Below are 57,671 nucleotides of genomic sequence, written 5' to 3'. Positions count from 1 at the left end.
TCACCGAGCTGGATCCCTGTGTCTTCACCGAACTCCTGTTCGAGCGCTTCATGTCGAAGGAGCGCAACGAGCCGCCGGATATCGACGTCGACTTCGAGCACGAGCGCCGCGAGGAGGTCATCCAGTACCTGTTCCGCCGCTACGGGCGGGGCCGGGCGGCGCTCACGGCGGTGGTCAACACCTACCACGGCGCTGGCGCGGTACGCGATGTGGCCAAGGCGCTCGGCTTGCCGCCGGACCAGGTCAATGCCCTGGCCGATTGCTGCGGCGGCTGGAGCGACAAGGGGCCTTCGGCGGAGCGTCTGCGGGAAGTGGGTTTCGACCCGGAAAGCCCGGTGCTGCGCCGGGTCGTGACGCTGACCAACGAGCTGATCGGCTTTCCCCGCCACCTGTCCCAGCACCCCGGCGGCTTCGTGATTTCCGAAGCGCCGCTGGACAGCCTGGTGCCGGTGGAAAACGCCACCATGGCCGAGCGCACCGTCATCCAGTGGGACAAGGACGACCTCGACCTGGTGGGGCTGCTGAAAGTGGACGTGCTGGCGCTGGGCATGCTCAGCGCGCTACGCCGCTGCTTCGCCCTGATCGAGCGCTATCGCGGCATCCGGTGGACCATCGCCACCCTGCCCAAGGAGGACGAGGCCACCTACGACATGATCGGTCGCGCCGACACCATCGGCGTATTCCAGATCGAGTCGCGGGCGCAGATGTCCATGCTGCCGCGACTGAAACCCAGGGAGTTCTACGACCTGGTGATCCAGGTCGCCATCGTCCGTCCGGGGCCGATCCAGGGGAACATGGTCCATCCCTACCTGCGTCGGCGTAAGGGAAAGGAAGAGGTGACCTATCCCAAGGACGAGCTGATCCCGGTGTTCGAGCGCACCCTGGGTGTGCCGCTGTTCCAGGAACAGGTGATGCAGCTGGCCATAGTCGCCGCCGACTACACGCCCGGCGAGGCGGACGAACTGCGCCGCAACATGGCTGCCTGGAAGCGTCATGGCGGCCTGGAGCACCACCGTCAGCGGCTGACGTCGCGGATGCTCGCCAAGGGCTACGAGCCGGACTTCATCGAGCGGATCTTCGAGCAGATCAAGGGCTTCGGCAGCTACGGTTTCCCCGAATCCCATGCCGCCAGTTTCGCCCTGCTCACCTATGCCAGCTGCTGGCTGAAATGCCACGAGCCGGCCGCCTATGCCTGCGCCCTGATCAACAGCTGGCCGATGGGCTTCTACAGCCCCGACCAGGTGCTGCAGGATGCCCGCCGCCACAGGATCGTGGTGCGTCCGGTGGATGTGCGTCATTCCGACTGGGATTGCTCCCTGGAGCCGGCGGGCGAGGAGGGCGAACCGGCCATTCGCCTGGGGCTGCGGATGGTGCGGGGGTTTCGCGAGGACGATGCCAGGCGCATGGAGACCCTGCGGCAGGCCGCCCCCTTCAGCAGTGTCGGTGACCTGGTCCAGCGTGCCCATCTGGACGCCCGCGCCCGCGAACTATTGGCCGACTCCGGCGCCCTGCGCGGCCTGGCCGGGCACCGTCACCGGGCACGCTGGGCGGTCGCCGGGGTGGAGGTGCAGGCACCGCTCTTCGCCGGCCTGCCGGAGCAGGAAGAAATGCAGGTGGCCCTGCCGCTGCCCAGCGTGGGCGAAGACATGCTCACCGACTACGCCACCCTGGGCACCACCCTCGGGCCGCACCCCGTTTCCCTGCTGCGCGCGGCCTTGCGCAAGCGGCGCTGCCGCAGCTCGCGGGAGCTGCTGGCGGTGGATCACGGACGGAACCTCAGCGTCGCCGGCCTGGTGGTCGGGCGCCAGCGCCCGCAGACCGCCAGCGGGGTGATCTTCGTCACCCTGGAAGACGAACACGGCATGGTCAATGTGGTGGTCTGGCACGACCTGGCCGAACGCCAGCGCCGGGTACTGGTGGGCTCCCGGCTATTGCAGGTGGACGGTCGCCTGGAGTCGGTGGATGGCGTTCGCCACCTCATCGCCCGCCGCCTGCACGACCTGACGCCGCTGCTGTCGGGGCTGGACGTGAGAAGTCGGGATTTCCACTAGATCGAAGAAGATCGCCACCCATTGGCAGCGAAAGATGGGTATCGCAGGCTCAACCCACCCTACGGATTGCGCGCGTACTGGACGGCGTTTGCGGACTCTTCGATCGAACATCAACCCCCGTGGGAGCGAATTCATTCGCGATTGAAATCGCTCCCACAGGGACAGGTGAGAACCGGAAGCTCCAGCCTGCTTACGACGAGACCTGTTTCACCGAAAATGCCTGCGCATTGGCGAATCTTGTAGGGACGAATTCATTCGCCAAGGGGCGCGTCGCGCCCCCCAGCTCTACAAGGAGTTCAGTGCGGGACAACCGGTGCGTTCTTCGCCTTGTGCCGTCGGAACGAGCGGGAAGAGTGGGGGGGCGAAGACCGGCCGTGATGGTGGTGGTGATGGTGGGAGATCCTGAGCATGGCCCACAGCAACGCGACCGCTGCCAGCAGCCAGCCCATGATCATCAGGGCTATGAAAATTTCGGGACCCATTGCGAACCGCCTCTGGCGCCGAAGTGGAGGGCGCACGACATGAGTCTAGCCGGGCCAGTGTGACGGCCAATTGAAGCCGGCTGCCTTTGGTCGGCTGGCACACTGGAATCAGACGAGGTGCGCCTGCTAACCACACTCCTGTGCCATGTTGCGCTTGGCCTTCTCGGTCGGCGCGTTACGGTATTGCTCGGTCCAGAACTGGCACTTGGTATCGCTCAGCCGGCGCTGTTCCTCCAGCCGCTCCTGGCGCTCGTTGTCCGCGCGCTGGGCGGCGTTGTAGTTTTCCTCGTACTTCTGCAGGCGCTCTTCGCCTGTGCTCGGCGGCGCGGGCGCCGGTTCCGCTTGCGGTGGAGCAGGGGGCGGGATGAAGACCTCCGCCACCGGTGCCTTGTTGCCGCCTGCGTAGAGCTGGTAACCGAAGTAGCCGGTCAGGCCGATGGCGATGAAACCGAGCCAGACCCCCAGGGCGACGCTGAGGGTCAGGACCAGAGGATTGAAACTGATGCGCAGGATGCGACGTGGGCGAGCCATGGAGCCTCCAGAACGGTGTGGCGGCAGGTATTCAGTGTACCTCCAGCACCTCGAAGGTCTGCTGGCCGTTGCCGATGGTCAAGGTCACCTCGGCGCCTGCGGCCTTGCCCAGCAGCGCCTGGCCCAGGGGTGAGCGCGGGCTGATCACGGTGATTTCCTCGCCTTCCTCGACCACTTTCAGGCCGGCGGCCTCGGGGCCGAGGAACAACCGCTGTTCACTGCCATCCTCGGCTGCCAGGAGCACCAGCGCGCTGAGCTGAATACCGCGCGCCGGGTCGAAGGGGCGCAGGTTGAGGCTCTCGAACAGCCCCAGTGCCTGCCTGATCTCCGCGGCACGGCGCGCCTGGCCGGTGGCCAGGTAGGAGGCTTCCAGGCCGAGGGTGTCGTACTTGTTCTCGGCGATGTTCTCCTCGTGGGTAGCCGCCTCATAGGCGGTCTGCGCAGCGCGTTGCAGCAATTGCAGGTCGGCGGCGAGCTTGTCGAGGATCAGGCGATGGATGCGGGCTTTGTCCATGGGCAGAAGGGGTCGAAGGGCCGGATCCGGCATTCTAAAAGCCTTCCCGTGCGGGAGGAAAACGGGTTCGTACAAGAGGAGGACGAACTTGTGCACAGTGTTGGCGCAGAAGGACGTTAGTACCAGCTTCCGGAGAGTGCCCGGAGCGCGTTTTTCATGCCATTCGTCGCCGTCTGGAACGCACGTGCAACACAGGTTCCAGGCGCTTTTCAGAGCAAAATGCCCCGCAACGGGGCGCGTAGGGGCTTGACAGTTTCAAGTTGTGCACAGTTGCGATGCAGCCTCGCAAAGCGCTGGTGAAATACCCCGTAAGCGCTTGATTCTCAGCGATGATTTCGTAACTACATGAAAAATAAGGATTTTTATAATTGGTGAAAAAATCATCAGTTTGAGCGGAGGCCACGAGCCATGAGCACTCGGTGACGTTTCGAGCATCTTCTCAACAGAGTTATCCACAGGTTCTGTGGATTTGTCCTGAGCACTTGCTCTAGAACGCCACCTGCGGCAATTGCAAGACTTTACCTGCCACGAAAAAGGAGTAGAGTTGCGCGCCTTTCCGGCCACCTGCCCTTTTTCATGAAGTTCCGCGTCCCCGCTGAGTCCGTTTCCAGCCAGCAAACCCTGCCCACCCGCGTTGCCCTCTGGCTGCTGGACAGCCCGCGCCTGGGACAGGCGCAGAGCGTGAAGCGGATCGCTGGCAAGTTGCTCAAGCAGCCGGCACGGGAAGGCGTGGTCGTGGCGCAAAGCCGCCTGGGGCAGATGCTCTGCCGCGACTGCGGCAACCAGCGCGACCGCCGCATCGGCCTGGACATGCTGCGCCAGGCCGCCCGCGCCGGCGACCGCCGTGCACAGCTTGAATTGGGGCGCCTGTGCAGTCAGCCCCGCGTCAACGAACCCGAGCAGGCCCGCCACTGGCTGGAACAGGCCGCTTCCCAGGGTTCCCACGAAGCCAAACGCCTGCTCAGCCGCCTTCCTCAGCATTCCTGATCGCGCCGCGCGCCGCTGGGTATACTCCCGGCATTCCAGCGCGGAGCCGCTCATGCCCCTAGATATCCCCAACCTGTTGATCGGCCTGCTCGCCGCCGCCGTCCCCCTCCTGGGCCTGGCCTGGCAGCAGCAGCGCAAGCTCACCGCCTTGCAAACCGAACAGACCCTGCTCGAAGAGCGCCTGGCCAATGCCCAACTGGCCCAGGACGGGCTCGCCGTCCAACTGGACGACAGCCGCGAGGAAAATCGCGAGCTCAACCATCTCAATGCCGCCCAGCAGGCCGAACTGGCAGCCCTGCGCCGCGAGGCCGAGCTGCTCGGCGTAGAGCGCCAAAGCGCCCGGGAAGCCTTGCTGGCCTGGAACCAGGAGCGCGAGCGCAAGGACGCCGAGCTGCGCCGCCTGGATGCCGACCGTGCCAGCCTGGAAGCCGAGCTGCGGGAGCAGCGCGAGTCCCACGAGCAGCGCATGACCGACCTGCAGGCGGCTCGTGACGATCTGCGGGCGCAGTTCGCCGAACTGGCCGGGAAAATCTTCGACGAGCGCGAGCAGCGCTTCGCCGAAACCAGCCAGCAGCGCCTTGGCCAGTTGCTCGATCCGCTCAAGGAACGCATCCAGGCCTTCGAGAAGCGGGTGGAAGAGAGCTATCAGCAGGAAGCCCGCGAGCGCTTCTCCCTGGGCAAGGAGCTGGAGCGCCTGCAACAGCTCAACCAGCGCCTGGGCGACGAAGCCACCAACCTGACCCGCGCCCTGAAAGGCCAGAAGACCCAGGGCAACTGGGGCGAGCTGGTGCTGGAGCGGGTGCTGGAGCATGCCGGCCTGGAGAAGGGCCGCGAATACCAGACCCAGGTCAGCCTGAAGAGTGCCGAGGGCGAGCGTTTCCAGCCTGACGTACTGATCCAGCTGCCGGGCGACAAGCAGGTGGTGGTGGACGCCAAGGTCAGCCTCACCGCCTACCAGGCGCTGATCGCCGCCGACGACGAAGCTGCCCGTAACCAGGCCCTGAAGCAGCACGTGCTGTCCTTGCGCAGCCACCTCAAGGGTCTGTCGGTAAAGGACTACCAGCGTCTGGATGGACTGCACAGCCTGGACTTCGTGCTGCTGTTCGTGCCCATCGAGGCCGCCTTCGCCGCCGCCCTGCAGGCCGATCCGGGGCTGTTCCAGGAAGCCTTCGAGCAGCACATCGTGATCGTCAGTCCGACCACTTTGCTGGCCACCCTGCGGGTGATCGACAGCCTCTGGCGCCAGGAGCGGCAGAGCCAGAACGCCCGCGAGATCGCCGAGCGAGCCGGGGCGCTGTACGACAAGTTCGTCGCCTTCGTCCAGGACCTGGACGAGATGGGCAGCCGCCTGCAACAGCTGGACAAGGCCTACGCCAACGCCCGCAACAAGCTGGTGGAAGGCCGTGGCAACCTCATCGGCCGGGTGGAAAACCTCAAGCTGCTTGGCGCCCGCGCCAGCAAGAGCCTGCCGAACGACCTGCTGGAAAGGGCAGCGGGGTTGCCGCTGCTGGATGAGCAGTTCGAGGGGTGAGTCATGGGACAGGCCTGCGGCCTGCCTGGCGAATGAATTCGCCCGTTCGGGATTGTGCCGGGGGTGGGCCGGGGGGTGAGGGCCAGCCACCGGCTGGCTCGGTGCTCTGCCATTTCGCGAATGAATTCGCTCCTACCGGGAAGTGCCCAGGCTAACGCCGGTACGGACGGCTCACTCTCCCTCTGGGGCGCAGAGCGGCGGCCGGGGTAGAAGAGGGCGGACTTCTCGGCCACACCTCCCTCCCCATCGCGCACAAATTCATCCCACCAACTTCAACCCGCCGCCTCCGCCGCAGCCCGCTGCGCGGCAGGGGAGCTTGCCAGGTAATCCAGCGCCACCCGCAGGTCGCCTTCGGTGCGGGGATGGAAGCCCGGCCGGAAGTAGCGCAGCACCGCCACGCCGATGCTGCCCATGGGCGGCAGCATGTCGCGCTTGCCCAGGGCGTGCCAGAGGCGGAGGAAGCCCCGGTGGTAGCGGGTGGACGGGTCCTGGCGCATCAGCGTGCGCATGGACTGGCTGAACAGGAAGATCAGCGCACCGCTGGCCACCAGCATGTAGAACCAGCGCATCAGCAGGTTGCCTTTCAGGTGCACGTGCAGGTCGTGGGCCACGCAGCGGTGTTCCACCTCCTCGGCACCGTGCCAGCGCAGCAGGTCGAGCATCACCGGGTCGGCGTCGTCCAGGCTGCGGGTCGTGATGATCCAGTTGCCCAGCACGCAGGTGAAATGTTCCACCGCGGCGATCAGGCCAACCCGCTGGCGCAGCCACCAGGGCTGCAGCCAGCGGGTGAAGGCGTTTTCTCCCAGGGGGTAGTCGCACAGCACCTTCTCGAACAGCCAGTAGATGCCCCTGGTGAAGGGCGTCGGGTCGATGCCGTGGCGTTCCAGGTAGGGGGTGAGCGCGCTGTCGTGGGCTCGGGCGTGCTGGGCTTCCTGGCGCACGAAACCGCGCACATCCTCGCGCAACTGCTCGTCGGTGATCAGCGGCAGGGCCTTGTTGTAGACCCGGCAGAACCAGAATTCCCCGGCCGGCAGGATCAGGTGCAGGGTGTTCATGATGTGCGAAGCCTCCGGCTCGCCGGGCACCCAGTGCAGCGGCGTGTCGGCGAAGTCGAAGCGCACCTTGCGCTGTTCGAGGCGGTGATGCTCTTGGCTCATGGACAGGTCCTCAGGCAGACAGGTTGAGGCGCGCCAACAGGCGCGACAGCCAGGGGGCGAAGCGCCATTGGGCAACGCTGAGATGGGCCTCGCTCCCCACGGCCTGCACCGGCTTGTTGCGCTCCACCGCATCGGCGATGCGGGTGGCGACGGTTTCGGCGGTGAGGTTGCGGCGCTGGTAGAGGCGCTGCACCTTGGCCTTGCGCCTGGCTTCGGCTTCCCCGTCCAGGCCGTTGAAGCGGGTGGCCTGGATGATTCCGGTATTGACCAGCCCCGGGCAGATCGCGGTAACACCGATGCCCTTGCCGGCCAGTTCGGCTCGCAGGCATTCGCTGAGCATCAGCACCGCGGCCTTGCTGGTGGCATAGGCGGCGTAGTTGCGCGAGGGCACGAAGGCGGCCGCCGAGGCGACGTTGACGATATGCCCGCCCTTGCCGGCCTCCAGCATCTGCCGGGCAAACAGCCGGCAGCCGTCGATCACGCTCCACAGGTTGACCCGCAGCAGGCGTTCCCAATCCTCTGGGCGGGTGTCGAGCATGGCGCCGGCCATGCCGATGCCGGCGTTGTTGACCACCAGGTCCGGGCTGCCGAACGCGTCCCGCACCCAGGCGGCGAAGGTCTCCATCTGTGCGCTGTCGCTGACGTCCAGCCGCCTGGCCCAGGCTTCGGCGCCCAGGGCCCTGGCCAGCTCCGCGCTGCGCTCGGCGGCGGCCAGGTCGATATCGGCGGCCAGCACGCTAGCGCCGCGCTCGGCGAATTCCAGCAGCGTGGCGCGGCCGATACCGCCGCCGGCACCGGTCACCAGTACGAGCTTGCCGGCGAAGCTGCCACTGCCGGGGCGTACCTTGGCCAGTTGCAGGGCGCGGCTGGCGTCGCCTCCTTCCAGGTGATCGACGAACTCGCGGATCCAGCCGGCCAGGCGGCTCGGATCGGCCATCAGTTGCCAGTGGCCGGCGGCCACCTCTCGGCGCCACAGGCGCGGTACCCAGCGATCGAGATCCTGGAACAGCTGCGGACGGACGAAGCGGTCGCGGGTGGGCACGATCAGTTGCACCGGCACCTCGGTCGGGCGCTGGCGCGGGCGGAACAGGCTGGTGATGAAGTTGGCGCGGTAGAGCTTGACCCCGTGGTGGCCATCGGACGCCTGGGTCGGATTGGGCCGTGATTCGCGGACGCCTTCCAGCCGCCGCAGCAGGGTCGGCCAGGCGCGGGCCAGCCCGGCGCGCCAGAGCAGCTCAGGCACCAGTGGGGTATGGAAGAAGCCGATGTACCAGGAACTGACCAGTTGCCCGATGACCTGGCCGAACGCACGCGGGCGCTTCTCCTTCAGGCGGGCGCGCATCCAGTGGCCGACATGATCGAGGCAGGGGCCGGAAATCGTGGTGTAGGAGGCCAGCAGCGGCTGGATGCGGGGTTCGGTCACCGCTTCCCAGGACTGGATCGAGCCCCAGTCGTGGGCCACCAGGTGCACCGGGCGATCGGGGCTGACAGCCTTGATCACCGCTTCCAGGTCATTGGCCAGCTTCTCCAGCCGGTAGTTGCCGGTCTTGCGCGGAATGTCCGAGGCGCCGGCGCCACGTACGTCGTAGGCGATGATCTGGCAGTCGGCGGCCAGCTCGCGGATCAGCGGCAACCAGACCTCGTGGTTATCGGGATAGCCGTGGACCAGCAGCAGGGTCGGGCCGGCGGCGTTGCCCCAGCGGTAGGCGGCCAGTTCGACGCCATCGCCCTTCACGGCGAAGCGCTGGGGTTCCAGCATCAGCGGCGCGTTCATGCGGCCACCTGCTTGCCCTGCTGGCGGGCCTGCCAGCGGCGCACGTGGGGCAGGTCGTCATCCAGCCAGAAGGCGCTGTCCCCGGTCACCACCAGAAGTTCTTCGAACTTGGCGCCGACGCCACGGAAGCCCAGGTGCGGTTCCACCGCCCAGAGGCCGGGTGTTGGCGGATGTTCCGAACGGCTGTTGCTCGACCACAGGGGCGACCAGCCTTCGCGGCGGCCGGTGATCAGCGCGTTGCGGGTCAGGGTGTAGATGTTGCGCACGCCGAAGCGGGCGATGGACAGGCCCTGCTTGCGCTCGCCGAGCTTCTCCACCCGGTGGGCCAGCACCTCGAACGGATAGGCCTTGTGCCGGGGCAGGGTGCCCTGGCGGGCGCAGAGGCTGTCCACCGCCTGACTGACCCGGGCCAGCGGCTGGCGCTGCTGCACGAGGTCGAGGATCAGCTGGCGATGCTCCATCAGGTCGTCCATCAGGCGCTCGACGACGAGGTTGCTGCCCAGGGCACCGGAGTAGCCGATATCCGCCGTGTAGGCGCCCAGGGTAGGCGCGCAGTCGAGGATGAACGGCATGCCTTCCTCCAGTCGCTGCTTGCCGGGGTAGAAGGCCAGGTTGAAGCCGCCCAGGTGGCGCAATCCGTCGAAGCCCTTGAAGGCGGTGCGTGGACCGAACCAGGCGAAGGGCTGGTGGAACCAGTCGCGCACACCGTGATCCTGCAACCAGGTCTTCATCAGGGCGGCGGCTTCCTTTTCGCTGATGCCGGGTTTCAGTTCGGCGGCGATGGCTTGTGCGCAGCGGTAGGCCAGTTGCTGCACATTGCGGAACTCGGAAAGGTCTTGGGCGCTGAGGGCAGGGGCGGGCATGGGAGTCTCCGTGTCGTGACTGTTACATCAGTCAATGTCACGGTCATTCTTGAACAGGAATTCCGGCCCTGGCCATAGCTTGCCGGTGCTTGGAGCTACCGCTGTTACCGCGTTACCGAATGGTTGCAGGGCTTGAAATAGAGCGCCTGCGACGGCGTTTTTCCATCGCCGCGAATGCTGTCCCATGACAAGTCCAGCCAATGGTTGGGCCAATCCGGAGGCTGTTGTTGGCGGAAGAGGGGCGGCGATATGATCCGGCCCATGAAAAATGTCCCCTCCTTTCTCAGCAGGCTCCTCAACCAGGCCGCCGAACCGCCGGCGGTGCCGGACGCCGAATACACGGTGGACGAACTGGCCCTTGAGGCCGGCACCACGGTACGCAACCTGCGCGCCTATCAGGATCGCGGCCTGCTGCCGCCACCGGAGCGGCGCGGAAGGGTCGGCATCTACAATGGCGAGCACCTCGCGCGGCTACGGCTGATCGGCCAGTTGCTGGAGCGCGGCTACAGCATCGCCAGCATCCGCGAACTGCTGGACGCCTGGGAACAGGGCCGGGACCTGGCTCACGTGCTGGGGTTGGAGCAGGCCATCGTCGGCGCCTGGAACCTGGTGGAACCCACTCGCCTGGGCTTCGACGAAGTACAGGCACTGTTTGGCGCCGATCTCACCGACGACAATATGGACCTCGCCCGCGAACTGGGCCTGATCGAGTTCGCCGGCGACCACCTGCGGGTGCTCAATCCGCGCGTGTTCAGCGCCGGGGTTCAGCTCTACCGCTCCGGGATTCCGCTGGACGTGCTGCTGGCCCAGTTCGTCGCCATCCGCCGCCAGGTGGAGCCGGTGTCCGCCGGCATCGTGCGGATGATCGTCGAGCACCTGGTCAACCCGCTGCTGTCCGGCAGCCTGCCCCATGTCAGTGAGCTGGATGACCTCAATCGCCAGCTGCTGGCGCTGCGTCCGCTGGTGGAACAGGTGGTGGACAGCGAACTGGCGCGTGGCCTGCAGCTCTCGGCCAACCAGGAACTGGGCGAGCGGGTGGGCGAGCTGTTGAAAGGCTTCCTCAAGCGCTGACGCCAACGGGAACCCATTCATTCTTTTCGGGACCGGGCTGCGCACGCCGAGGCGGTGCGAGCAGCGCACCCTACGCGATTGCCGCGAGCGTCATGCCTACAGCCCCAGGCTTCCTCTCACCGCCGGCAGCGCCTGCGCCCCGTCATAGGTCGTCACTCCCGCCAGCCACTGCTCCAGCACCTCTGGATTGGCTTTCAGCCAGGCTTTTGCAGCCGCTTCGGGTTGTTCCTTGTCATCGAGAATGGCGCCCATGATCTGGTTCTCCATGGCCAGGCTGAACTCCAGGTTCTTCAGCAGGGTGCTGGCCAGGCCCGTGGTGGCGGAGATATCGGCCCAGCCGACCTCCGCCATGCGCACGGTCTGGCAACTGGCGGGCTCGGCCGCTGGCGTGGTCAGCGAGTAGCTGGTGAACAGGGATGCAGCGAGCAGGCACAGGACGTTCTTCGACATGGTTGACGCTCCTATCGGGCGGCGATGGCAGAAGTCAGCGGGATGCTGCGGGGCTCTTCGGGCCCCTTCGCCTGCCCGAGCATAGGGAGGGCTGAACCGGCCACTTGATAGGAAACGACATCTTCTGCCGCAGCCAGGAACGGCGGGGGAGGGTGTTGATCTTTTGCGCTGGCAACTCGTCGCTTGACGTCAATTCCGCCCATTTTCGCTCCCCTAGATTGGCTCCCGAAGCAGGCCGCCGAGCCGCACGAACACCACCTGGGAGGAGTACCGATCATGCAATCCGTCGAAGCCATCAAGCTGCAAACCTCCATCGAAGGCTGGGCCGAACAGGACCCCGAAACCGCCTTTACCCTGCCGTCGCGCTACTTCTTCGAGGAGAGCCTGTTCAAGGCCGAACGCGACCGCATTTTCATGCACGCCTGGCATGTGGCCGGGCACAAGAGTGAGTTCCGCGAGCCGGGCCAGTACGTGGTGGTGGACCTGTTCGACCAGAGCGTGGTGGTGGCGCGCGGCATGAAGGGCGAGATCCGAGCCTTCCACAACGTCTGCCAGCACCGTGGCAACCGCCTGCTGGAAGGCCGTCGCGGCACCACCGGCGGCGTGGTGCGCTGCGCCTACCATTCCTGGTGCTACGAGATGGACGGCAGCCTGCGCAGTGCCCCCCGTTGCGAGCGCATGAAGGACTTCGAGCTGCAGCAGTTCAATATCCCGCAGGTGCGGGTGGAGGAACTGGGTGGCTTCATCTACTTCAACCTCGATCCCAAGGCGCCGTCCCTGGCCGAGCTGTTCCCCGGCGCCGACGAGGAGATGCACCGGGTCTTCCCCGACCTGGACCGCATGCGCCTGATCGAGGAGCAGGACGTGATCGTGCCGGCCAACTGGAAGGTGATCATGGACAACTCCATCGAGGGCTATCACTTCAAGCTGTCCGGTCCCTGCCACATCGACCTGGCCAAGCTGATCGACTTCAAGGGCTACCGCCTGACCAGGCGCGACAACTGGTGGACCTACATCGCCCCGGCCAACCTCCAGGCCGGCGAAGCCTACGGGGTGAAGCTGCGGGAAGACCTGAACCCGCACGAGTGCTTTTTCAACATCGGCATGTGGCCGAACAACACCTTCTACACCTTCCCGTTCTCCGAGTTCCTCGGCACCTTCATCATGATTCCGCTGGATGCCGAGCGCTCCCTGCTGCGCTTCGGCTACTACAGCTCGAACGAGGAGACGGCGGAAGTCAGCAAGGCCTGCATGCGCTGGATGAACGAAGAGCTGGGGCCGGAAGACATCGAGCTCAACATCACCGTGCAGAAGGGCCTGCATTCCCTCGGCTACGACCAGGGCCGCTACATGATCGACGCCCAGCGCAGCAACGAGAGCGAGCACCTGGTGCATCACTTCCATCGCCTGGTGTTCCAGGGCATCCACGGCGAGGAGCGGGCCTGAGCCCGCTTCCGGAGGACGCGCCATGTCCGAGTTCGATTACCTGATCGTCGGCGCAGGCTCGGCCGGCTGCGTGCTGGCCAACCGCCTGGGCGCCGAGCCCGGCGTGAAGGTGCTGGTGCTGGAAGCCGGTCCGCTGGACCAGAGCTGGACCATCGACATGCCTTCGGCCGTGGGCATCGTCGTCGGCGGCAGCCGCTACAACTGGAGCTACAGCAGCGAACCCGAGCCCTGGCTGGACAATCGCCGCATCGGCACGCCGCGCGGGCGAACCCTGGGTGGTTCCTCGTCCATCAACGGCATGGTCTACATCCGGGGCCATGCCCGCGACTACGACAACTGGGCCGAGCAGGGCTGCCACGGCTGGAGCTACCAGGAAGTGCTGCCCTACTTCATCCGCGCGGAGAACCACGAGCACGGCGCAAATGCCTACCACGGCGACGCCGGGCACCTGCACGTGACCGCAGGCAATATCGATACGCCGCTCTGTTCCGCCTTCGTCCAGGCCGGCGTGGAAGCGGGCTACGGGCAGAGCCGTGACCTCAACGGCTTCCGCCAGGAAGGCTTCGGCCCGGTGGACCGCACCACCCGCAAAGGCAGGCGCTGGAGCACCGCCCGTGGCTACCTGGCCGAGGCGCTGCAACGTGGCAATGTCACGGTGGCGACCGGCGCACTCAGCCTGCGCATTCTCTTCGAGGGACGCCGCGCCTGCGGCATCGAGTACGAGCAGAACGGCGAGGTGCACCAGGCCCGCGCCCGCCGCGAGGTGATACTCGCCGCCGGGGCGATCAACTCGCCGCAATTGCTGTTGCTGTCGGGCGTCGGCCCGGCCGAGGAAATTCGCACCCATGGCCTGCCGCTCGTGCATGACCTGCCCGGCGTCGGTCGGCGCCTCAACGATCACCCCGACACCGTGGTGCAGTACTTGTGCAAGCAGCCGGTGTCCATCTACCCCTGGACCCGTGCGCCGGGCAAATGGTGGATCGGTGCGCGCTGGTTCGTCAGCCACGATGGCCTGGCCGCCAGCAACCATTTCGAAGCCGGCGCCTTCATTCGCTCGCGGGCGGGCGTCGAGCACCCGGACCTGCAACTCACCTTCATGCCGCTAGCGGTGCAACCGGGCAGTGTCGATCTGGTGCCGGCGCACGCCTTCCAGATCCATATCGACCTGATGCGCCCCACCAGCCTCGGCAGCGTCACCCTGCGCGGCGCCGACCCGCGACTGTCGCCACGCATCCAGTTCAACTACCTGAAGAGCGAACAGGACCGTGCCGATATGCGTGCCGGCGCGCGGCTGGTACGGGAAATCATCGAGCAGCCGGCCATGCGTGCACTGAAAGGCAAGGAGCTGGTACCGGGGCCGGAGAACCTCAGCGACCAGGCCCTGGACGCCTGGGCCCGGCGCGTGACCGAAACCGGCTACCACGCCAGCGGCACCTGCAAGATGGGGCCGGCGTCGGACCCGGAAGCGGTGGTCGATCCACAGCTGCGGGTGCACGGGCTGGAAGGCCTGCGAGTGGTGGACGCCTCGATCATGCCGATCATCGTCAGCGGCAACACCAATGCGCCGACCGTGATGATCGCGGAGAAGGCCAGCGATATGATCCGGGGCCAGGCACCCCTGCCTGCGGCCGGGGTGCCGGTGTGGACCCATTCGGATTGGCGTGGACAGCAACGATAACCAGAGCACTCAAGAGAGGTGCCGAGTGGAAGACCTGAACTCCCGGGAACGCCCGCTGCGCGTCGGCCTGCTGCTGTTGCCGTCGTTCCCCAGCCTGGGGCTGGCGGCGGTGGCCGAGCCGTTGGCCATCGCCAACTGGCTGAGCCAGAAACCGCTGTTCCAGTGGACCCTGTTGTCGCTGGACGGCCAGCCGGTGCAGGCCAGCAATGGCCTGTCCAGCCAGGTGGAGGCGGGCATCAGCCCGGAGCAGGAGTTCGACCTCTGCTTCGTCATCGCCAGCTTCGATGTGCACCGGCACTGCCGCAACAACCTGCTGAAGAGTTGGCTGCGCAAGCAGGCACTGTTCGGCGCCGTGCTGGTGGGCGTGGAAACCGGCACCGAGCTTCTGGCCGCCGCCGGCGTGCTGGACGGCTATGACGCCGCGGTGCACTGGGACAACCTGCCGGGCTTCCAGGAGAGTTATCCCAAGGTGCGCTCCCGCGCCCAGCTCTACTGCCTGGACCGCCAGCGCCTGACCTGCGCCGGCGCTGCCGCCATCCTCGACATGATGCTGACCTGGCTGGGCAGCCGGGTCGATGCTGATCTCGCCCGGGAGATCGGCATGCACCTGCTGGTGGGGCAGGTGCGTGCGCCCACGGAGAGCCAGCTGGACGATGGCCAGCAGGGCGAACCGCTGCACGAGGGCAAGTTGCGCCGCGCGGTCAGGCTGATGGAGCAGACGCTGGAAGAGCCCCTGGACTGCGAGGCCATCGCCAGCCGCGTCGGCCTGTCGCGCCGGCAGCTGGAACGCCAGTTCAAGCAGCACACGGGGCTGTCGCCGCTGAAGTACTACATCGCCCTGCGCCTGGCCCGCGCCCACAACCTGCTGCAACAGACCAACCTCAGCGTCGCCCAGGTGGCGGCCAGTTCCGGCTTCGGCTCCCTGGAACATTTCTCCCGCGCCTACCGCGCCCGTTTCGGCTGCCCGCCCAGCGAAGACCGCAGCCAGACCTGGACCGCCCCGGTGATGCGCCAGCCACTGACCCGGCAGGGGGCGTAGGGAAGGGCGGATCTGCGATCCGCCCGGCGATTGAAATTGCCCCCACAGGAGGAGCACCAGCCCTGCAGGCGCGAGTCACCCCTCGCCCGCTTGCGGGAGAGGGGCCGGGGGTGAGGGAAGTGGGCCTCGCTCGAATCCCGATGGCAGATCTACGATCCGCTTTCGCGACTGAAGTCGCTCCCACAGTGAAAGCCCCGAAACTAGGGATAGCGATTTCCCTGCTCGATGTTTCCGTAGGTTGGGCAGAGCGACGCCCAACAATCCTGGGTTCATCCCCTGTCGGGCTTCGTGAAACTCAGCCACAACCCACGGCAGCACCGAGTTCCACCGGGCTACAACCGATACTCCACCTCCTCCCGATCCAGCATCCGCCTGAGCGCCGCGAAGTGCTTCTCGGCGAAGTCCGGATACTCCAGCCATTGCCGCGCCGTCTTGCGCGCTACTTCGTCGCTGGCGATGCGCAGCGGCCGGCCGGTGGCCAGCGCGGTCATGTAGGTCTCGCAGGCGCGCTCGAAGTAGTAGAGGTCGTCGAAGGCCTGGGCCACGCTGGTGGCGGCGACCATCACGCCGTGGTTGCCCATCAGCAGCACCGGCTTGCCATCCAGCAGGCGGCTGACCCGTTCCGCCTCGTCACCCAGCCCCATGCCGTCGAAGCCTTCATCGATCGCCACGCGCTCGAAGAAGCGCATGCAGTTCTGCTCGATGGGCGGCAGCCGCGAGTCGGCCAGGCAGGCCAGCGCGGTGGCGTATTTCGAGTGGGTGTGCAGCACGCAGCGGGCCCGGGGCTGGTTGCGGTGCAGGGCCCCATGCAGGGCCCAGGCGGTGATGTCCGGGGCGTCGGGGCGGTCGAGGGTGCTCGGGTCGTCGGCGTCCACCAGGATCAGGTCGCTGGCGCGGATTTCCGAGAAGTGCTTGCCGTAGGGGTTGATCAGGAACTGCCGCCCATCGGCGGATACCGCCAGGCTGAAGTGGTTGGCGATGGCCTCGTGCAGGCCCAGGCGCGCGGCCCAGCGGAAGGCGCAGGCGAGGTCGACCCGCGCCTGCCAGTGATCGAGCTTGTCCATGGGGACTCCATGCGGGGTGGGTTGCTGGTTCCGAGTCTAGGGAGCCGGAGCCGGGCGACTTGATGTGGAGCGACCTCCCCTGGCGCGTTCGTTCAACCGATGCAATGCGCCAGCGTTTCGCCGCATTCCGTCAACCGCACGCCAGCGGCCTGGCCGACAGTGACGCCACCTTCAATCCGAACCCAGGAGATGCCCATGGCGACCCACCAACTCTTCATCGATGGCCAGTGGCGTGACCCGGTCGAGCCCCGGCTGCGGCCGGTGATCAACCCAGCCAATGAGGATGTGCTGGCACAGGTGGCGGTAGCCGGTGCGGCGGATGCCGAGGCCGCCATCAGCGCCGCGCGCAGGGCCTTCGACCAAGGCGACTGGCCGTGGCTGGGAGTCTGCGAGCGGGCCACGATCCTGCGGCGCATCGCCGAGGCCGTCGAGGCCGATGGCGAGCATCTGGCACGCCTGGAAACCCTCAACGCTGGCAAGACGCTCGGCGAAAGCCAGGGCGACGTGGCAAACGTGGTGGCGACCTTCCGCTTCTACGCCGCCTTGCTGGAAGGCGAGGGCGGGACGACCAACACCTACGCGCCGGCCCATGTCATCAGCCTCAACCAGCGCGAGCCGGTGGGTGTTTGCGCGCTGATCGCGCCCTGGAACTATCCGTTGCTGCAACTGGCCTGGAAGGTCGCCCCGGCATTGGCTGCGGGCAACACCCTGGTGGTCAAGCCGAGCAGCCTGACGCCGCTGACGGCCTTGCGCCTGTGCCAGCTGGTCGAGCAAGTCGGTTTGCCGGCAGGGGTATTCAACCTGCTCACAGGGCCCGGTGAGATTGGCGAGCGGCTGGCCGCCAGCCCGGAGGTCGACCTGGTGTCCCTGACCGGAGGCGCAACGGCCGGCGGCAAGGTGATGCGTGCGGCCAGCGGCAACTTCAAGCGGGTGGCACTGGAGTTGGGCGGCAAGAACCCCAACATCGTCTTCGCCGACGCCGATTTCGATGTGGCGCTGGACCAGGCGCTCAACGCCGTTTACTTCAACGCCGGCCAGGTCTGTTCGGCGGGCTCGCGGCTGCTGGTGGAAGCCGGCATCCATGACGATTTCGTCCAGGCCCTGGCCGAACGGGTGAGGCGCATTCGCCTGGGTGACGGGCTGGCCGAGGCTACGCAGATGGGGCCGGTGATCTCCGCCGGCCAGCGCAATCAGGTCCTGGGCATGGTCGAGGGTGCGCTGGCCGAAGGCGCCCGGCTCCTGGCCGGTGGGCGGGTACCGCAGGGCGAGGGGTTCGAGCGGGGCTTCTGGCTGGAGCCGACCCTGCTGGGCAATGTGCATGCATCCATGGGGATCGCCCGCGAGGAAATCTTCGGCCCGGTGATCACCGTCGAGCGATTCGAGGGGGAGGCCGAGGCGCTGCAACTGGCCAACGGCACGCCCTTCGGCCTGGCTGCCGGTGTCTGGACCCGCGATCTCGCCAGGGCCCATCGCGCGGCCCGCCGGCTGCGGGCCGGCACGGTGTGGATCAACGACTACAACGCCGCCTTCCCCCAGGCGCCCTGGGGCGGCTACAAGTCCAGCGGCATTGGTCGTGAGTTGTCGCGGGCCGGGCTGGAGGAGTTCAGCGAGCTCAAGCATCTCTACCTGAACACCAGCCCCGCGGCGTTGAACTGGTTTGGCGTGTGAGCCTCAGCCGGTTAGCGCCGCACGCCGTCCACGCTCCAGGCGCACGCTGGCCAGGAGCAGCAGGCCGATCACGAAGTAACTGCCGGTGATCAGCATGGCCAGGCGGTGGTCGCCGCCGGAGAGCCAGCTGGCCAGGCCGTAGGTCATGGGGCCGAGGATGGCGGAGAGCTTCACCGCCTGGCCCCAGAGCCCGAAGAACTCCGCCAGCCGCGTGGGCGGGGCGAGCAGGCCGACGATGGCGCGCCCTGCCGACTGGCTGGCACCCATGCACAGGCCGGCGATATTGGCGGCGGCCCAGAACAGGGCCGGGCCGCTGGCCAGCCAGATCATCCCCACCATGGCCAGCCAGCCCAGCAGCGTCAGCGCCAGGGTCGGGCGGTGGCCGATGCGGTCCTGCAGCCAGCCGAACAGCACCGCACCGATGGAGGCGGTGATGTTGACGATGAAGATCAGCAGCAACGTGTCCTGGGTGGTGAAGCCCATCACCTGGTCGGCGTAGATGGCCGCCAGGCTGATCACCGCGGCGATACCGGCCTGGTAGCAGACGGTGCAGGCGAGGAAACGCATCAGGTCGCGGTAGCGTCCGGCCTCGCGCAGGGTCCTGGCAAAACGTGCCCAGGCGCCGCCCGCCACGGCCGGTTGCGGCTGGCTGCGTTCCTTCAGGTAGAGGAAGGTCGGGGTGCTGGCGAGGGCGAAAAGCAGGGCGGTGATGACCACGCAGACCGGCACGAATTGCGCGGCTGTCTGTCCCTGCCCCTGGGCCCAGCTGACATAACCCAGGCAGGCGCCGAGGCTGACCAGCCCGCCGATGTAGCCCAGTCCCCAGCCCCAGCCGGAGACACGGCCCAAGGCGTCATCACGGGCGAGTTCCGGAAGGAAGGCGGCGATCAGGTTTTCCCCGGTGCCGAAGCAGAAGTTCGATAGCACCACGAAGAGCACCGCCACAGCGATGGCGCCCGGTCCGGCCAGGGCCAGCGCAGCGGTGAAGATCACGCAGCCGAGGGCGCTGAACAGCAGCAGGCGTTTCTTGCGTGCGGTGGCATCGGCATAGGCGCCGATCAGTGGCGCGGTGAGGATCACCAGGGCGTAGGAGAGGGCGAGGGTACTGGTCCAGGCCAGGGTGCCCCAGGATTTCCCTTCGGCCACCACTGCGACGAAGTAGGCGTTGAAGACGGCGGTGATGATTACCGTGGTGTAGCCGGAATTGGCGAAGTCGAACATCGCCCAGGCCCAGATTTCCCGGCGCGTCACGCCGGAGGCGAGGCTGGATCGCATGGCGCTTTTCCCCCTGTCGAGCGTCCCGGAGAGACTAGCCCCGCTGGCGGGAACTCGCGACCGTGGGCAGTTCGGAGCGCATCCGCCAGCGAGCCTGCGGGAGCGAATTCATTGGCGATCGCCCGGAAGGCGTGAAACCCTCCATCGCGAATGAATTCGCTTCCACATTGCAATCCCTCATTGCAGCGGCATTACCCGGCGAGCTTGGCTACCTCGCCCTGCACCACCCGATAGCAGGGCTCATAGGCCGCGCCGCCGGGCAGTTTCATCCGGTGCTGGCGAACGAAGGCCTTGAGCAGCTCGTCCAGTGGCTTCATTACCGCGGCGTCGCCGTGGATCTCGTAGGGACCGTGCTGCTCGATCAGGCGAATGCCCTTGTCCTTCACGTTACCGGCCACGATGCCGGAGAACGCCCGGCGCAGGTTCGCGGCCAGCTGGTGTGGCGGCAGGTCGCGGCGCAGTTCGAGGCTGGCCATGTTTTCGTGTGAGGGTTCGAACGGGTGCTGGAAGCTCTCGTCGATCTTCAGCAGCCAGTTGAAGTGGAAGGCATCGGCACGTTCGCGGCGGAACTGCTTCACCGCCTTCAGGCCCTGGGCCATCTCGATGGCCACAGCGGCCGGGTCGTCGATGATGATCTTGTAGCGGCTCTGCGCGGCCTCGCCGAGGGTGTCGCCGACGAAGGCGTGCAATTGCTCCAGATAGGCCGCCGCGCTCTTCGGCCCGGTGAGCACCAGGGGGAAGGGCAGGCTGTGATTGTCCGGGTGCATCAGGATGCCCAGCAGGTAGAGGAACTCCTCTGCCGTACCGGCGCCGCCCGGGAAGATGATGATGCCGTGGCCCACGCGCACGAAGGCTTCCAGGCGTTTCTCGATGTCCGGGAGGATCACCAGTTCGTTGACGATGGGGTTGGGGGCCTCGGCGGCGATGATGCCCGGCTCGGTCAGGCCCAGGTAGCGACCGCCGTGGATGCGCTGCTTGGCGTGGCCGATGGTGGCGCCTTTCATCGGGCCCTTCATCACGCCCGGCCCGCAACCGGTGCAGACGTCCAGGCTGCGCAGGCCCAGTTCGTGGCCGACCTTCTTGGTGTACTTGTATTCGTCCGTGCTGATGGAGTGGCCGCCCCAGCACACGACGATCTTCGGCTCGACGCCGGCGCGCAGGGTGCGGGCGTTGCGCAGCAGTTGGAAAACGTAGTCGGTGATGCCTTCGGAGCTGTCCAGGTCGAAGCGGCGGCTCTTCAGTTCGTTCTCGGTGTGGACGATGTCGCGCAAGGCGCTGAACAGCATCTCGCGGGTGCCGGCGATCATCTCGCCGTCGACGAAGGCGTCGGCCGGAGCGTTGATCAGCTCCAGGCGTACGCCACGGTCCTGCTGGTGGATGCGGACTTCGAAGTCCTTGTAGGCGTCGAGGATGGTCTTGGCGTTGTCGCTATGGGCGCCGGTGTTGAGGATGGCCAGGGCGCACTGGCGGAACAGCTGGTACATGCGGCCGGAACCGGCTTCGCTGAGCTGCTGCACTTCGAATTGGGAGAGGGTGTCGAGGGCGCCCTTGGGGCTGACCTGGGCATTGATGACTTGTCTTCTGGGCATTCGGAATTTCCTTGCAACGATGCCGGAGGGCCGGTCGACCCGACGCGGCGGAATGCTGGGCGCCGATTTCCATGGCGCAGGTTGAGGCGGTGTTTGTTATCTGGGCACTACGAAGTTACGGATATATTGCGGGAAAATCTTGGCGGTCATGGATCAGCGTAATAGCGAGATTACTCCCTGTCTGACAAGGACTTTTTCGGAGTTGTTCAAGGCGGTGAGCGGTGGGCGGTTCGAACGCCGCCCACCGGCGGCTTCACTTGCGCGCTTCGAGGATCAGGTTGAACGGCGTTTCCGTGGCGCGGCGGAAGCTGCTGAAGCCGGCCTCCTCGAACACCTTGCGCAGGCGCGCTTCGCCAGCCTGGGCGCCGAGGCCGAGACCGACTTCCTGGGACAGTGAGTTGGGTGTGCAGATGAAAGTGGAGGCCGAGTAGAACAGGCGTCCCACCGGCGTCATGTTGTCGTCGAGATGATCGTGGGCGAAGGGCTCCACCAGGAGCACGGTGCCGTCGGGCTTCAACGTCTGGTAAGCGTGCCTGGCGGCGCCCACCGGGTCGCCCATGTCGTGCAGGCAGTCGAAGTAGCAGATCAGGTCGAAGCCGTCGCCGGGGTAGTCCTTGGCACTGGCCTGGACGAAGGTCGCGCGGTCCGCCACGCCGCCCTCCTGTGCCCGCCGGTTGGCGGTCTCGATGGAGGGGCCGTGGTAGTCGAAGCCGATGAAGCGCGAGGCGGGAAAGGCCTGGGCCAGGATCACGGTAGATGCGCCGTGGCCGCAGCCGACGTCGGCGACCTTGGCGCCAGCCTGGAGCTTGTCCACCACGCCGTCCAGGGCCGGCAGCCACTCGGCCACCAGGTGGGCGCGGTAGCCGGGACGGAAGAAGCGCTCGGTGCCGCTGAACATGCACGGGTGGTGGTCGCCCCAGGCCAGGGCGCCATCGCCGCGCATGGCTTTCACCAGCTTGTCCTTGTCGTGGAACAGCGCGGCGATGACCGAGGCACCGCCGGCCACGTACACCGGGGAGTCTTCCACGGCCAGGGCGAGCGCCTGTTCTTCCGGCAGTCGGAAGCGCCCGTCGTCGTGCTCCATGTAGCCGGAGGCGGCGTGGGCGCTCAACCATTCGCGCAGCAGGCGCGCATTGCAACCGGTGCGGCTGGCGAGCTCGTCCGGGCTCACCGGCTGGCTGTCGGCCATGGCGCGATACAGGCCGAGTTCGTCGCCGACGATGATATTGGCGAGCATCGCTGCGCCGCCCATGTCGGAGACCAGCTTGCCCATGAACTCGTTGAGTCTCGATTCGTCCATTGCCTGTCCTCCTTCGACGAGCGGGCAGCCAGCGAAAAGCGGCGGAGAGCGTGGAGAGTCTGTGGAAGGGGCCGCGGCAGCCGAGTCGTGTGTAGCTGGAGTGCCCCCTCCGAGTCCCGCAATCACGGGACACTTTCAGTTTAGTGGCCAGCCGATGGCTTATTTCCGGCCAGGCGGGCCAGCCGATGAGCGGCCGGCAGTCAGCGGCCAGTGGTCAGACGTAGATGCTGACCCCGCCCCTGGCCTGCAGCCAGTCGCGGTAGGTGGTCAGGGAGTTCGTTTTCTTGTCGCCGTCGTAGCCGACGAAACCGAGGCCGCTGTCCTTTTCGTCGAAGCCGGCGTCGATCAGCTTCTGCACCTTGTCCTTGAGCTTCAGGGCCTCGTCGCGGTCCAGCTCGGCGACATCCGGCAACTGGATCTTGTCGGCGCCGCCAGATGACGGGGGCGTCTTCGCGGACTGGCTGCCACTGATCTGGCTGCCGCCAATGGCATTGCCCCCGCCGCTCATGGCGCGGAACAGGCCGCCTCGGCTCTGGGCGATCAGGGCGCTGGCATAGCGACGCAGGTCGGCCACCGGGTCCTGGGTGGCGGTCGATTTGTCTGCGGTCTTGGACTCGGTCTTTTCCGTGCCGCTGCTGGTGCTGCCGTTGTTGCTTCGGGAGGCGAGGCCCAGGTAGCTGGAAATGGCCGAGTTGGTGGATATGGTGGTCATGGCAGTTCCTCTGCGCGATCTGACCACCTGATCAGCATTATTCGGGCCAGTTTGCTGAAAGGCCCGAGGTTGCCAGGGCTTTGAGCACTGGCGTACCAGTGCTGCGGCAGGGGCTTGCCGCCGACAGGCAACGGTCTGCCGGAAAGGGCGGCGACCATCGGTCCGTCCCCCTTGAGCGGTGGTTGCAGGCCAACCATAGTGGGAACCATGACCTCGACCCGCTCATCCACAGCGGCCGCGCTGGAGCGTTTCCATCCCGCCGTCACCGCCTGGTTCCGCACCCGCTTCCCCGCGCCGACGTCGGCCCAGGCCCGTGCCTGGCCGACCATACGCGGCGGCGCGAGCACCCTGGTGGCGGCGCCCACCGGCTCGGGCAAGACCCTTACCGCCTTCCTTTCCGCCATCGACGAACTGGTTCACGAAGGGCTGGAGCAGGGCGGTCTGCCGGACCGCTGCACGGTGGTCTACGTCTCGCCGCTGAAGGCGCTGTCCAATGACATCCGCATCAACCTGGAGGAACCGCTGGCGGGCATCCGCGCGGAGCTTTCGCGGCTGGGGCTGGAGGATGTGGATATCCGCACCGCCGTGCGCACCGGCGACACGCCCCAGGCCGAGCGCGACGCCATGCGCAAGCGCCCGCCGCACATCCTGGTGACCACGCCGGAATCCCTCTACATCCTGCTCGGCTCCGAATCGGGCCGCGCCATGCTGGCCGGCTGCCGCAGCCTGATCATCGACGAGATCCACGCCATCGCCGGCAGCAAGCGCGGCAGCCACCTGATGCTCAGTGCCGAGCGCCTGGAAGCCCTGTGCGGACGCAGCTTGCAGCGCATCGGCCTGTCCGCCACGCAGAAGCCCATCGGGCGTGTGGCGGAGTTCCTCATGGGCCAGGGCCGGGGCGCCTGCACCCTGGTGGACGTGGGCTACAGCCGCGAACGCGACCTGGCCCTGGAAGTGCCGCCGGTACCGCTGGAAGCGGTGCTGGGCAATGAGGCCTGGGAGAAGGTCTACGACCGCCTCGCCGAGCTGGTCGCCGAACATCGCACCACCCTGGTTTTCGTCAACACCCGGCGCCTGGCCGAGCGCGCCACCCGCCACCTTTCCGAACGCCTGGGCACCGCCGCCGTGGCCGCCCACCACGGCAGCCTGGCGCGGGACCTGCGCCTTGACGCCGAGCAGCGCCTCAAGCGCGGCGAGCTCAAGGTGCTGGTGGCTACCGCCTCGTTGGAACTGGGCATCGACATCGGCGACGTGGAGCTGGTTTGCCAACTCGGTTCGCCACGCAGCATCGCTGCCTTCCTGCAGCGGGTAGGGCGCTCCGGCCACAGTGTCGGCGGCACGCCCAAGGGGCGGCTGTTCCCGCAATCAAGGGACGACCTGATCGAATGCGCGGCCCTGCTGGATTGCGTGCGCCGCGATGAGCTGGACGCACTGGTCATCCCCCATGCGCCGCTGGACGTGCTGGCCCAGCAGATGGTGGCCGAGGTGGCTTGCCAGGAGTGGGGCGAGGATGAGCTGTACTGCATGATGATCCGCGCCATGCCTTATGCGGACCTGGCGCGGGACCGCTTCGATGCCCTGGTGAGGATGCTGTCCGAAGGCTACAACGGTCGCCAGGGCGTGCGGGGCGCCTACCTGCATCGCGATGCGGTGAATCGCCGCCTGCGCGGCCGGCGTTCCGCGCGCCTGACGGCCATCACCTCCGGTGGTGCGATTCCCGAGACCGCCGACTACGCGGTGGTGCTGGAACCCCAGGGCGTGCCGGTGGGCAGCGTGCACGAGGACTTCGCCGTGGAGAGCCTGGCCGGCGACGTGTTCCAGCTGGGCAACCAGTCCTACCGCATCCTCCGCGTGGAGCCGGGCCGCGTACGGGTGGAGGACGCCCAGGGCCAGCCGCCGAATATTCCGTTCTGGCTGGGAGAAGCGCCGGGGCGCACTGATGAGCTGTCGGCGGCGGTGGCGAGGTTGAGGGCGCGAGTTGATGCGTTGTTGGGAGAGTCCGAGTCGGCCGATGCCACCCTCGGCCCCGGCCCCTCTCCCGCAAGCGGGAGAGGGCAGCAGAACGAGCGGGCGATCGAGGCATTGCGCGAGGAGATTGGCCTCAGCGAAGCGGCGGCGCGGCAGATCGTCGAATACCTGGCGCGGGCCAGGGCTTCTCTGGGGGCGTTGCCGACCCAGCGGCGGCTGGTGATGGAACGCTTCTTCGACGAAACCGGCGGCATGCAGCTGATCATCCATTCGCCCTTCGGCAGCCGGCTCAACCGCGCCTGGGGCCTGGCGCTGCGCAAGCGTTTCTGCCGCAGCTTCAACTTCGAGTTGCAGGCGGCTGCCACCGAGGATGCGCTGATCCTCTCGCTGTCCACCAGCCACAGCTTTCCGCTGGACGAAGTCTGGCGCTACCTGCACTCCAACAGCGCCGAACATCTCCTGATCCAGGCCATTCTCGATGCGCCGCTGTTCGGCGTGCGCTGGCGCTGGAACGCGTCTGCCGCGCTGGCCCTGCCGCGATTCTCCGGCGGCCGCAAGGTTGCGCCGCAGATCCAGCGCATGCGCAGCGAGGACTTGCTGGCCAGCGTCTTCCCCGATCAGGTGGCCTGCCAGGAGAACCTGGTGGGCGAGCGCGATATTCCCGATCACCCGCTGGTGGCCCAGACCCTGGACGACTGCCTGCACGACGCCATGGACACCGAAGGCTGGCTGGGGTTGTTGCGGCGGATGGAGCGCGGCGAGGTGGAACTGGTCGCCCGCGACCTGCCGGCGCCGTCTGCCCTGGCTGCGGAAATCCTCGGCGCGCGCCCCTACGCCTTCCTCGACGATGCACCGCTGGAAGAGCGTCGCACCCAGGCCGTGCAGCAACGCCGCTGGACCGACCCGGAATCCGCCGCCGACCTGGGCGCGCTGGATGCCGACGCCATCACAGCGGTGGCCGAGGAAGCCTGGCCTCAGGTGCGCGACACCGATGAAATGCACGAAGCCGTGCTGGCCCTGGCCTGCATTACCCAGGCCGAAGTGGAGGCCAATGAGGGCTGGAACGGCTGGCTGGCGCAACTGGCCAAGGCCCGTCGCGCCACCTGCCTGCAATTGGATGGCAAGCCGGCCCTGTGGCTGGCGGCCGAGCGGCTGGAACAGTTTCGGGCCCTTTTTCCGGATGCCGTTCTCGAGCCGGCCATTGGGGCGCCCGAGGGCTTCACCGCCGAATGGCCAGTGGAGGCGGCGCTGCTGGAAGTGGTGCGCGCCCGGCTTGGCGGTTTCGGCCCGTTGACGTTGGCGAAACTGGCCGCTGATCTGTACCAGGCGCCTTCGGACCTGAGCTTCGCCCTGGCCAGTCTTGAACGTGAAGGCCAGGTGTTGCGAGGCCGCTTCACCCCCGGAGCGGCGGAAGAGCAATGGTGCGAGCGCCATCTGCTGGCGCGCATCCACCGCTACACGGTCAAGCGATTGCGCCGGGAGATCGAACCGGTGGAGCGCGCCGACTTCATGCGCTTCCTGTTCGACTGGCAGCGCGTCGCCCCCTCTGCCCAGGTGCGCGGTGCCGAAGCCCTGGCCACGGTGCTGGGGCAGCTGGAAGGCTTTGAGGCAGCGGCCGGCGCCTGGGAAAGCGAGATATTGCCCAGCCGCGTGGCCGACTACGGCATCAACTGGCTGGATGACCTGTGCCGCGCCGGCCGGCTGGTCTGGTGCCGGCTGGGTGGGCGCGGCAAGGTGGCCGCGGGGCCGGTGCGCAGCACGCCCATCCTGCTCTTGCCGCGCAAGAGCCTGGGCCTCTGGCGGGCCTGCCTGCAGGGTGCACCGACTCCGGAACCGTCCCCGCGCGCCGAGCGGGTGCGCCAGGTGCTGGCCAGCCAGGGTGCGCTGTTCTTCGACGAGCTGATGGACGAAGCCCACCTGCTGCGCAGTGAGCTGGAGGATTGCCTCGGCGAGCTGGTGGCGCTGGGGCTGGCCAACGCCGACAGCTTCGCCGGCCTGCGTTCCCTGCTGCTGCCGGCCGCGCGTCGCAGCCGCCACGACCGCCGTGCCCGCCTGGCACTGGCCAACATGCAGGATGCCGGCCGCTGGGCATTGCTGCGGGGCAGGACGGAGGAGGGCAATGGCAAGGTTCCGGCCGAGAGCCTTGAACATGTGGCGCGCACCCTGCTGCGCCGCTACGGAGTGGTGGGCTGGCGCCTGCTGGAGCGCGAAGCCGACTGGCTACCGCCCTGGCGCGACCTGCTGCGGGTCTATCACCGCCTGGAAGCGCGCGGCGAGATTCGCGGCGGGCGTTTCGTGGCCGGCGTCTCTGGCGAGCAGTTCGCCCTGCCGGAAGCCGTTGGCCTGCTGCGGGAAGTCCGCAAGCGTCCGCTGGACGGCACCCTGGTCAGCCTCGCCGCCTGCGATCCGCTGAACCTGCTGGGCACCTTGCTCGCCGGCATCAAGGTGCCGGCCGTTGCAGGCAATCGCCTGCTCTTGCGCGATGGCGTACCGGTGGCGACCCTGGTGGCGGGCAAGGTGCACCTGCTGCAGGACGCCGATCCGGCCACCGCCAATGCATGGCGCGCGGCGTTGATCCGCCAGCCGGCGGCAACGCCGCTGGGGCAGCAGTCGAGGCGGGCGCGGATGCCGGGTTGAACACGGAGGGCCGGGGGTAAGGGTGGCATCAGCGGCGCAGCCGCCCTAACCACTTGAAACCGCTCAGAAATTGACCCGAGGCGTGTAGCCCCGCGCGATGCCTGGCCCCTGACCATCTCCCGACAGGTTATCCACAGCTTCATCCACCGTTTTTGTGGGTATGCGCCGATCAGGCCTCGTTGGGCTTATCCACAGCCATCAAGGGGGCGAGCAAGGTGCACATGCTGCGCCAGTGGGAACCTTCCCAGTACAGGCGATCGCAGGCGGCGCAACTGAGGAAGCGTGAATAGAGCGCGCCGATGCGCGGTGGCAGGCGCGGGCGGGCCAGTTCGGGGGCGATTTCCTGCAGTGGCTGATTGCAGTGCAGGCAGAGGCTGAAGGGGTTGGCGCTACGGGCCAGGTCCAGGCGCTCGAACAGCTCGCGCAGTTGCAGAGAGGGTTTCAGGGCGTGCACGTAGCAGCCGTGAGTGATGATGCGGCGCTTGAGCAGCTCGCGGTCGCGGGTCAGCACGATGCGCCCTTCATGGGCGGCGATTTCGGCAATCTGGCCGTCCTCGAAGCGGTTGTCGTAGAGCGTGTCGAAGCCGCACATGCGCAGCAGGCTGGCGAGGCCACCCAGGTGTGCGTCGGCGACGAAGCGCAGCACCCGCAGCGGCCGGCTGCGGACCTTGAGCAAGGGGCTGATGTCCAGCGTCTCGAACTTGGGATAGACCGCCACCCGGTCGCCATCGAGGATCACCCGCTCGAAGCCCACGGACTCGCCGTTGAGCAGCACCAGTTCGACCTCGGTGTGGGGCACGCCCAGGGCTTCGATCATGTGCTTGACGGTGGCCGCCCGGGCGCAGGCGCAGGTGAAGGCCTGTCGGCGCCTTCCGGCCGGCAGGAAGTCGTTGAGCTCTTCGTAGAAGCGGAATGTTGCCCTGACCATGCCGGACAGTATGGCAGGCCGTGGCGCGCCCCCCGAGGAGGGCGCGCGAGCGGTCATTTCGGCTGGGCGACGACCCGCAGGTAGGGCTTCAGGGTCTTGTAGCCGTCGGGGTACTTCTTCTTCGCGTCTTCGTCGGATACCGAGGTGGGAATGATCACGTCGTCTCCCGGACGCCAGTTCACCGGCGTCGCCACCGTGTGCTTGGCGTTGAGCTGCAGCGAGTCCAGCAGGCGCAGCACTTCGTCGAAGTTGCGGCCGGCGCTCATGGGATAGATGAGCATGGCCTTGACCTTCTTGTCCGGGCCAATGATGAACACCGAACGTACCGTGGCGTTGTCCACGGCGGTGCGCGGGCCGGCGCTGGCATTGGGGTGGATCATGTCGTAGAGCTTGGCCACCACCAGGTTCTCGTCGCCGATCATCGGGTAGTTGACCGCGTGCCCCTGGGTTTCCTCGATATCACCGACCCATTTGCGGTGATCGCTGACCGGGTCCACGGAGAGGCCGATCACCTTGGTATTGCGCTTGTCGAATTCGGGCTTGAGCTTGGCCATGTAGCCCAGCTCAGTGGTGCAGACCGGAGTGAAGTCCTTCGGGTGGGAGAACAGGATGGCCCACTGGTCACCGATCCACTGGTGGAAATTGATCGTGCCTTCGGTGCTGTCCACGGTGAAATCGGGCGCTTCATCACCAATGCGGATTGCCATGTACGTCCTCCTTTGTGTCTGGCTGTCGGGAGCTACCGCGAGGGCAGCGCAGATCGCGGCGAGCCTTGTGGCCTGCCGGGGCTAACAGTATAGGCCGGGGTTTCGAGGCTGCCCGGAAGGCGGAAGATCAGCGGTCATGCACCGGCTCCCGGGGGTGCTATTCCTACCCGAAGGAGGTCGTCGGAAGCATGTTTGTCGACAGGGCCCGTGGCGGGTCGCGCCTGGTGGGCATGCATGGCTGGAAGAATGTCGGCCTTCTTCCGATGCAGTGGCTTCCGCAATCGGACCGTCGCTCTGCAACGCAAGAGGAGCGAAGACATGGCTACCTTCATCACGCTGGCGACCTTCACGGATCAGGGCATTCGCAACGTCAAGGATTCCCCGGATCGCTTCGTAGCCTTCAAAGGGTTGGCCGAGCAGCTTGGCCTTTCGGTCAAGACCGCCTACTGGACGGTGGGCAGCTATGACCTGGTGCTGATAGTGGAGGGGGACGAGGCGGCGGCGACCACGCTGCTGCTCAAGACGGGCCAGTTAGGCAATGTCAGGACGCAGACGCTGCGTGGCTACTCGGAGCAGGAGTTCCGGCGCCTGCTCGGCGGCCTGTAGCAGAACCCGCCCACCAACGGGGAGCAGCCGGATGGCCGCTCCCCCTGGGTTCAAAGCGCGGCAGCGGCCTTGAGCACGTACTGGCTGGTGGGGAGTACGTCGAGTTTGTCGAAGTCGATGAAGCGATTGCAGCTGTCCATCATCGCCGCGAGGTTCTGCTGGAACTTCGCCTCGTCTCCCGGCGCATCGAAGAAGGCCATGGGATCGGTCATGGCGGCCGGGGGGAAGGCTTCCTCGACTATCGCGTCCACCGGCGCGGCGCCGTGGGTGAGGGCGCGCACCACCAGGTTCTGCACGTAGAGGAAATTGTCCTGGGTGTCGATGGCGACCCGGGTGTGGTGGTTGCGCCAGATATCCAGCCAGGCGTCGCGGGTCAGGCGCGGTGGGCAGCTGAGGAAGGCGATCTGCGAGAAGCCATGGGTGCGCTGGCCTGCGTGGGCGGGGAAGCGGGTATTGCGAATCACCACCGATTCGCTCACCAGGTAGGCCGCCAGGCGGCTGGAAACCGCCTTCAGGACATCATCGAACGGGCGGCGCACGTCGGTGTTGGCGCTGTCGGCCCAGAGCGACAGGGTGGCGTCCGGCAGCGGCCGGTTGTTTTCCTGGCGCAGGCCGGCGGCGGGTGCGACGTCGGCGTCGGCCAGGTTCACCTGCAGGCCCCGGGCGCCCAGGGTGAAGAGTTGCTCGGCGACCACGCCACGCAGGCGCTGGGAGAAGCTTTCGAGGCTGTCCTGCGGGTCGCGCCACAGGGTGTAGATGATCTTTTCCACGGTAAGGTCCTTCGGCTGTTGTTGAGTGCGCTCCAGAACATGCGGTCTGGCCGGTGGCCCTGCATCGTCCGCCCGGACTAGCGGATGAGCGGCCGGTGGAGCGGGCGAGGCGGTGCTAGCGTTAGTGAAGGGGACACGCGGCCTTGGGGGCTGCCATTCCCTTGCAGCACGGCCATTCGCCCACAACCCTTGTATCCGAACCCGGTGCCGCTGGCACCGCTGGCGAACGTGCGGCCCTGCCATAACCCATAACCCGCACGGAGGTGATCGCCATGTCCCGTACAACTCCCATCAGCCATTACCGCAACATCGGCATAGTGGCCCATGTGGACGCCGGCAAGACCACCACCACCGAACGGGTCCTCTACTACACCGGGGTCAACCACAAGATGGGCGAGGTGCACGACGGCGCCGCGACCATGGACTGGATGGTCCAGGAGCAGGAACGCGGTATCACCATCACCTCGGCGGCCACCACGGCCTTCTGGAGCGGCTCGCGCAAGCAGCTCGACAAGTTCCGCATCAACATCATCGACACCCCCGGCCACGTCGACTTCACCATCGAGGTGGAGCGCTCGCTGCGGGTGCTGGACGGTGCGGTGGTGGTGTTCAGCGGTGCCGACGGGGTGGAACCGCAATCCGAGACGGTCTGGCGCCAGGCCGACAAGTACCACGTGCCGCGCATCGCCTACGTGAACAAGATGGACCGTGCCGGCGCCGACTTCCTGCGGGTGGTGGAGCAGATCAGGAAACGCCTCGGCCACACCCCGGTGCCGATCCAGTTGCCGATAGGCCAGGAAGAGAACTTCAACGGCCAGATCGACCTCATCCGCATGAAGGCCATCTACTGGAACGACGCCGACCAGGGCGCCAGTTTCCGCGAGGAGGAGATTCCCGCCGCCTTGCAGGATGACGCCCGCCGCTGGCGCAATGTGATGGTGGAGGTCGCCGCCGAGGCCAACGAGGAGCTGATGACCAAGTACCTCGACGAGGGCGACCTGAGCGAAGAGGAGATCAAGACCGGCCTGCGCATCCGCACCCTGTCCTGCGAAGTGGTGCCGGCGGTGTGCGGCTCCTCCTTCAAGAACAAGGGCGTGCCGCTGGTGCTGGATGCCGTGGTCGAGCTGCTGCCGGCGCCTACCGAGATTCCGTCCATTCGCGGCACCCATCCGGACCACCCGGAGAAGGAGGACGAACGCCACGCCGACGATAGCGAACCCTTCTCGTCACTGGCGTTCAAGATCGCCACCGACCCCTTCGTCGGCACCCTGACCTTCGTCCGCGTCTACTCCGGCGTATTGAACTCGGGCGATGCCGTGCTCAATTCGGTGAAGGGCAAGAAGGAACGCGTCGGCCGCATGGTGCAGATGCACGCGAACCATCGCGCCGAGATCAAGGAAGTGCGCGCCGGAGATATCGCCGCGCTGATCGGCATGAAGGACGTCACCACCGGCGACACCCTGTGCGACCTGAACAAACCCATCGTCCTCGAACGCATGGATTTCCCCGAGCCGGTGATCTCCATCGCCGTCGAACCCAAGACCAAGGCCGACCAGGAAAAGATGGGCATCGCCCTTGGCCGGCTGGCGCAGGAAGACCCGTCGTTCCGGGTGAAGACGGACGAGGAGACCGGGCAAACCATCATCTCCGGCATGGGCGAACTGCACCTGGACATCATCGTCGACCGCATGAAGCGTGAATTCGGCGTCGAGGCCAACACCGGCAAACCCCAGGTGGCCTACCGCGAGACCATCCGCAAGACCTGCGAGATCGAAGGCAAGTTCGTTCGCCAGTCCGGCGGCCGTGGCCAGTACGGCCATTGCTGGATTCGCTTCGCGCCGGCGGACGAAGGCAAGGAGGGGCTGGAGTTCGTCAACGAAGTGGTTGGCGGCGTCGTGCCCCGCGAATTCATCCCGGCGATCCAGAAAGGCATCGAGGAGCAGATGAAGAACGGCGTGCTCGCCGGTTATCCCCTGATCGGCCTCAAGGCCGCCGTGTTCGACGGCTCCTACCACGATGTGGACTCCAGCGAGATGGCCTTCAAGATCGCCGCCTCCATGGCCACCAAGCAGCTCTCGCAGAAGGGCGGCGCGGTGCTGCTGGAGCCGGTGATGAAGCTGGAAGTGGTGACCCCCGAGGACTACATGGGCGACATCATGGGCGACCTCAACCGCCGCCGGGGCCTGATCCACGGCATGGACGACGGCGTGTCCGGCAAGATCATCCGCGCCGAGGTGCCCCTGGGCGAGATGTTCGGCTACGCCACCGACGTGCGCTCCATGTCCCAGGGCCGCGCCAGCTTCTCCATGGAGTTCGCCCGCTACGCCGAAGCACCGGCGAGCATTGCCGAGGCGATTGTGAAGAAATCGGGCTGAGGTCCACAGGAAGAGCCCCCACCGTTGACCAGCGCAAAAGAAAAACGGGCCCGAAGGCCCGTTTTTCATTCCTCACTCCGCTGCTCAGGTCAGTCCTTCTGTTTGCGGAAGTAGGGAATCACGTGCTCGCCGATGTTCTTCAGCGTCTCGAGCTGCGCCCACTGGGGCACGGTGCCCATCTGGCAGATGAAGAGGATTTCGTCGGCGCCGGCGTCGATCAGGCGCTGCACGTAGCCGATGCAATCCTTCACGGTGCCGTAGGCATGGTTGGGGTTCATCATCGCCATGGTCGGGTCGGAGAAGTCGACCTTGACCTCCTCGGAAGCGAAGCGCGACCTGATCACCGCCTGGCCGTTGCCGTCGACGAAGGTGTCGTCCTTCCACTTTTCCGGGTCCGGGCGTTCGCCGCCGGCGTACCAGTACGCCAGGGATTCCATGAAGTAGCGCTGGCCACGGATGCCGATGTGGCGGGCCTTCTCGTTATCGTCCAGGACAATGGCCGGGCACAGTGCGGCGATGTGGCGATTGGGGCGGAAGCCCACCTGGTTCTTCTCGTCACGGTTGTCCCAGGCCTCGTGGTACACGGCGACCTTCTTGGCGATTTCCTCGGGGCCGCCGAAGCCCAGCACCAGGGCGCCCATGCCACGGCCGCCGGCGTTCTTCAGCGACTCGGTGTTGGTGCAGGCCAGGTACATCGGCGGGTGCGGGTCCTGGTAGGGCTTGGGATGGATCGGACGTTTGGGGATCTTCACGAAGTCGCCGTTATGCTCGATCTCGTCCTGCACGAACATCTTCGGGATCAGGTACATGGCTTCGTCGATCTGCGGCTGCAGGGTGGCCAGGTCATAGCCGAAGGTGCCGGCCTCCTGCTGGGTGCCGCCCTTGCCCACGCCGAAGTGCACGCGGCCCTTGGACAGCAGGTCGAGGGTGGCGATGCGCTCGGCCACCTTCACCGGGTGGTTCATGGCCGGCGGCAGGCAGACCACGCCATGGCCGATGCCGATGCGCTCGGTCTTGCCGGCGACGAAGGCGAGCATGGTTTCCGGTGCCGACATGTGGGAGTAGTTGGTCAGCGCGGTGTGTTCCACGCACCAGAAGTTGTCGAAACCGAGCTTGTCGGCGAGTACGGCCTGCTCGACGGTTTCGTCGAAGATGCGACGGTCGCCTTCGCGGCTGGAATCGATCGTCTGTGCCTCGTATATCAGGGAGAATTTCATGCGCTTGGCCCTTCTTGTTCTTCGTTCGGTCAACCCGTAGATGTCGGGTCTTGAGCGCATGGTGTGGGATCGAAAACTGCACTGAATCCCCCAAAGGGACTAGTCATCTTGAAGCCCCGCACAGCATGACGCCCGCGCGGGGCGGGCGTCGTGGCGAGGCGGGTTCGCCAGCAAGCTGGCTCCTACGCAGGAGCGTGCTTGTCAGAGGAAGAAGTCGGTGCTGTCCAGGCCCATCCCCACGCCGCCCAGGTTGAGGGCGTACTTGCCCGGGCAGTTGGCCACGTGGGCTCGGCCGGTGTGGATATCGCGGAAGGCGCGGTTGATGCCGTGCTGGCGGAAGATGGTGGAGGCGCCGCTGTTGTACATCAGCGCTTCCACCGCCTGGGCGCACTTGTCCGGGACGATGGCGGAGTCGTAGCGCATCTTCACCCGCTCAGGGATGGTCAACGCTTCGCCCGCCCTGGCTCGCTGCATCATCAGGTCGAAGTTGCGCAGGAGCACCGTGCGGCATTCGTCCACCGTGACCATGGCGTTGGCCAGGGCGGTCTGGGCGCCGGGGTCCTGGATGATCCTGCGGCCATCGTTGACCCCGACGCGGCCCTTGTTGGCCTCGACGAACAGGTCGATGGCGCCCTGCAATGCACCGATGGTGGACGACGACACCGCCCGCACGAAGATCTGCCCGAAGGGCAGGCGGAACAGCGGGGCTGTATTCACTGCGTTGCCCGGGCTGTTCTGCAGGAAGCCGTCGATGGAGCGGTGGGTGCGGTGTTCGGGCACGAATACGTCCTGCACCAGCACGTCGTGAGAGCCGGTGGCCTCCAGGCCCATCACGTCCCAGTTGTCGACGATGCTGTAGTCGCTGCGCGGCACCAGGAAGGTGCGGTAGTCCGGCCCGTCGCCCTCCTTCTCCGGCGGCACCATGGCGCCGAGGAAGGCCCACTGGCAGTGCTTGCTGCCCGATGAGAAACCCCAGCGGCCGCTCAGGCGGAAACCGCCTTCGACGCGGGAGACCTTGCCCACCGGCATGTAGGAGGAGGAGATCAGCACGCTCGAATCCTGGCCCCAGACATCCTGCGCCGCACGGTCGTCGAACAGTGCCAGCTGCCAGTTGTGGATGGCCACCACGCCCAGCACCCAGGCCGAGGACATGCAGCCCTCGGCGAGGGTCATCTGCACTTCGAAGAAATCACGCGGCTCCAGCTCGTAGCCCTCCCAGCGCGCGGGCTGGAGGATGCGGAAGAAGCCCGCTTCCTGGAAATCGCGGATGGTCTCTTCCGGCAGCTGGCCGTTCTTCGCGGCCAGTGGCGCGCGTTCGCGCAGCACGGGCACCAGCTCTTTGGCACGTTGTTTCAGGCGTTGGCGGATCAGGTCTTGGTCGAGCATGTTGTTGTTCTCCTGTTGAAGGCTTTTCCACCTATCGCCGGGCATTCAAACAACGGGCAAGCGGGGCGGCATCCTTCAAACGGACCATATGCCCCATCTGTGCAGGGGGCCTGCTCTTTGTGGGGGCGAATTCATTCGCGAATGGCAGCGCAGCTGCCACCTGCAGGGCCGCAGGGCAGCCCTTCGGCCTGCATAGCGAATGAATTCGCCCCCACAGGTGAAGAGCCCCATGTACCGGCGTTCTGACTAGTCCCCTCGGACGATGTTGCCCGCCGGGCCCTGGCGAAGAATCGGCTCCACTTGAGAACAACAAGAGGGCAGTGCGATGAGCCAGGCCGATCTGAAAGGCGAGATGCTCCAGGCGATGCGTCGTCTGGCGAAGTCCGTGACCATCATCACCACCAGCAACGGCCAGGAGCGGTTCGCCATGTCCGCCACGGCGGTGGATTCGCTTTCCACCGAGCCGCCGTCGCTGCTCATCTGCGTGAACAAGACCGCGTCGCTGCACGCCGTGCTGGATGCGGGGGCGGATTTCTGCGTGAACATCCTCGGCCTGGAACAGGAGGAACTGTCCCACCTGTGCAGCGGCCCGGTGAAGGGCGAGGCGCGCTTCCAGCGTGGTGACTGGCGCAACAGCGAGGGTGGGATTCCATACCTGGGCGATGCCCAGTCCGCCATCCTCTGCCAGCAGGACGGCAAGTTCAGCTACGGCACCCACACCATCTTCATCGGCCGCATCGTGGAGATCCACAACAGCGCCGAGATCAGTCCGCTGGTCTACCTGAACGGCGCCTACACCACTACCGCGCCGTCGCTGGCCGCGGCCAGCTGAGGGCCTGCCATGACGGCCATGGAGCAGACCCCGGAAGCGCCGCTGCGTGTGCGTGATGCCGCGCAGCTGGCCTGGGACGACAGCGCCGACCTGCTGGTGGTCGGCTTCGGTGGCGCCGGCGTGTGTGCTGCCATCGAGGCCGCAAGCCAGGGTGTGTCGGTACTGGCCCTGGATCGTTTCCAGGGCGGCGGTGCCACGGCGCGCAGCGGCGGTGTGGTCTACGCCGGCGGCGGCACATCGCAGCAGGCCGAAGCGGGCGTGGAAGACACAGTCGCGGCCATGTACGACTACCTGCGCCAGGAAGTGGGCGAGGCGGTTTCCGCCGAGACGCTGCGTGGCTTCTGCCAGGACAGCCGCGCCAACCTGGCCTGGCTGGAGCAGCAGGGCGCGGCCTTCCAGGGCAGCGTACCGCCGCTGAAAACCTCCTACCCCAGCGACCAGTACTACCTCTACTACTCGGGCAACGAAGCGGTGCCGAGCTACGCCGCCCAGGCGCGACCGGCCCCCCGTGGCCACCGTGCGCTGGGTTCCGGCATGTCCGGGATCGCCCTGTTCCGTCCTTTGGCCGCCACGGCCCTGCGCAAGGGCGTGCGCCTGCGTCGCCAGTGCGAGGTCCGGCGCCTGGTGCTGGACGATGCCGGCACCGTACTCGGCGTCGAAGCCTGGGAGCTGCCTGCCGGCAGCCGTGCCGCCAAGCGTCACGCACGGCTGAGCCGCTGGACCGATGCCATTCACCCCTATGCACCGGCCATTGCCGAAGGCTGGCGCCGCAAGCTGCGTGAGGTGGAGCTTGCTCACGGGCAACGCCGACTGATCCGCGCGCTGCACGGGGTGCTGCTCAGCTCGGGTGGATTCGTCTTCAACCGGGCCATGCTCGCCAATCATGCGCCGCGCTATCTCGACGGCTTGCCGCTGGGCACCAGTGGCTGCGACGGCAGCGGCATCCGCCTTGGCCAGAGTGCCGGGGGCCGCACCGCACGCATGGAGCGGGCCAGTGCCTGGCGCTTCATCAATCCGCCGCTGGCCTGGGCTCGCGGGCTGATCGTCAACGCGCAAGGCCAGCGCTACTGCAACGAAGAGGTCTACGGCGCCAGGCTCGGCCACGCCATGGTGGAAGAGCAGGGCGGTCGCGCCATCCTCATCCTCAATCGCGCGCTGATGAAGGAAGCCTTCGCCCAGGTGGGGCCGGGCAAGGTCTGGTCCTTCCAGCGCCTGCCGGCCGTGCTCAACATGCTGTTCAACGCCCGCCGTGGCCGCAGCCTCGCCGAACTGGCGGAGCGCAGCGGCTTGCCGCAGGCGAACCTCGAACGCACGGTCGCCGCCTACAACGCTGCGGCGCGGGGTGACCGCGACGATGAACTGGGCAAATCGAAGGCGTTCCTCGCGCCTCTGGATGAAGGCCCCTGGTATGCCCTGGACCTCTCGTTCGACAGCAAGCTCTTCCCCTGCCCGGTGATCACTCTCGGCGGCCTGACCGTGTGCGAACGCAGCGGCCAGGTGCTGGGGGAAGACGGCCAACCCGTTCCCGGCCTGTTCAGCGCCGGCCGCAATGCGGTGGGCGTGGCCTCCAATTTCTATGTGTCCGGCCTGTCCCTGGCCGACTGCGTCCATTCCGGACGACGGGTCGGCGCGCATGTGGCGGAACTGGTTCGTGCCGCTCTGGCTTCCCAAGGAGAACAACAATGAAACGAGTCGAAGGCAAGGTTTGTATCGTCACTGGCGCCGCCAGCGGCGTTGGGCGCGAAGATGCGCTGCTGCTGGCCAGCGAAGGGGCGAAGGTGGTACTCACCGACCTCAATGAAGAGGCCGGCCGTCAGGTGGCCGCCGAGATCGGCGCCAATGCGATCTTCGTTCGCCAGGACATCGCCAGCGAGGCCGATTGGCAGAACGTCATCAAGCTCACCCTGGAGAAATTCGGCCGTCTCGACGTGCTGGTGAACAACGCCGCCATCCTGGCCATGGCCAGTGTCGAGGACACCAGCCTGGAGCTGTGGCAGAAGGTCCAGCGTATCAACAGCGACGGCTACTTCCTCGGCTGCAAGTACGCCATTTCGGCGATGAAGGACAGCGGCGGTGGCTCCATCGTCAACATGTCCTCGGTGGCGGCCCTGGGCGGCATGCCGGCCTTCTGCGCCTACTCCGCTTCCAAGGGTGCGGTGGCTGCGCTGACCCGTACGGTGGCGCTGCACTGCAAGGAGCAGGGCTACCGCATCCGCTGCAACAGCGTGCATCCGGACGGCATCAACACCCCCATGACCCAGGCCCTGACCGGTGGCCAGGCGATTCCCCAGGACGTGCTCGACCAGAACCCGAAGAACCGCATGTGCGCGCCGCGCGACATCGCCAACCTGGTGCTCTTCCTCGCCTCCGACGAGTCGCGCTTCATCAATGGCAGCGAGCTGCGCATCGACAACGCGCAGACCGTCAGCGGCCTGCTTTGACCCGGAGAAGGCCATGGGCAGCGCACAGTCACTCATGATCGAGCCCCAGCAATCCGGCGCCTTCCAGCTGGAAGTGGCCGAGGTGATAGCCGAGACCCACGACAGTCGCTCGCTGGTGCTGCGGATACCCGCAGGACTGGAAGAGCGCTTCCGCTACAAGGCGGGGCAGTACCTCGGGTTTCGCGTGGTGCTCGGCGGCAAGCGGCTGACGCGCTGCTATTCCATGTCCAGTTCGCCGGATTGCGACACCCTGCCCAAGGTCACCGTCAAACGGGTGGACGGCGGCCGGGTGTCCAACTGGTTCAACGACCAGGTACGCCCCGGCGACCTGCTGGAGGTGCTCCCGCCTGCCGGGCACTTCCATCTGCGCCCCGGCGAGCATGACCTGGTGCTGTTCGGTGGTGGATCGGGGATCACCCCGGTGTTTTCCATCCTCAAATCGGCGCTGAAGACCACCGGCCGCCGGATCAAGCTGGTGTACGCCAATCGTGACGAGGCTTCGGTGATTTTCCGCGACGAGCTGAAGGCACTGGCCAAGGCCCATGTGGAGCAGCTGGAAGTGGTGCATGTGCTGGATTCGGTGCAGGGCTTCCTCAGCCAGGGCGAGGTGCGCCAGTTGGTGCGCGGCCACGCCGGTGCGGAGTTCTACATCTGCGGGCCGGGGCCCTTCATGGACACCGTCGAAGGTGCGTTGCTGGGACTGGGGGAGGCGCGCGAGCGCATTCATGTGGAGCGTTTCGTCTCGCCGCCCGATCCGGATGCCCAGGAGACCGTTCAGGCTGCCGCAGGCGTTGAGGCGGAGCAGTTGCTGGTTGAACTCGACGGCCAGCTCAGCGAGGTGCCGGTGCAGTCGGGCGAGACCCTGCTGCAGAGCATGCGCAAAGCCGGCCTCGACGCGCCTTACTCTTGTGAAGAGGGTTTCTGTGGCGCCTGCATGTGCAAGGTGGAGGAGGGCGAAGTGGTGCTCTCGCGCAACGATATTCTCAGCCCCGCCGAACTCGCCGAAGGCTGGACCCTGGCATGCCAGGGTCGTCCCGGCAGCGCGCGGCTGAAACTGAAGTTTCCGGGGTGACAGCCGGGAGCTACCGCCCTTGCGGGTGGTATTGAGCGTGTATGTCTGTGCCTTTACACCCGGCTTCGGCCGGGTTTTTTATGGGTGCGGGGTACATACGATTCTGTGGGAGCGATTTCAATCGCGAATGAATTCGCTCCCACATCATGAGGTCTTCCACCTCCAGAGCTGGCGGGAAGCGTAGTCTCAACGGACGATCACTCCCGTTCATTCCGGCGGTAGACTCCGCCGAAAAACCCATTCCAACAACAAGACATCGAGGTTTGCCATGGCGCGTCTGTCCAACAAGGTTGCGGTCATCACGGGTGCCGCTTCGGGTATCGGTCTGGCCTGTGTTCGTCGTTTCGCCGCCGAAGGCGCGCAGGTGGTCGGGCTGGATGTGGGTGAACCCCGCGCGGATGTCATCGCCAGCCTGGAGGGGCTGCAGCCGGCGCCGCTGTTCATGACCCTGGACGTGCGCGACGAGGCGCGGGTGCAGGCGGTCATGGAAGAAGTGGCGAAGCGCTTCGGACGCATCGATGCCCTGGTCAACGCCGCCGGCATCGCCAGCCGTGGCAGCATCACCGAGACCAGCACCGAGGAGTGGCGCAGGGTCCTGGATATCCACCTGACCGGTTCCATGCTCACCAGCCGCTACGCACTGCAGCAGATGCTCGCCCAGCGCAGCGGCTCGATCATCAACTTCGGTTCGATCTTCGGCCTGCAGGGTTGCGACGGCAACGCCGCGTACAACACCGCCAAGGGCGGCATCACCCAGCTGACCCGCTCCATGGCCATCGACTACGGCCACGCCAATATCCGCGTCAACGGCCTCTGCCCGGGGCTGATCGACACGCCCATGACCCAGATGGTCAAGGAGCAGAAGGAATTCCACGCCTACTTCGCGTCCCAGCACATGCTCTGCCGTGCCGGGCAGCCGGAAGAGGTGGCCAGCGTGGCGCTGTTCCTCGCTTCCGACGACGCCTCCTTCGTCAGCGGGCAGATGATCGCGGTGGATGGCGGTTTCTCCGCCGGCCGCCGTTTCGCACCGCCGCAAGCCTGATTTCCCATCCATGCCACGGCCGGGTTCATCCGGCCGCTGCCCCGTCGCGCCCCGAGAAAAGCCCATGACCGACCTGGAAAGCATCCTGACCATTCCTCAGCTGCTGGCCGCCACTGCGACCCGCTACGGCGAATCCATGGCCATCGAGGACGACAGCGTCCACATCAGCTACCACCGGCTCGACCAGTTGCGCCGCCAGGCCGCACGGGCCCTGCTGGCGCTGGACATTCAGGCCGGCGAGCGGGTGGCGATCTGGGCGCCCAACGTCCACGAGTGGATAGTCGCGGCCATCGCCCTGCAAAGCGTCGGCGCGGTGCTGGTGCCGTTGAATACGCGGATGAAAGGCAGTGAAGCGGCCTTCATCCTGCGTGAGAGCGGCGCCAGCCTGCTGTTCGTGATCGGCGAGTTCCTTGGCACCGACTACCCGTCCCTGCTGTCCGGTGAGGCGCTGCCAGCGCTGCGCATGCGCATCTGCCTGCGCGGCGCGGCACCGGATTGCCTCGGCTGGGACGATTTCATGGCGCTGGCGGATGAGGTGTCCCCGGCGGAGCTGGTGGTGCGCGAAAGCCAGGTGGACCAGCACAGCCTGTCGGACCTGCTGTTCACCTCCGGCACCACCGGCAAGCCCAAGGGCGTGATGACCGCCCACGGCCAGAACCTGCGCATCGTCCGCGACTGGAGTGCCATGGTCGGCCTGCGCCCGGGTGATCGCTACCTGATCGTCAATCCGTTCTTCCACAGCTTCGGCTACAAGGCCGGCTGGCTGGCGGCGCTGATGCGCGGTTGCTGCATCCTGCCGCAGCAGGTGTTCGATGTGCCGGTGATGCTCGAACGCGTCGCTCGCGAGCGCGTGAACGTGCTGCCGGGGCCGCCGACCCTGTACCAATCGATCCTGGCCTTCCCCGAGCGCGGGCGTTTCGACCTGTCCAGCCTGCGGGTCGCGGTCACCGGTGCGGCCTCGGTACCGGTGGAAATGGTGCGGCGCATGCGCAGCGAGCTCGGCTTCGAAACCATAGTCACCGCCTACGGCCTCACCGAGGCCTGCGGCTTCGTCACCATCTGCCGGCCGGGGGATTCGGCCGAGCGGGTGGCGACCACCTCGGGCCGCGCCTTCCCCGATGTGGAAGTGCGCTGCGTCGATGCCAGCGGCAATCCGCTACCGCCGGGGGAACCGGGCGAGCTGCTGGTGCGCGGCTACAACCTGATGCAGGGCTACTTCAACAACCCTGAAGCCACCGCTGAAGCCATCGATGCCGAGGGCTGGCTGCACACCGGCGACATCGGCGTGCTGGATGAGGACGGTTACCTGCGCATCACCGACCGCATCAAGGACATGTTCATCACCGGCGGCTTCAACGTGTATCCGGCGGAGATCGAGCAAGTGATCCTGCGCTATCCGGGCGTGGCCCAGGCGGCGGTGATCGGCATTCCCGACGAGCGCCTGGGCGAAGTGGCCATGGCCTTCCTCCTGCCCGCGTCCGGCCAGCAACTGGATACCGGCGACTTCCTCGCCTGGTGTCGCGAGCAGATGGCCAACTACAAGGTCCCGCGCCGCGTCCAGGTGGTGGATGCGATGCCGTTGAACGCCGCGGGCAAGGTGACCAAGGACACGTTGCGGCGATTGGCGGTGTAGGGGGGCTGAAGCCCACCCTAACGTGCGGTGCCTCAGGATGGGTGTGGGAGCGAGTTCATTCGCGAAAAAAACTTACCCCAGCCCTCTCCCAGAGGGAGAGGGAGCAATTCGTGCAGTGGTTGAGCACCGCGCGCGGCCGTGCCGCGATTGCCACGGAATGCGCCTCACGCCAACGAAGCCACGCTATTGAGCAGGGTCTTCACCAGTTGCGCCTGGCGCGTGGCGCCGGTCTTGGCGAACACGCCGCGCAGGTGAGCGCGTACGGTGTTGCGTGATACGCCGAGGCGCTCGGCGCTTTCGTCCAGGGTCAGGCCATCCATCATCAGCATCGCCACTTCGGTTTCCGTGCGGGTCAGCTGGAACAGGCTGCGCAGCAGGCATCGCGAGGCTTGCGGCGAGTCGCCCGGGTCGCGGATGAACACCGCCACCGCTGGCCGCCTGGCATTGCCCTGGCTCTCGTAGTTCAGGGCGATGGGACGCAGCAGCAGGTTGAGCGGCACCTCTCCGGTGGGCCGCGCCAGGGTCAATACCTCGATGCAGTCGTCCCGGCCGTGCTGGTGGTGCTGCAGCATGGTCTGGATGTTGCGCTGCAGGTTGCGGTTGTCCTGGCCGGCGAAGGCCCGCAGCTTGTCCTGGTGGCATTCGAGGCCATCCCGCGCGGCGAACAGGCGCTGGGCGGCCTGGTTGCTGCTGATCACCTTGCCGGTCTGGTCGAGGATGGCGGCGCCCACCAAAAGTCGGTCGATGGTCACGGCATAGAGGCGGCGCTCGGAGTCCAACTGGTCCACCGTCGAGTGCAGGTCCACGGCCTGTTGCAGGTGCGGCAGCAGCAGGCGCACCAGGGCCGTTTCCGCGGCGTCGAAATCCTGTCCGGCATGCCCTCGGCACGCGAACAGGGCGCAGTGCATGCCGGCGGCCGTCTGCATGTTGGCCACCAGCACGTAGCGCAGGTCCAGCGGGCGCAGGTAGCTCTGGTAGAAATCGTGGGCCAGCCAGTGTTCGGTCCCTAGCACCTGGTCGGCGCTGGCGACCTGGTCGGCGGGCCAGTCGAGGAAGGGGCAGATGGCGTAGTAATGCTCGCTGTAGGAGGGCTCGCCGGGCAGGTATGGGCCATGGACCGAGGCATTGACGATCAGCCCCGGCCGCTCATGGGCGGGATTGCGCAGCACCAGGGTCAGGTAGCTCGCGTCGAAGCGCTGGCGCAGCGCTTCCAGCAGGCTGGCCCAGGGCGTGGGTTCCTGCGGTCCGCGGTAGTTCAGTGCCAGCAGTTCGCTGAGTTCGGCGGCACTGATCCCCGCCAGTTCATGGGCATGTCGAAGGTCGTCCATCCTCGCCTCGCTTGTTGTGGTTGTCGGGCTGGATCGGCTGAGTATTGGTGGCGCCCGCTGGGGATAAATCGTCCGTTCGGCCTAGTGGCGGCAGGGATCGATTCGTCTGGCCGGCAAATCCAGGAGCGAGCTCTGCTCGCGAACTTCCGAGTACGGGACATTCGCGAGCAGGTTCGCTCCTACGGGTCAGGCCCGCCGAGGACGCGGGGTCAGAGCGCCAACAGGTGTTCGACGATGCGCTCGGCGGCGGCCTCCGCCGATTCCCGTGCCGTATCGATGTGCAGGTCCGGCGCCACTGGCGGCTCGTAGGGCGAATCGATGCCCGTGAAGTGCTTCAGCTCGCCGCGCCGGGCCTTCTGGTAGAGGCCCTTGGGATCGCGGCTCTCGGCCAGCTCCAGGGATGCGTCGATGAAGATCTCCAGGAAGGCACCGTCGCCCGCGAGGCTGCGTGCCAGTTCGCGTTCAGCGCGGAAGGGGGAGATGAACGACACCAACGTGATCAGCCCCGCATCCAGCATCAGCCGCGCCACTTCGGCCACCCGGCGGATGTTCTCCACCCGGTCGGCTTCGCTGAAACCCAGGTCGCGGTTGAGGCCGTGGCGCACGTTGTCGCCGTCGAGCAGGTAAGTGTGCCGGCCCAGGGCATGGAGCTTGCGCTCCACCAGATTGGCGATGGTGGACTTGCCGGCTCCGGAGAGCCCGGTGAACCAGAGGATGCGCGCTGTCTGGCCCTTCAGCGTGGCGCGGGACGCGCCGTTCACGTCGATAGCCTGCCAGTGCACGTTCTGCGCGCGGCGCAGGGCGAAGTGCAGCATGCCCGCGCCAATGGTCTGGTTGCTCAGCCGGTCGATGATGATGAAGCCGCCGGTGTCGCGGTTTTCCCCATAGGGATCGAAGGCGATCGCCTGGTCCAGGCTCAGGTTGCACACGCCGATCTCGTTGAGCTCCAGGGTTCTTGCCGCGAGCTGTTCCAGGTTGTTGACGTTGACCTTGTGCTTCAGGGTCGCGCAGCTCATGCCGAGGGTGCGGCAGCCGATCTTCATCAGATAGGGACGGCCGGGCAGCAGGGGCTCCTCGCCCATCCACACCAGGGTGGCTTCGAACTGGTCGGCCACGGCGGGAGGCGCGTCGGCCCGGACGATCAGGTCGCCACGGCTGATGTCGATTTCGTCTTCCAGGGTCAGGGTCACGGCCTGGCCGCAGATGGCTTCTTCCTGTGCGCCGGCCATGCCGAGAATGCCGGCGACGCGGCTCTGCTGGCCGGACGGCAGGACGCGGATGCGTTCGCCGACACGGATGGTCCCCGCCGCGACGTTGCCGGCGAAGCCACGGAAGTCCAGGTTCGGCCGGTTCACCCATTGCACCGGCAGACGGAAGGCGGCGCCGGAACGGACCGCTTCCAGGGGGGCGTTCTCCAGGTGCCGGAGCAGGCTCGGGCCCTGGTACCAGGGCATGTTGGCGCTGCCTTCCAGGAGGTTGTCGCCCTTGAGCGCCGACATCGGTATGCACTGGATATCGGTAAGGCCCACTTGCGCGGCGAAGGCGCGATAGTCGGCTTCGATGCGGTTGAAGACCTCTTCCGAGTAATCCATCAGGTCCATCTTGTTCACCGCCACCAGCACCTGGCGGATGCCCAGCAGAGACACCAGGTAGCTGTGCCGGCGCGTCTGTGGCAGCAGGCCCTGGCGGGCGTCGATGAGGATCACCGCGAGGTCTGCAGTGGAGGCGCCGGTGACCATATTGCGGGTGTACTGCTCGTGGCCGGGCGTGTCGGCAACGATGAACTTGCGCTTGTCGGTGGCGAAGAAGCGGTAGGCGACGTCGATGGTGATGCCTTGCTCGCGCTCGGCCGCCAGGCCGTCCACCAGCAGGGCGAAATCCAGTTCGCCGCCCTGGGTGCCGAGCTTTTTCGAGTCCGCCTCCAACTGGCCGAGCTGGTCTTCGAAGAGCACCTTGGTTTCGTACAGCAGGCGACCGATCAGGGTGCTCTTGCCGTCGTCGACGCTGCCGCAGGTGATGAAGCGCAGCAGGTCCTTGTGTTGTTGCTGTTCGAGGTACTGGTCAAGTTCGATCCTGGCGTTCATCAGAAGTAGCCCTCTTGTTTCTTCTTCTCCATGGAACCGGCCGAATCGCTGTCGATCAGCCGACCCTGGCGCTCGGAGGTACGGCTCACCAGCATTTCCTGGATGATTGCCGGGAGGTTGTCGGCGTCGCTGTCGATGGCACCGGTCAGGGGGTAGCAGCCAAGGGTGCGGAAGCGCACCTTGCGCAGTTCGGGGCTTTCGCCGGGGAGCAGCGGCAGGCGCTCGTCATCGACCATGATCAGGGTGCCGTCGCGGCTCACCACCGGGCGCTCCCGGGCGAAATAGAGCGGCACGATGGGAATGCCTTCGAGGTAGATGTATTGCCAGATATCCAGCTCGGTCCAGTTGGAGAGCGGGAACACCCGCAGGCTTTCGCCCTTGCGCTTGCGGGTGTTGTACAGGCGCCAGAGTTCGGGGCGCTGCTGCTTGGGGTCCCAGCGGTGCTGTTCGGAGCGGATCGAGAACACGCGCTCCTTGGCCCGGGACTTCTCTTCATCGCGCCGGGCACCGCCGAAGGCCGCGTCGAAGCCGTACAGGTCCAGGGCCTGCTTCAGCCCCTGGGTCTTCCAGATATCGGTGTGCAGTGCAGAACCGTGGGTGAAGGGGTTGATCCCGCGTTCCTGGCCTTCCGGGTTGATGTGCACCAGCAGTTCGAGGCCCAGGCGTTCGGCGGTCTGGTCGCGGAAGGCGATCATTTCGCGGAACTTCCAGGTGGTGTCCACGTGCAGCAGGGGGAAGGGCGGTTTGCCCGGCGCGAAGGCCTTCAGCGCCAGGTGCAGCATCACCGCACTGTCCTTGCCGATGGAGTAGAGCATCACCGGGTTTTCACACTCGGCGACCACTTCGCGGATGATCTGGACGCTTTCGGCTTCCAGGCGTTGCAGGTGAGTCAGCATCGCTTGCCTCCTTGGGTGGGGCCGGCTCCACGCGGGGCGAGCCGGCTTTTTTCCACGGTAGGGAATGCGCTGCCGGGGGTTCTTCGTCCGAGCAGACGAAGTTTCAGCGGCTCTCGGCGAACAGCGCTTCGGCGCGTGCCTTGACCGCCAGGGCCACCGCGTCGAAGCCCTGCTTGACCCAAGGGCCGTGCAGTTCCATCACCTGGTCGGCAGTGGCGCCGAGGAACAGGTCGGTGGTGTGGTAGCGGCAACTCTGGGCCCCGGTGGCTTCGATCAGCTGTTCACGGCGCGCGGCGTCGGGATTGTTCGCGCTGGCGTGCATTTCCCAGGCCAGCAGGCGCGGCGGTTCGAAGCTGGCCAGTTGCTCGACCACATGGAGCAGCTCGCCGGGACTGGCGGGGTTGGGCAGGTACAGGTTCACCGGCTCGCCGAGGCGCAGGCTCGACTCCACCCTCACGGTGAAGGGGTTCCATTCGGGGTAGCGCGCAAGGTCCACCAGCACCGACCAGACCAGCTCGGCGGGGGCGGCGATATCCACGGTCAGCGACCGCACCAGGTTCTTCTCATCAGCCATCGGGGATTCCTCGGGAGTCAGGCACCGCACCGTGCGGCGCCGATCCGGCCGATGCTCCGCGCCCGCTGCCGCCAGTTCCTCGTCCGGGTGGACTAGGGCTGGGGCTACGGAGCTGTAGGAGCCAGCTTGCTGGCGAATGTTGCGCTCCGCTTTCGCGAGCGAGCGCGCTTCTACATCCAGAAGCGAGCCAGCCGGTGATTTAGTCCGCCCGGACGAAGAATCCGTCCTGTCCATCTCCCTAAGGTTTCCGCAGTGGCGGGCTATCCGCCGGACCAGAGGAGACCGAAATGGCCACAGATGGAGTCGAACAGCAGGTGCTGACCGGGCAGGTCTGGAGCGATTTCTGCGACCAGCTCAAACGCAGTGGCGAGCAGATCCTGCGAAGCGAGGCACCCGGCGATGCGCAGACCCGCGCCGAGGGTTTCCGCTACCTCACTCGCCTGCTGCGCATCGCCCTGGAAATGCACCTGGAGTTCGCCGATCCGGACTTCCCCGGCTTTTTCTCACCGTCCCACGAGACCGCGAAGATCGGCGCCGACAACCCGGACAACCTCTACCAGTACGCCCGCCTCAACGGCGCGAACCAGTACCGCGTCAGTGGCCGCCGGGGGAGTGTGTCCTACCTCAGTTTCGGTACCCAGAAGGGCGGCTACGAAAGCGACGGCAAGATGATCCAGACCGGCTTCATCGACGCCAGCCAACTGCAGCTCGCCGCTGACGGCAGTTTCGAAATCACCCTCAGCCGGGAACCCGTGAAAGCCGGCAACTGGCTGCGCCTGGAGCCCGAGAGCAATGCGCTGATCGTCCGTCAGACCTTTCTCGACCGCGCCAGCGAGCAGCCCGCGCAGCTGCGCATCGAACGCCTGGACAGCCAGCAGAAGCCCGAACCGCTGAGCGCGGAACGCCTGCAGCAGAGCCTGGGGCGGGTCGCCAGCTTCGTCGAGAACACCGCGCGGCTGTTCGCCAACTGGGCCCAGGGCTACCAGGCCCATACCAACCAGTTGCCGCCGGCGGACCAGGCCCTGTGCCAGTCGGTGGGCGGCGACCCGAACATCTTCTACTACCACGGCTACTGGTCGCTGGCGGAGGACGAGGCGCTGCTGATCGACGTCGACCAGGTGCCGGACTGCGATTTCTGGAACCTGCAGATCAACAACTACTGGATGGAGTCCCTCGACTACCGCCATCACCGCATCTGCCTGAACAAGCATTCGGCGCAGCCGGACGCGCGCGGCGGCGTGCGCATGGTGCTGAGCCACCGCGACCCGGGCCTGCCCAACTGGCTGGAAACCGCCGGCCACGCCGACGGCACCTTCTGCCTGCGCTGGGTCGGCGCCGCGCGTCCCTTCCACCCCGTTACCCGCGTGGTCAAGCTCGACCACCTCAAGGAGTTGCAATGACCCGTCCCATTTCCGCCGGTGACGATTTCTCCCCGGACAGTCTGCTGGCCGACGCCAGCCGCTGTGCCGGCGGGCTCGACGACTTCGGCCCCGGTGACTACCGCCAGGCCCTCGCGGTGCTGGCCGATGCCTTGCACACAGAGGCCAGGCTGTCCGCCCAGGGCCGGGTGCTGCTCCGGGAAAAGCTGGTGGCGCAGCTGGTCAACCGCCTGGTGATCGAGGCGCACTGCAAGCGTCACCCGGAGATTCTCCAGCAGCCCATCGACGACCCGCTGGTGATCGTCGGCCTGCCGCGCACCGGAACCACGCTGCTGCAACGGCTGCTGTCGGTGGACCCGCAGTTCAGCAAGGCGCAGTGGTGGGAAACCCGCTACCCGGCGCCGCTGGAGGGCGAAACCCTGGAACGTCCGCAGGTGCGGATCGAGCGGGCGCGCGCCGAGGTCGCCGCGATGATCGAATGCGTGCCGCAGATCCTGGCGATCCATCCTCTGGACGCCGAGCAGCCGGATGAGGAGTTCATGCTCATGGAGCACTCCTTCCTCTGCGCCATGGATTCCTACGTCAACGTGCCGGCCTACACCGCCTGGCTCGATCGCCAGGACCAGACCCAGGTCTACGCGTACCTGAAGAAGATGCTGCAGTTCCTGCAATGGCAGCAGGCGCGTCGCGGCATCGCGCCGGGGAGCCGCTGGCTGCTCAAGAGCCCGCAGCACCTGCACACCCTGGAGATCCTGCTGAAGGTCTTCCCGAAGGCGCAGGTGATCCTCACCCATCGCGACCCGGGCAAGACCATCCCGTCGCTGGCGAGCTTCATCCACACCCTCTGGCAGATCTACAGCGACCAGGCCGACCCGGCCCAGGTCGGCGAGCAGTGGAACAGCCGTATGGCCCGCGCCCTGCGCCACAGCATGGCGGTGCGCGAAGGCCTGCCGGACGGCGCGTTCTTCGACCTGCACTTCGAGGACACGGTGACAGACCCGCTGGGCGTGGCCGAGCGCATCTATCGCTTCGCCGGCCTGGAACTGACGCCTGAGGTCCGTGCGGCGATGGCCGGCTGGCTGTCGCGCAATGGTCGCGAGAAGCGTGCGGCGCACCAGTACGACCCGGCCACCTTCGGCCTCGATGACGCGCGCCTGCAGCGCGACTACGGCGACTACCGCGCTCGTTACCTGACCGTGTAGGAGCGAGGGGGACGCCTAGTTCTTGCTCGCGAATGGGGACTCCCTCTTCGCCAGCCGCTGGCTCCTGCGAATAGCAGAACAACAAGAACAAGAGGAACTGAACATGCTGCTGAGCAACAAGGTTTTGATGATCTCCGGCATCGGTCCGGGCATGGGTATCAAGCTCGCCCTGGAGGCTGCGCGCGAAGGCGCACGTGCCGTGGCGATCTGTGCTCGCAATGAAGAGCGCCTGCGCGAGGCGGAACAGCGCATCCAGGCCCTGGGCACCGATTGCCAGGTGCTGTGGATGCCCACCGACGTGAGCGACGCCGACGCCTGTCGCCGATTCGCCGAGGCAACGGTGGAGCGCTTCGGGCGCATCGATGCCCTGGTCAACAGCGCCTTCGCCCACGGTGGTTTCGAGTCCCTGGAAAGCTGTAGCGACCAACTGATGCAGGAAGCCCTGGAGGTGAACCTGTTCGGCTCGCTGAACCTGACTCGCGCCGTGTTGCCGCAGATGAAGGCGCAGCGCTCCGGCGCCATCGCCATGGTCAGCACCCTGGGCGTGTTCAAGCCTTACGCCGGGGGCGGCGCCTATGCGATCTCCAAGGGCAGCCTGGCGGTGGCGGTGCGCTACCTGGCCGCTGAGCTGGCTGGACAGGGCCTGCGGGTGAACGGCCTGGCCTGTGGCTGGATGTGGGGCGAACCGGTGCAGGCCCATGTGCGTGAGGCCGCCGCTGCGCGCGGTGTCAGCGAAGAACAGGTGCGTGCCGAATTCAGCCAGGGAATTCCCGGCGGACGTATGCCGGGCGACGAGGAATGCGCCCGCGCGGCGTTGTTCCTGGTCTCCGACTACGCCAGTGCCATCAACGGTGCGCAGCTGGACGCCAACGGCGGCGAGCTGATGCGCTGAGCGCGGAGGATGAAGATGCTCGATCATTGCGCCTTCAACGGCGACGCGGACGGACTCTGCGCCCTGCAGCAATTGCGCCTGGCTGGTGAACTCGCCGCAGGCGTGCGCCTGGTCAGCGGCGTGAAGCGCGACATCGGCCTGCTCGACCGGGTGCAGGCCGACCCGGGCGAGCGGGTCACGGTGCTGGATATTTCCCATGAACAGAATCGGACGGACGTCGCGCGCCTGCTCGATTCCGGTGCCCGAGTCCGCTACTTCGACCACCACTTCGCCGGTGAATTGCCTGGGCATCCGGCGTTCGAGTCCTTCATCGACCCGGCAGCGGACGTCTGCACCAGCCTGCTGGTGGATCGCTACCTCACGGGACGATTCCATCGATGGGCGGTGGTGGCGGCCTTCGGGGATGGCATGGCCGGGCCGGCCCGGGCGTTGGCCGAGCGTCATGGCCTGGACGCGGCGGATATCGACGCGCTGGCAGAGCTGGGCGAGCTGCTGAACTACAACGCCTATGGCGACAGCCTGGACGACCTGCATTTCGATCCGCTGGCGCTGGCGGCGGAGCTGGCGCCCTACGACGATCCGCTGGACTTCATCGGGCAGAGCCCCAGCTTCGCCCGCTTGCGTGAGGGATACGGCGCCGACATGGCGGCTGCGGCCCGACTCGAGCCCTGGCTGGTGGGGGAGGGCGCCACGCTCTATCGCTTGCCGGCGGAGCCCTGGGCGCGGCGGGTCAGCGGGGTGCTGGCCAACCAGCTGGCAGCGCGGGACCCGCGGCGGGCACTGGGCCTGCTGAGCGCGCGGGCCGATGGGGATTGGACCTTCAGCCTGCGGGTAGCGGCGGACGCCAGCCTGGAAGCGGACGCCTTCTGCCGGGGCTTCGCGACCGGGGGTGGGCGCAAGCGCGCGGCTGGCATCAACCACTTGCCGGCCGGGGCGTTGCAGGAATTCGCCGATACGTTTCTGGGCAGCTACCAGTAGGTAGGGTGCGTTGCGCGCACCAATCGTGGGTTTCGGCCTGGCGCGATGTTCAAGCACCGGTGCGCAAGGCGCACCCTGAGAGGAGGCTCCGTAGTTACAACACGAAGCCTTCCCGCGCCATGCGTGCCAGCAGGCCCTGCCAGAACGGCAGTTCGGCTGTGCTGCCGACGCGTTTGAACGCGCTGCCTTTCATCGCATAGAGCCCCTGGGCGTCGAAGGCGTAGCGCAGGGCGAGGTCCTGGCGGCGGTAGGTGGGGAGGATGTCGTCCACCAGGTTGTCGAGGACCAGGGGCTCGGCATCCGGGGTTTCGTGATAGGTCACCACCATGTGCGCCTGGTTCAGCTCCAGGGCGCGGGCATAGGTGATGCGCAGCTTGTCCGGGGCAACGCCCAGTTGCAGCAGGGTGAAGTACTTGGCCAGGGCGAAGTCCTCACAGTCCCCGGCACCCTTGGCCAGGGTTTCCACGGGCGTGGCCCAGTAGTCGCGGCGCTGCCAGAGCTCGCTGTCGTCGCTGAAGCGCACCTGGCGATTGATCAACTGGTTGACCGCCTGCAGCTGCTGCCGCTCGCCCAGTTGGCGGCCGCTCTCCAGCAATTCATGCCAGGCGTGCAGGCGCTCCTTGGCGGGCCCGCTGCGGCCGTAGCGCTTTTCCGCCTTGCGCAGCACCGGATCGACACTCCAGGCGGCCTTGGCGCTGCCGGCACCGAACAGCAGGCTGCCACCAAAAAGCAGGAGGGCGAGGAAATGCCAGGACAGGGATAGGCCGAAGCGGCGGGAGACAGGCTTCTGCAACGGGTTGACTCTCCAGGGAATACGGCCGGCGCCGGGTTCTGCGGTGGATCAATCCGTTGAGCGAATCACCGGCATAGAGGTATCCCTCCGCCGGTTCGAGGATGCGCAAACACTAGGATCGGTGCGCCCAGCGCTGCAAGGGGCAGGAGACGCGCGGCACGGCTGCGGGCGGGGCAGGAACTGGGGAACGGCTCTGGGATGGGCTCCGGCAGGGCTGGCCGGTTGTCGGAAAGTCGTCAGGATGCTGCCCGCCGGGTGCGCAGTAATGGGTGCGCATCCGACGGGCGGTCACTTCGGGTCATTTTCCGAATTCGACCCTTTGCTTGTGGATCGGCGACTGGTACTGCGGGATTTGCCGCCCACTGGACCGCATGTCGTCATCCTGGGTTTGTTGCCCGGCAGCGGTCGGCTGTTGCTCGACCATGCGGGTAAAGCTCTCGCTGGAATCCTCCTTCATCTGAATGATTTGCTGGTTGCGTATCCGATAGTCGTTCAGGCGATCGCTTCCATTCTCTGCGAAGACCGGTCCTGATCCCGCTGTCGCTGCGAGGGCCAGAAGCAGGCCGCCGAGGGCCGTCGTGCTGAATGTCGATTTCATGATCCGTACCTCTTGTTTCCCACTCTCGTTCCCCAACGAGTGGATCAACAGGATCGGTCATTGTTACAGGCAGCGGTGAGGGACTGACGGATGGCAGGAAAATGGACCGGCGGACTCTTGCAAGGCATTGACTGGCATGGATATTTCCGCCGTTTCTGCCCGAATTTGACGCGTCGTTGCAGGGCGTGGACCCGGAGAAGCGGCGAGATGAGGATGCCTGCCACGCCCGTCGGCGGGACAAAAAATACGCCCCGCCAAGAAGGGCGGGGCGCCGCGTGGATTCCTCGTCCATGAGGATTGGGGAGTCGCGGATCAAGCGTTCGGGGAGGTTTCCCCCTGTTCCTTCCAGCCGCCACCGAGGGCCTTGTACAGGTTCACTTCGCTGGCCAACTGGTTGAGGCGGTCACTGATCAGTTGCTGACGGGCGCTGAACAGCTGGCGCTGCGCGTCCAGCAGGGTCAGGTAGCTGTCGACGCCGGTGCGGTAGCGACGCTCGGCGAGGCGGTAGTACTCCTCGGTGGTTTTCACCAGGGAGCGCTGGGAGTCCAGTTGCTGGTGGTAGGTGGTACGTGCGGCGAGACCGTCGGCGACTTCCTGGAAGGCCACCTGGATGGCTTTCTCGTACTGCGCCACCTGGATGTCCTTTTGCAGCTCGGTGTAATCGAGGTTCGCCTTCAGACGGCCGGCGGTGAAGATCGGCAGGCTGATGCTCGGCTGGAACAGCCAGCTGCCGGAGCCTGCGTCGAACAGCCCGGAAAGCTCGTTGCTCATGCTGCCCGCGTTGGCGGTCAGGCTGACGCTGGGGAAAAAGGCCGCGCGTGCTGCGCCGATATTGGCATTGGCCGATTTGAGCAGGTGCTCGGCCTGGACCACGTCGGGGCGGCGTTGCAGCAGGTCGGACGGCAGGCCCGGCGGCACTTCGGCCAGCAGGTCGGCGTCCAGCGCGAGCCCCCTGGGCAGGTCGGCCGGAATGCCGGTGCCCACCAGCTGGGTCAGGGCGTTGCGGTCCTGGGCCACCAGGCGGGTGTACTGCGCCAGGCTGACCTGGGCGCTCTCCACGGCGGTGCGCGCCTGGCTCAGGGCCAGGGCATCGGCTACGCCCACGTCAAAGCTGCGCTTGGTGAGGGCGTAGCTTTCCTGGTAGGTCTTCAGGGTGTCCTGGGTGAGTTGCAGCAGGGCCTGGTCGGCCTGCCAGTCCAGGTACGCGGTGGCCACCGAGGCCACCAGGCTGATCTGGGTGCTGCGCCGTGCCTGTTCGGTGGCGAAGTACTGTTCCAGGGCCTGTTCGTTGAGGCTGCGCAGGCGGCCGAAGAAGTCCAGCTCCCAGGCATTGGTGCCGAGGGTGGCGCTGTAGCTGCTGCTGGTGTCGGCCTGGCCGCTCTGGCTCATGATGCCCGGCGTGCGCTGGCGGGTGGCGCCGCCGTCGGCCGAGATGCTGGGGAACAGCTCGGAGCGCTGGATGCGGTAGAGCGCGCGGTAGGCCTCGACGTTCAGCGCGGCGGTGCGCAGGTCACGGTTGTTGTCCAGGGCGAGCTGCACCAGTTGGCGCAGCGCCGGGTCCTGGAAGAATCCCTGCCAGTCGAGGTCGGCCGCGGCGGTGTTCACCTGGGCCGCGCCCTGGCTGTACGCCTCGCCCTCGGGCCAGGCGTTTTCCACCGGCGCTTCCGGGCGCTGGTAGTCGGGGATCATGGAGCAGCCACCGAGCAGGGTCGCGGCGATGGCCAGGGAAATCAGGGATCGCCTCACTGCAAGGCCTCCTTCTTGATCGCGGCCTTGCTCGCCTTGTCCTTGAACAGCGAGCAGACCAGCACGTAGAACAGCGGCACCCAGAAGATGGCCAGGACGGTGGCGGTGAGCATGCCGCCGATCACGCCGGTACCGATGGCGTGCTGGCTACCGGAGCCGGCACCGTTGGAGATAGCCAGGGGCACCACGCCGAGGATGAACGCCAGCGAGGTCATGACGATCGGGCGCAGGCGCATGCGGCAGGCTTCCACGGCGGCGTCGAACAGGCTCTTGCCCTGTTCGTGCAGTTCCTTGGCGAACTCGACGATGAGGATCGCGTTCTTCGCCGAGAGGCCGATGGTGGTGAGCAGGCCGACCTGGAAGAACACGTCGTTGGACAGGCCGCGCAGGCTGGTGAACATCAGCGCGCCGATCACTCCCAGTGGCACGACGAGCATCACCGAGAACGGAATCGACCAGCTCTCGTACAGTGCCGCCAGGCAGAGGAACACCACCAGCAGCGACAGCGCGTAGAGGGCCGGCGCCTGGGAGCCGGACAGGCGTTCCTCGTAGGAGAGGCCGGTCCAGGAGTAGCCGACGCCTGCCGGCAGCTGCTTGGCGATTTCTTCCACCGCGGCCATGGCTTCACCCGAGCTGTGGCCCGGAGCCGCCTCGCCGAGGATTTCCACCGCCGGCACGCCGTTGTAGCGGGCCAGCTTGGGCGCGCCGTAGGTCCATTCGCCACTGGCGAAGGCGCTGAACGGCACCATCTGGCCCTGGTCGTTGCGCACGTACCACTTGCTGAGGTCGTCCGGGTTCATCCGCGCTTCGGGCTCACCTTGCAGATACACCTTCTTCACCCGGCCACGGTCGATGAAGTCGTTGACGTAGCTGGCGCCCCAGGCGATGGAGACGGTGTTGTTGATGTCGGCGAGGGAGATGCCGTGGGCGCGCGCCTTCTCGTCGTCGATCAGCAACTGGTACTGGGGCTCGTCGCGCAGGCCGTTGGCACGCACGCGGTTGAGCACCGGGTTCTTCGCCGCCAGTTCGAGGAACTGGTCGCGGGCGGCGTTCAGCGCTTCGTGGCCGACGCCGGCGCGGTCCTGCAGGAACAGGTTGAAGCCGGTGGCGTTCCCCAGTTCCATTACCGCTGGCGGGGCGAAGGCGAAGACCATTGCATCGCGGAAGCTGAAGAAGTGCTGCTGCGCACGCTGGGCCAGGTCGAACACGCTCTGGCCGGCGCCGGTACGCTCTTCCCACGGCTTGAGCATGATGAAGGCCATGCCCGAGCTCTGGCCGCGGCCGGCGAAGTTGAATCCGGTCACGGTGAACACGGATTTAACGGTGTCCTTTTCCTGGTCCAGCAGGTACTCGCGCATCTGGTCCACCACCACCTGGGTACGCTCGGCGCTGGCGCCGGACGGGGTCTGCACCTGGGCGAAGAGCACGCCCTGGTCTTCCTCGGGGAGAAAGGCGGTGGGGATGCGGGTGAACAGCCAGCCCATGGCGACGATGATCAGCAGGTACAGGGCGAGGTAGGGCACCTTGCGCTTGAGCACGCCGCGCACGCCTCGCTCGTAGCTCTGCACGCTGCGGTCGAAGGTGCGGTTGAACCAGCCGAAGAAGCCGCGCTTCTCGTGGTGCTCCTTGGCAATGGGCTTGAGCAGGGTGGCGCACAGGGCCGGGGTGAAGATCAGCGCCACCAGCACCGACAGGGCCATGGCCGAGACGATGGTGATGGAGAACTGCTTGTAGATCACGCCCGTGGAACCGCCGAAGAAGGCCATCGGCAGGAACACCGCCGAGAGCACCAGGGCGATGCCCACCAGCGCCCCCTGGATCTGGCCCATGGACTTGCGCGTGGCTTCCAGCGGCGACAGACCTTCCTCGGCCATTACCCGCTCGACGTTTTCCACGACCACGATGGCGTCGTCCACCAACAGGCCGATGGCCAGCACCATGGCGAACATGGTCAGGGTGTTGATGGTGAAGCCGAACATCGCCAGCACGCCGAAGGTGCCCAGCAGTACCACGGGTACGGCGAGGGTCGGGATGATGGTGGCGCGGAAGTTCTGCAGGAACAGGTACATCACCAGGAACACCAGGACGATGGCCTCGCCCAGGGTGTGGATCACGCCTTCGATGGAGGCGGAAACCACCGGGGTGGTGTCATAGGGGAAGACCACTTTCATGCCGGCGGGCATGAAGGGTTCCAGTTCGGCGATGGTGGCGCGGATCGCCTTGGCGGTATCCAGGGCGTTGGCACCGGTGGCCAGCTTGATCGCCATGCCGGACGCCGGCTTGCCGTTGAACTGGGCGCTGATGCTGTAGTTCTCGCCGCCCAGCTCGATCTTCGCCACGTCGCGCAGGCGTACCTGGGAGCCGTCGCGGTTCACCTTGAGCAGGATGGCGCCGAACTGTTCGGG

The 57,671-nt window shown here is 66.5% G+C and carries 44 protein-coding genes and 1 pseudogene (2 of these 45 cut by a window edge); 21 read left to right on the top strand and 24 right to left on the bottom strand.

The window, feature by feature from the left end:
- Window positions 1-2,051, top strand: the 3' portion of a protein-coding gene (locus FXN65_RS21280) for an error-prone DNA polymerase (protein WP_151136138.1). It extends 1,030 nt beyond the left edge of the window; the window shows 2,051 of its 3,081 coding nt (coding positions 1,031-3,081); its start codon lies off the left edge, out of view; its stop codon occupies window positions 2,049-2,051.
- A 608-nt stretch (window positions 2,052-2,659) separates the two neighbouring features.
- On the opposite strand, the gene FXN65_RS21270 is transcribed toward FXN65_RS21280, so the two are convergent.
- Both FXN65_RS21270 and FXN65_RS21265 read right to left on the bottom strand, forming a co-directional pair.
- Window positions 2,660-3,064 (bottom strand): hypothetical protein, encoded by a 405-nt coding sequence (locus tag FXN65_RS21270; RefSeq protein WP_151136134.1) that lies wholly within the window; start codon window positions 3,062-3,064, stop codon window positions 2,660-2,662.
- 31 nt (window positions 3,065-3,095) lie between these two features.
- Window positions 3,096-3,578 carry a GreA/GreB family elongation factor gene (locus FXN65_RS21265; protein ID WP_151136132.1) on the bottom strand — a complete coding sequence of 161 codons (483 nt, stop codon included), beginning with the start codon at window positions 3,576-3,578 and terminating at the stop codon, window positions 3,096-3,098.
- Between the two features lie 576 nt (window positions 3,579-4,154).
- Here FXN65_RS21265 and FXN65_RS21260 point away from each other — a divergent pair.
- Entirely contained in the window at window positions 4,155-4,565 is a 411-nt protein-coding gene (locus FXN65_RS21260; protein WP_151136130.1) for a tetratricopeptide repeat protein, read from the top strand.
- A gap of 52 nt (window positions 4,566-4,617) precedes the next feature.
- Window positions 4,618-6,096 (top strand): DNA recombination protein RmuC, encoded by a 1,479-nt coding sequence (rmuC, locus tag FXN65_RS21255; protein WP_151136128.1) that lies wholly within the window; start codon window positions 4,618-4,620, stop codon window positions 6,094-6,096.
- A 272-nt stretch (window positions 6,097-6,368) separates the two neighbouring features.
- Here rmuC and FXN65_RS21250 read toward each other — a convergent pair whose 3' ends face one another.
- Genes FXN65_RS21250 through FXN65_RS21240 form a run of 3 tightly spaced genes read right to left on the bottom strand, consistent with a single transcriptional unit; the run spans window position 6,369 to window position 9,890 of the window.
- The gene (locus tag FXN65_RS21250) at window positions 6,369-7,253 is read right to left on the bottom strand and encodes a metal-dependent hydrolase (RefSeq protein WP_151136126.1); all 885 of its coding nucleotides are present in this window, start codon (window positions 7,251-7,253) and stop codon (window positions 6,369-6,371) included.
- Between the two features lie 10 nt (window positions 7,254-7,263).
- The gene (locus tag FXN65_RS21245; RefSeq protein ID WP_151136124.1) at window positions 7,264-9,027 is read right to left on the bottom strand and encodes an SDR family oxidoreductase; all 1,764 of its coding nucleotides are present in this window, start codon (window positions 9,025-9,027) and stop codon (window positions 7,264-7,266) included.
- Window positions 9,024-9,890, bottom strand: a complete 867-nt coding sequence (locus tag FXN65_RS21240) for a M24 family metallopeptidase (protein WP_151136122.1) — start codon at window positions 9,888-9,890, stop codon at window positions 9,024-9,026. The genes FXN65_RS21245 and FXN65_RS21240 overlap by 4 nt, the downstream gene beginning before the upstream one ends.
- Window positions 9,891-10,151: 261 nt before the next feature.
- Between FXN65_RS21240 and FXN65_RS21235 the strand changes: the two genes are divergently transcribed.
- A complete protein-coding gene (locus FXN65_RS21235; RefSeq protein ID WP_151136120.1) occupies window positions 10,152-10,961 on the top strand; it encodes a MerR family transcriptional regulator in 810 nt (269 codons plus the stop codon).
- Between the two features lie 96 nt (window positions 10,962-11,057).
- Here the strand turns inward: FXN65_RS21235 and FXN65_RS28340 are convergent.
- Window positions 11,058-11,258, bottom strand: a pseudogene (locus tag FXN65_RS28340) (glycine/betaine ABC transporter substrate-binding protein); the annotation flags it as partial.
- A gap of 429 nt (window positions 11,259-11,687) precedes the next feature.
- On the opposite strand from FXN65_RS28340, the gene FXN65_RS21225 reads away from it, so the two are divergent.
- The 3 genes from FXN65_RS21225 to FXN65_RS21215 are packed head-to-tail and all read left to right on the top strand — an operon-like array spanning window position 11,688 to window position 15,574.
- Window positions 11,688-12,857, top strand: a complete 1,170-nt coding sequence (locus FXN65_RS21225) for an aromatic ring-hydroxylating oxygenase subunit alpha (protein WP_151136116.1) — start codon at window positions 11,688-11,690, stop codon at window positions 12,855-12,857.
- A gap of 22 nt (window positions 12,858-12,879) precedes the next feature.
- Window positions 12,880-14,535: a choline dehydrogenase gene (locus tag FXN65_RS21220; protein ID WP_151136114.1), complete on the top strand. Its 1,656-nt coding sequence runs from the start codon at window positions 12,880-12,882 to the stop codon at window positions 14,533-14,535.
- Window positions 14,536-14,560: 25 nt separating this feature from the next.
- On the top strand, window positions 14,561-15,574 hold the full coding sequence (locus FXN65_RS21215; protein ID WP_151136112.1) for a GlxA family transcriptional regulator: 1,014 nt from the start codon (window positions 14,561-14,563) through the stop codon (window positions 15,572-15,574).
- 332 nt (window positions 15,575-15,906) lie between these two features.
- Here the strand turns inward: FXN65_RS21215 and FXN65_RS21210 are convergent, their stop codons facing one another.
- Window positions 15,907-16,638, bottom strand: a complete 732-nt coding sequence (locus FXN65_RS21210; protein ID WP_151136110.1) for a class II aldolase and adducin N-terminal domain-containing protein — start codon at window positions 16,636-16,638, stop codon at window positions 15,907-15,909.
- A 195-nt stretch (window positions 16,639-16,833) separates the two neighbouring features.
- Here FXN65_RS21210 and FXN65_RS21205 point away from each other — a divergent pair, with 195 nt between their 5' ends.
- Window positions 16,834-18,306, top strand: a complete 1,473-nt coding sequence (locus tag FXN65_RS21205) for an aldehyde dehydrogenase family protein (protein WP_151136108.1) — start codon at window positions 16,834-16,836, stop codon at window positions 18,304-18,306.
- 3 nt (window positions 18,307-18,309) lie between these two features.
- Here FXN65_RS21205 and FXN65_RS21200 read toward each other — a convergent pair whose 3' ends face one another.
- The 4 genes from FXN65_RS21200 to FXN65_RS21185 form a co-directional block, all read right to left on the bottom strand.
- The gene (locus FXN65_RS21200) at window positions 18,310-19,581 is read right to left on the bottom strand and encodes an MFS transporter (protein ID WP_151136106.1); all 1,272 of its coding nucleotides are present in this window, start codon (window positions 19,579-19,581) and stop codon (window positions 18,310-18,312) included.
- Window positions 19,582-19,772: 191 nt separating this feature from the next.
- A complete protein-coding gene (gene ppnN, locus FXN65_RS21195; RefSeq protein WP_151136104.1) occupies window positions 19,773-21,170 on the bottom strand; it encodes a nucleotide 5'-monophosphate nucleosidase PpnN in 1,398 nt (465 codons plus the stop codon).
- A gap of 253 nt (window positions 21,171-21,423) precedes the next feature.
- The gene (locus FXN65_RS21190; protein ID WP_151136102.1) at window positions 21,424-22,470 is read right to left on the bottom strand and encodes a class I SAM-dependent methyltransferase; all 1,047 of its coding nucleotides are present in this window, start codon (window positions 22,468-22,470) and stop codon (window positions 21,424-21,426) included.
- A gap of 214 nt (window positions 22,471-22,684) precedes the next feature.
- Window positions 22,685-23,182: a hypothetical protein gene (locus tag FXN65_RS21185; RefSeq protein WP_151136100.1), complete on the bottom strand. Its 498-nt coding sequence runs from the start codon at window positions 23,180-23,182 to the stop codon at window positions 22,685-22,687.
- 207 nt (window positions 23,183-23,389) lie between these two features.
- Here FXN65_RS21185 and FXN65_RS21180 point away from each other — a divergent pair, with 207 nt between their 5' ends.
- On the top strand, window positions 23,390-27,787 hold the full coding sequence (locus FXN65_RS21180; RefSeq protein ID WP_151136098.1) for a DEAD/DEAH box helicase: 4,398 nt from the start codon (window positions 23,390-23,392) through the stop codon (window positions 27,785-27,787).
- Window positions 27,788-27,956: 169 nt separating this feature from the next.
- Here FXN65_RS21180 and FXN65_RS21175 read toward each other — a convergent pair whose 3' ends face one another.
- Entirely contained in the window at window positions 27,957-28,715 is a 759-nt protein-coding gene (locus FXN65_RS21175) for a Mut7-C RNAse domain-containing protein (RefSeq protein WP_151136096.1), read from the bottom strand.
- 53 nt (window positions 28,716-28,768) lie between these two features.
- On the bottom strand, window positions 28,769-29,422 hold the full coding sequence (locus tag FXN65_RS21170; protein WP_151136094.1) for a peroxiredoxin: 654 nt from the start codon (window positions 29,420-29,422) through the stop codon (window positions 28,769-28,771).
- A 318-nt stretch (window positions 29,423-29,740) separates the two neighbouring features.
- On the opposite strand from FXN65_RS21170, the gene FXN65_RS21165 reads away from it, so the two are divergent.
- Window positions 29,741-30,028, top strand: a complete 288-nt coding sequence (locus FXN65_RS21165; RefSeq protein WP_151136092.1) for a GYD domain-containing protein — start codon at window positions 29,741-29,743, stop codon at window positions 30,026-30,028.
- 50 nt (window positions 30,029-30,078) lie between these two features.
- Here the strand turns inward: FXN65_RS21165 and FXN65_RS21160 are convergent, their stop codons facing one another.
- Window positions 30,079-30,798: an EthD domain-containing protein gene (locus FXN65_RS21160; protein WP_151136090.1), complete on the bottom strand. Its 720-nt coding sequence runs from the start codon at window positions 30,796-30,798 to the stop codon at window positions 30,079-30,081.
- 272 nt (window positions 30,799-31,070) lie between these two features.
- Here FXN65_RS21160 and fusA point away from each other — a divergent pair, with 272 nt between their 5' ends.
- Window positions 31,071-33,173 carry an elongation factor G gene (fusA, locus tag FXN65_RS21155; RefSeq protein ID WP_151136088.1) on the top strand — a complete coding sequence of 701 codons (2,103 nt, stop codon included), beginning with the start codon at window positions 31,071-31,073 and terminating at the stop codon, window positions 33,171-33,173.
- A gap of 89 nt (window positions 33,174-33,262) precedes the next feature.
- On the opposite strand, the gene FXN65_RS21150 is transcribed toward fusA, so the two are convergent.
- Both FXN65_RS21150 and FXN65_RS21145 read right to left on the bottom strand, forming a co-directional pair.
- On the bottom strand, window positions 33,263-34,390 hold the full coding sequence (locus FXN65_RS21150; RefSeq protein ID WP_151136086.1) for an LLM class flavin-dependent oxidoreductase: 1,128 nt from the start codon (window positions 34,388-34,390) through the stop codon (window positions 33,263-33,265).
- A gap of 201 nt (window positions 34,391-34,591) precedes the next feature.
- Window positions 34,592-35,776 carry a flavin-dependent monooxygenase gene (locus FXN65_RS21145; RefSeq protein WP_151136084.1) on the bottom strand — a complete coding sequence of 395 codons (1,185 nt, stop codon included), beginning with the start codon at window positions 35,774-35,776 and terminating at the stop codon, window positions 34,592-34,594.
- Window positions 35,777-36,101: 325 nt separating this feature from the next.
- On the opposite strand from FXN65_RS21145, the gene FXN65_RS21140 reads away from it, so the two are divergent.
- The 6 genes from FXN65_RS21140 to FXN65_RS21115 all read left to right on the top strand — a co-directional run bounded on the left by FXN65_RS21140 (window position 36,102) and on the right by FXN65_RS21115 (window position 42,796).
- On the top strand, window positions 36,102-36,608 hold the full coding sequence (locus FXN65_RS21140) for a flavin reductase family protein (RefSeq protein ID WP_151136082.1): 507 nt from the start codon (window positions 36,102-36,104) through the stop codon (window positions 36,606-36,608).
- 9 nt (window positions 36,609-36,617) lie between these two features.
- On the top strand, window positions 36,618-38,294 hold the full coding sequence (locus tag FXN65_RS21135) for an FAD-binding protein (protein WP_151136080.1): 1,677 nt from the start codon (window positions 36,618-36,620) through the stop codon (window positions 38,292-38,294).
- Entirely contained in the window at window positions 38,291-39,049 is a 759-nt protein-coding gene (locus FXN65_RS21130; RefSeq protein WP_151136078.1) for a glucose 1-dehydrogenase, read from the top strand. Before FXN65_RS21135 ends, FXN65_RS21130 begins: the two co-directional genes overlap by 4 nt.
- A gap of 13 nt (window positions 39,050-39,062) precedes the next feature.
- Window positions 39,063-40,121, top strand: coding sequence for a ferredoxin--NADP reductase (locus FXN65_RS21125; RefSeq protein ID WP_151136076.1), 1,059 nt, complete (start codon window positions 39,063-39,065; stop codon window positions 40,119-40,121).
- A 268-nt stretch (window positions 40,122-40,389) separates the two neighbouring features.
- Entirely contained in the window at window positions 40,390-41,163 is a 774-nt protein-coding gene (locus FXN65_RS21120) for an SDR family NAD(P)-dependent oxidoreductase (protein ID WP_151136074.1), read from the top strand.
- 64 nt (window positions 41,164-41,227) lie between these two features.
- Window positions 41,228-42,796 (top strand): FadD3 family acyl-CoA ligase, encoded by a 1,569-nt coding sequence (locus FXN65_RS21115; protein ID WP_151136072.1) that lies wholly within the window; start codon window positions 41,228-41,230, stop codon window positions 42,794-42,796.
- A 164-nt stretch (window positions 42,797-42,960) separates the two neighbouring features.
- Here FXN65_RS21115 and FXN65_RS21110 read toward each other — a convergent pair whose 3' ends face one another.
- The 4 genes from FXN65_RS21110 to FXN65_RS21095 all read right to left on the bottom strand — a co-directional run bounded on the left by FXN65_RS21110 (window position 42,961) and on the right by FXN65_RS21095 (window position 47,678).
- The gene (locus FXN65_RS21110) at window positions 42,961-44,124 is read right to left on the bottom strand and encodes a helix-turn-helix transcriptional regulator (RefSeq protein ID WP_151136070.1); all 1,164 of its coding nucleotides are present in this window, start codon (window positions 44,122-44,124) and stop codon (window positions 42,961-42,963) included.
- Between the two features lie 209 nt (window positions 44,125-44,333).
- Window positions 44,334-46,208 (bottom strand): sulfate adenylyltransferase subunit CysN, encoded by a 1,875-nt coding sequence (cysN, locus tag FXN65_RS21105; protein ID WP_151136068.1) that lies wholly within the window; start codon window positions 46,206-46,208, stop codon window positions 44,334-44,336.
- Complete coding sequence (gene cysD, locus FXN65_RS21100) at window positions 46,208-47,104, bottom strand: sulfate adenylyltransferase subunit CysD (protein ID WP_151136066.1); 897 nt, start codon at window positions 47,102-47,104, stop codon at window positions 46,208-46,210. Before cysD ends, cysN begins: the two co-directional genes overlap by 1 nt.
- Window positions 47,105-47,207: 103 nt before the next feature.
- Window positions 47,208-47,678: an SRPBCC domain-containing protein gene (locus FXN65_RS21095; protein WP_151136064.1), complete on the bottom strand. Its 471-nt coding sequence runs from the start codon at window positions 47,676-47,678 to the stop codon at window positions 47,208-47,210.
- A gap of 287 nt (window positions 47,679-47,965) precedes the next feature.
- Between FXN65_RS21095 and FXN65_RS21090 the strand changes: the two genes are divergently transcribed.
- From FXN65_RS21090 to FXN65_RS21075, 4 genes are all read left to right on the top strand, one after another.
- Window positions 47,966-49,078 carry a DUF1214 domain-containing protein gene (locus tag FXN65_RS21090; protein WP_151136062.1) on the top strand — a complete coding sequence of 371 codons (1,113 nt, stop codon included), beginning with the start codon at window positions 47,966-47,968 and terminating at the stop codon, window positions 49,076-49,078.
- Entirely contained in the window at window positions 49,075-50,259 is a 1,185-nt protein-coding gene (locus FXN65_RS21085) for a sulfotransferase family protein (RefSeq protein ID WP_151136060.1), read from the top strand. The genes FXN65_RS21090 and FXN65_RS21085 overlap by 4 nt, the downstream gene beginning before the upstream one ends.
- Window positions 50,260-50,362: 103 nt before the next feature.
- The gene (locus FXN65_RS21080; RefSeq protein ID WP_151136058.1) at window positions 50,363-51,151 is read left to right on the top strand and encodes an SDR family oxidoreductase; all 789 of its coding nucleotides are present in this window, start codon (window positions 50,363-50,365) and stop codon (window positions 51,149-51,151) included.
- A 15-nt stretch (window positions 51,152-51,166) separates the two neighbouring features.
- Window positions 51,167-52,129 carry an acetyltransferase gene (locus tag FXN65_RS21075; protein ID WP_244620691.1) on the top strand — a complete coding sequence of 321 codons (963 nt, stop codon included), beginning with the start codon at window positions 51,167-51,169 and terminating at the stop codon, window positions 52,127-52,129.
- Window positions 52,130-52,223: 94 nt separating this feature from the next.
- Here FXN65_RS21075 and FXN65_RS21070 read toward each other — a convergent pair whose 3' ends face one another.
- The 4 genes from FXN65_RS21070 to FXN65_RS21055 form a co-directional block, all read right to left on the bottom strand.
- Window positions 52,224-52,922 (bottom strand): transglutaminase-like cysteine peptidase, encoded by a 699-nt coding sequence (locus FXN65_RS21070; RefSeq protein WP_151136054.1) that lies wholly within the window; start codon window positions 52,920-52,922, stop codon window positions 52,224-52,226.
- 298 nt (window positions 52,923-53,220) lie between these two features.
- Entirely contained in the window at window positions 53,221-53,520 is a 300-nt protein-coding gene (locus tag FXN65_RS21065; RefSeq protein WP_151136052.1) for a hypothetical protein, read from the bottom strand.
- Window positions 53,521-53,832: 312 nt separating this feature from the next.
- A complete protein-coding gene (locus FXN65_RS21060; RefSeq protein WP_151136050.1) occupies window positions 53,833-55,266 on the bottom strand; it encodes an AdeC/AdeK/OprM family multidrug efflux complex outer membrane factor in 1,434 nt (477 codons plus the stop codon).
- A protein-coding gene (locus FXN65_RS21055; protein WP_151136048.1) for an efflux RND transporter permease subunit crosses the window boundary here: on the bottom strand, window positions 55,263-57,671 show its 3' portion. 726 nt of this gene lie beyond the right edge of the window; only the last 2,409 of its 3,135 coding nucleotides appear in the window; its start codon lies off the right edge, out of view; the stop codon is at window positions 55,263-55,265. The genes FXN65_RS21060 and FXN65_RS21055 overlap by 4 nt, the downstream gene beginning before the upstream one ends.

The sequence above is a fragment of the Pseudomonas lalkuanensis genome (assembly GCF_008807375.1).
In the GTDB taxonomy this organism is placed as follows: domain Bacteria; phylum Pseudomonadota; class Gammaproteobacteria; order Pseudomonadales; family Pseudomonadaceae; genus Metapseudomonas; species Metapseudomonas lalkuanensis.
Note: the sequence above shows the minus strand (reverse complement) of the source record. Positions and strands in the feature narration are given on the sequence as shown.

Coding starts and splice junctions, on each gene's coding strand:
- FXN65_RS21270 (WP_151136134.1), bottom strand. CDS start 3,064: ATGGCTCGCCCACGTCGCATCCTGCGCATCAGTTTCAATCCTCTGGTC.
- FXN65_RS21265 (WP_151136132.1), bottom strand. CDS start 3,578: ATGGACAAAGCCCGCATCCATCGCCTGATCCTCGACAAGCTCGCCGCC.
- FXN65_RS21260 (WP_151136130.1), top strand. CDS start 4,155: ATGAAGTTCCGCGTCCCCGCTGAGTCCGTTTCCAGCCAGCAAACCCTG.
- rmuC (WP_151136128.1), top strand. CDS start 4,618: ATGCCCCTAGATATCCCCAACCTGTTGATCGGCCTGCTCGCCGCCGCC.
- FXN65_RS21250 (WP_151136126.1), bottom strand. CDS start 7,253: ATGAGCCAAGAGCATCACCGCCTCGAACAGCGCAAGGTGCGCTTCGAC.
- FXN65_RS21245 (WP_151136124.1), bottom strand. CDS start 9,027: ATGAACGCGCCGCTGATGCTGGAACCCCAGCGCTTCGCCGTGAAGGGC.
- FXN65_RS21240 (WP_151136122.1), bottom strand. CDS start 9,890: ATGCCCGCCCCTGCCCTCAGCGCCCAAGACCTTTCCGAGTTCCGCAAT.
- FXN65_RS21235 (WP_151136120.1), top strand. CDS start 10,152: ATGAAAAATGTCCCCTCCTTTCTCAGCAGGCTCCTCAACCAGGCCGCC.
- FXN65_RS21225 (WP_151136116.1), top strand. CDS start 11,688: ATGCAATCCGTCGAAGCCATCAAGCTGCAAACCTCCATCGAAGGCTGG.
- FXN65_RS21220 (WP_151136114.1), top strand. CDS start 12,880: ATGTCCGAGTTCGATTACCTGATCGTCGGCGCAGGCTCGGCCGGCTGC.
- FXN65_RS21210 (WP_151136110.1), bottom strand. CDS start 16,638: ATGGACAAGCTCGATCACTGGCAGGCGCGGGTCGACCTCGCCTGCGCC.
- FXN65_RS21205 (WP_151136108.1), top strand. CDS start 16,834: ATGGCGACCCACCAACTCTTCATCGATGGCCAGTGGCGTGACCCGGTC.
- FXN65_RS21200 (WP_151136106.1), bottom strand. CDS start 19,581: ATGCGATCCAGCCTCGCCTCCGGCGTGACGCGCCGGGAAATCTGGGCC.
- ppnN (WP_151136104.1), bottom strand. CDS start 21,170: ATGCCCAGAAGACAAGTCATCAATGCCCAGGTCAGCCCCAAGGGCGCC.
- FXN65_RS21190 (WP_151136102.1), bottom strand. CDS start 22,470: ATGGACGAATCGAGACTCAACGAGTTCATGGGCAAGCTGGTCTCCGAC.
- FXN65_RS21185 (WP_151136100.1), bottom strand. CDS start 23,182: ATGACCACCATATCCACCAACTCGGCCATTTCCAGCTACCTGGGCCTC.
- FXN65_RS21180 (WP_151136098.1), top strand. CDS start 23,390: ATGACCTCGACCCGCTCATCCACAGCGGCCGCGCTGGAGCGTTTCCAT.
- FXN65_RS21175 (WP_151136096.1), bottom strand. CDS start 28,715: ATGGTCAGGGCAACATTCCGCTTCTACGAAGAGCTCAACGACTTCCTG.
- FXN65_RS21170 (WP_151136094.1), bottom strand. CDS start 29,422: ATGGCAATCCGCATTGGTGATGAAGCGCCCGATTTCACCGTGGACAGC.
- FXN65_RS21165 (WP_151136092.1), top strand. CDS start 29,741: ATGGCTACCTTCATCACGCTGGCGACCTTCACGGATCAGGGCATTCGC.
- fusA (WP_151136088.1), top strand. CDS start 31,071: ATGTCCCGTACAACTCCCATCAGCCATTACCGCAACATCGGCATAGTG.
- FXN65_RS21150 (WP_151136086.1), bottom strand. CDS start 34,390: ATGAAATTCTCCCTGATATACGAGGCACAGACGATCGATTCCAGCCGC.
- FXN65_RS21145 (WP_151136084.1), bottom strand. CDS start 35,776: ATGCTCGACCAAGACCTGATCCGCCAACGCCTGAAACAACGTGCCAAA.
- FXN65_RS21140 (WP_151136082.1), top strand. CDS start 36,102: ATGAGCCAGGCCGATCTGAAAGGCGAGATGCTCCAGGCGATGCGTCGT.
- FXN65_RS21135 (WP_151136080.1), top strand. CDS start 36,618: ATGACGGCCATGGAGCAGACCCCGGAAGCGCCGCTGCGTGTGCGTGAT.
- FXN65_RS21130 (WP_151136078.1), top strand. CDS start 38,291: ATGAAACGAGTCGAAGGCAAGGTTTGTATCGTCACTGGCGCCGCCAGC.
- FXN65_RS21125 (WP_151136076.1), top strand. CDS start 39,063: ATGGGCAGCGCACAGTCACTCATGATCGAGCCCCAGCAATCCGGCGCC.
- FXN65_RS21120 (WP_151136074.1), top strand. CDS start 40,390: ATGGCGCGTCTGTCCAACAAGGTTGCGGTCATCACGGGTGCCGCTTCG.
- FXN65_RS21115 (WP_151136072.1), top strand. CDS start 41,228: ATGACCGACCTGGAAAGCATCCTGACCATTCCTCAGCTGCTGGCCGCC.
- FXN65_RS21110 (WP_151136070.1), bottom strand. CDS start 44,124: ATGGACGACCTTCGACATGCCCATGAACTGGCGGGGATCAGTGCCGCC.
- cysN (WP_151136068.1), bottom strand. CDS start 46,208: ATGAACGCCAGGATCGAACTTGACCAGTACCTCGAACAGCAACAACAC.
- cysD (WP_151136066.1), bottom strand. CDS start 47,104: ATGCTGACTCACCTGCAACGCCTGGAAGCCGAAAGCGTCCAGATCATC.
- FXN65_RS21095 (WP_151136064.1), bottom strand. CDS start 47,678: ATGGCTGATGAGAAGAACCTGGTGCGGTCGCTGACCGTGGATATCGCC.
- FXN65_RS21090 (WP_151136062.1), top strand. CDS start 47,966: ATGGCCACAGATGGAGTCGAACAGCAGGTGCTGACCGGGCAGGTCTGG.
- FXN65_RS21085 (WP_151136060.1), top strand. CDS start 49,075: ATGACCCGTCCCATTTCCGCCGGTGACGATTTCTCCCCGGACAGTCTG.
- FXN65_RS21080 (WP_151136058.1), top strand. CDS start 50,363: ATGCTGCTGAGCAACAAGGTTTTGATGATCTCCGGCATCGGTCCGGGC.
- FXN65_RS21075 (WP_244620691.1), top strand. CDS start 51,167: ATGCTCGATCATTGCGCCTTCAACGGCGACGCGGACGGACTCTGCGCC.
- FXN65_RS21065 (WP_151136052.1), bottom strand. CDS start 53,520: ATGAAATCGACATTCAGCACGACGGCCCTCGGCGGCCTGCTTCTGGCC.